Origin of the sequence: Paenarthrobacter sp. NPDC090522, assembly GCF_044769225.1 — a bacterium.
Taxonomy (GTDB): domain Bacteria; phylum Actinomycetota; class Actinomycetes; order Actinomycetales; family Micrococcaceae; genus Arthrobacter.
Window position 1 is genome coordinate 228,541 of record NZ_JBIVXL010000001.1, and the last position, 57,671, is coordinate 286,211.

General features: G+C 64.0%; 52 protein-coding genes (2 of these 52 only partly in view). 17 read left to right on the top strand and 35 right to left on the bottom strand.

Translation table 11 applies throughout. The features are described from left to right. Positions 1-971: the 3' portion of a cytochrome bc complex cytochrome b subunit gene (locus tag ACIQT2_RS01045; RefSeq protein ID WP_402942740.1), read on the top strand. 703 nt of this gene lie to the left of the window's left edge; only the last 971 of its 1,674 coding nucleotides appear in the window; the start codon falls outside the window, past its left edge; its stop codon occupies positions 969-971. A 97-nt stretch (positions 972-1,068) separates the two neighbouring features. Here ACIQT2_RS01045 and ACIQT2_RS01050 read toward each other — a convergent pair whose 3' ends face one another. Continuing rightward, positions 1,069-1,857: a GntR family transcriptional regulator gene (locus ACIQT2_RS01050; RefSeq protein WP_397321697.1), complete on the bottom strand. Its 789-nt coding sequence runs from the start codon at positions 1,855-1,857 to the stop codon at positions 1,069-1,071. A gap of 161 nt (positions 1,858-2,018) precedes the next feature. Between ACIQT2_RS01050 and ACIQT2_RS01055 the strand changes: the two genes are divergently transcribed. Beyond that, positions 2,019-2,312, top strand: a complete 294-nt coding sequence (locus ACIQT2_RS01055; RefSeq protein WP_400332109.1) for an HPr family phosphocarrier protein — start codon at positions 2,019-2,021, stop codon at positions 2,310-2,312. Between the two features lie 110 nt (positions 2,313-2,422). Here ACIQT2_RS01055 and ACIQT2_RS01060 read toward each other — a convergent pair whose 3' ends face one another. The 5 genes from ACIQT2_RS01060 to ACIQT2_RS01080 form a co-directional block, all read right to left on the bottom strand. After that, positions 2,423-2,824: a cytochrome c oxidase subunit 4 gene (locus ACIQT2_RS01060; RefSeq protein ID WP_400332106.1), complete on the bottom strand. Its 402-nt coding sequence runs from the start codon at positions 2,822-2,824 to the stop codon at positions 2,423-2,425. Further along, positions 2,821-4,542 (bottom strand): cytochrome c oxidase subunit I, encoded by a 1,722-nt coding sequence (ctaD, locus tag ACIQT2_RS01065; RefSeq protein WP_387437250.1) that lies wholly within the window; start codon positions 4,540-4,542, stop codon positions 2,821-2,823. The genes ACIQT2_RS01060 and ctaD overlap by 4 nt, the downstream gene beginning before the upstream one ends. A 10-nt stretch (positions 4,543-4,552) precedes the next feature. Continuing rightward, entirely contained in the window at positions 4,553-5,422 is an 870-nt protein-coding gene (gene coxB / locus ACIQT2_RS01070) for a cytochrome c oxidase subunit II (protein WP_397321694.1), read from the bottom strand. A 183-nt stretch (positions 5,423-5,605) separates the two neighbouring features. Further along, the gene (locus ACIQT2_RS01075) at positions 5,606-5,995 is read right to left on the bottom strand and encodes a HesB/IscA family protein (RefSeq protein WP_387437248.1); all 390 of its coding nucleotides are present in this window, start codon (positions 5,993-5,995) and stop codon (positions 5,606-5,608) included. Between the two features lie 138 nt (positions 5,996-6,133). Further along, positions 6,134-7,588, bottom strand: coding sequence for a dipeptidase (locus ACIQT2_RS01080; protein ID WP_402942745.1), 1,455 nt, complete (start codon positions 7,586-7,588; stop codon positions 6,134-6,136). A gap of 113 nt (positions 7,589-7,701) precedes the next feature. Here ACIQT2_RS01080 and ACIQT2_RS01085 point away from each other — a divergent pair, with 113 nt between their 5' ends. Continuing rightward, positions 7,702-8,295, top strand: coding sequence for a DUF3043 domain-containing protein (locus tag ACIQT2_RS01085; protein WP_397321692.1), 594 nt, complete (start codon positions 7,702-7,704; stop codon positions 8,293-8,295). 74 nt (positions 8,296-8,369) lie between these two features. On the opposite strand, the gene ACIQT2_RS01090 is transcribed toward ACIQT2_RS01085, so the two are convergent. Next, positions 8,370-9,446, bottom strand: a complete 1,077-nt coding sequence (locus ACIQT2_RS01090) for a quinone-dependent dihydroorotate dehydrogenase (RefSeq protein ID WP_402942748.1) — start codon at positions 9,444-9,446, stop codon at positions 8,370-8,372. A 67-nt stretch (positions 9,447-9,513) separates the two neighbouring features. On the opposite strand from ACIQT2_RS01090, the gene ACIQT2_RS01095 reads away from it, so the two are divergent. From ACIQT2_RS01095 to ACIQT2_RS01105, 3 genes are read left to right on the top strand one after another with little or no spacing between them, the layout of a single operon-like run. After that, a complete protein-coding gene (locus ACIQT2_RS01095; protein ID WP_402942751.1) occupies positions 9,514-11,193 on the top strand; it encodes an FAD-binding dehydrogenase in 1,680 nt (559 codons plus the stop codon). 9 nt (positions 11,194-11,202) lie between these two features. Beyond that, the gene (locus tag ACIQT2_RS01100; RefSeq protein ID WP_402942754.1) at positions 11,203-12,228 is read left to right on the top strand and encodes an alpha/beta hydrolase; all 1,026 of its coding nucleotides are present in this window, start codon (positions 11,203-11,205) and stop codon (positions 12,226-12,228) included. Continuing rightward, positions 12,225-13,298: an alpha/beta hydrolase gene (locus ACIQT2_RS01105; RefSeq protein ID WP_400332091.1), complete on the top strand. Its 1,074-nt coding sequence runs from the start codon at positions 12,225-12,227 to the stop codon at positions 13,296-13,298. Before ACIQT2_RS01100 ends, ACIQT2_RS01105 begins: the two co-directional genes overlap by 4 nt. A 15-nt stretch (positions 13,299-13,313) precedes the next feature. Here the strand turns inward: ACIQT2_RS01105 and ACIQT2_RS01110 are convergent, their stop codons facing one another. From ACIQT2_RS01110 to leuA, 3 genes are all read right to left on the bottom strand, one after another. Continuing rightward, positions 13,314-14,135 (bottom strand): isoprenyl transferase, encoded by an 822-nt coding sequence (locus ACIQT2_RS01110; protein ID WP_402942758.1) that lies wholly within the window; start codon positions 14,133-14,135, stop codon positions 13,314-13,316. 2 nt (positions 14,136-14,137) lie between these two features. Continuing rightward, positions 14,138-14,908, bottom strand: coding sequence for a DNA repair protein RecO (gene recO / locus ACIQT2_RS01115; RefSeq protein ID WP_400332085.1), 771 nt, complete (start codon positions 14,906-14,908; stop codon positions 14,138-14,140). A gap of 67 nt (positions 14,909-14,975) precedes the next feature. Beyond that, positions 14,976-16,715: a 2-isopropylmalate synthase gene (gene leuA, locus ACIQT2_RS01120; protein ID WP_400332083.1), complete on the bottom strand. Its 1,740-nt coding sequence runs from the start codon at positions 16,713-16,715 to the stop codon at positions 14,976-14,978. Positions 16,716-16,965: 250 nt separating this feature from the next. Between leuA and ACIQT2_RS01125 the strand changes: the two genes are divergently transcribed. Beyond that, the gene (locus ACIQT2_RS01125; RefSeq protein WP_402942762.1) at positions 16,966-18,918 is read left to right on the top strand and encodes a M13 family metallopeptidase; all 1,953 of its coding nucleotides are present in this window, start codon (positions 16,966-16,968) and stop codon (positions 18,916-18,918) included. 66 nt (positions 18,919-18,984) lie between these two features. Here the strand turns inward: ACIQT2_RS01125 and ACIQT2_RS01130 are convergent, their stop codons facing one another. From ACIQT2_RS01130 to ACIQT2_RS01150, 5 genes are all read right to left on the bottom strand, one after another. Continuing rightward, entirely contained in the window at positions 18,985-20,463 is a 1,479-nt protein-coding gene (locus ACIQT2_RS01130; RefSeq protein ID WP_402942765.1) for an LCP family protein, read from the bottom strand. A gap of 196 nt (positions 20,464-20,659) precedes the next feature. After that, positions 20,660-21,622 carry a GTPase Era gene (gene era / locus ACIQT2_RS01135; RefSeq protein WP_400332074.1) on the bottom strand — a complete coding sequence of 321 codons (963 nt, stop codon included), beginning with the start codon at positions 21,620-21,622 and terminating at the stop codon, positions 20,660-20,662. Then, positions 21,606-22,937 carry a hemolysin family protein gene (locus ACIQT2_RS01140; RefSeq protein WP_402942768.1) on the bottom strand — a complete coding sequence of 444 codons (1,332 nt, stop codon included), beginning with the start codon at positions 22,935-22,937 and terminating at the stop codon, positions 21,606-21,608. The genes era and ACIQT2_RS01140 overlap by 17 nt, the downstream gene beginning before the upstream one ends. Continuing rightward, positions 22,934-23,407 (bottom strand): rRNA maturation RNase YbeY, encoded by a 474-nt coding sequence (ybeY, locus tag ACIQT2_RS01145; RefSeq protein WP_397321680.1) that lies wholly within the window; start codon positions 23,405-23,407, stop codon positions 22,934-22,936. The genes ACIQT2_RS01140 and ybeY overlap by 4 nt, the downstream gene beginning before the upstream one ends. Then, positions 23,404-24,486, bottom strand: coding sequence for a PhoH family protein (locus ACIQT2_RS01150; RefSeq protein ID WP_400332068.1), 1,083 nt, complete (start codon positions 24,484-24,486; stop codon positions 23,404-23,406). The genes ybeY and ACIQT2_RS01150 overlap by 4 nt, the downstream gene beginning before the upstream one ends. A gap of 184 nt (positions 24,487-24,670) precedes the next feature. On the opposite strand from ACIQT2_RS01150, the gene ACIQT2_RS01155 reads away from it, so the two are divergent. Continuing rightward, on the top strand, positions 24,671-25,777 hold the full coding sequence (locus ACIQT2_RS01155) for a GerMN domain-containing protein (RefSeq protein ID WP_402942773.1): 1,107 nt from the start codon (positions 24,671-24,673) through the stop codon (positions 25,775-25,777). Between the two features lie 9 nt (positions 25,778-25,786). On the opposite strand, the gene ACIQT2_RS01160 is transcribed toward ACIQT2_RS01155, so the two are convergent. Genes ACIQT2_RS01160 through hrcA form a run of 3 tightly spaced genes read right to left on the bottom strand, consistent with a single transcriptional unit; the run spans position 25,787 to position 28,761 of the window. Further along, a complete protein-coding gene (locus ACIQT2_RS01160; RefSeq protein ID WP_402942776.1) occupies positions 25,787-26,569 on the bottom strand; it encodes a 16S rRNA (uracil(1498)-N(3))-methyltransferase in 783 nt (260 codons plus the stop codon). Between the two features lie 2 nt (positions 26,570-26,571). Next, the gene (gene dnaJ / locus ACIQT2_RS01165; protein WP_402942778.1) at positions 26,572-27,702 is read right to left on the bottom strand and encodes a molecular chaperone DnaJ; all 1,131 of its coding nucleotides are present in this window, start codon (positions 27,700-27,702) and stop codon (positions 26,572-26,574) included. A 51-nt stretch (positions 27,703-27,753) separates the two neighbouring features. After that, positions 27,754-28,761 (bottom strand): heat-inducible transcriptional repressor HrcA, encoded by a 1,008-nt coding sequence (gene hrcA, locus ACIQT2_RS01170; RefSeq protein ID WP_400332059.1) that lies wholly within the window; start codon positions 28,759-28,761, stop codon positions 27,754-27,756. A gap of 216 nt (positions 28,762-28,977) precedes the next feature. Between hrcA and ACIQT2_RS01175 the strand changes: the two genes are divergently transcribed. Together ACIQT2_RS01175 and ACIQT2_RS01180 are read left to right on the top strand one after the other, a co-directional pair. Beyond that, positions 28,978-29,829: a DUF3097 domain-containing protein gene (locus ACIQT2_RS01175; RefSeq protein WP_402942781.1), complete on the top strand. Its 852-nt coding sequence runs from the start codon at positions 28,978-28,980 to the stop codon at positions 29,827-29,829. Positions 29,830-29,933: 104 nt separating this feature from the next. Continuing rightward, positions 29,934-30,347: a DUF4870 domain-containing protein gene (locus ACIQT2_RS01180; protein WP_387437228.1), complete on the top strand. Its 414-nt coding sequence runs from the start codon at positions 29,934-29,936 to the stop codon at positions 30,345-30,347. A 12-nt stretch (positions 30,348-30,359) separates the two neighbouring features. Here ACIQT2_RS01180 and hemW read toward each other — a convergent pair whose 3' ends face one another. Further along, positions 30,360-31,589: a radical SAM family heme chaperone HemW gene (gene hemW, locus ACIQT2_RS01185; RefSeq protein ID WP_402942784.1), complete on the bottom strand. Its 1,230-nt coding sequence runs from the start codon at positions 31,587-31,589 to the stop codon at positions 30,360-30,362. Beyond that, a complete protein-coding gene (gene lepA, locus ACIQT2_RS01190) occupies positions 31,590-33,443 on the bottom strand; it encodes a translation elongation factor 4 (RefSeq protein WP_400332050.1) in 1,854 nt (617 codons plus the stop codon). A 160-nt stretch (positions 33,444-33,603) separates the two neighbouring features. Here lepA and ACIQT2_RS01195 point away from each other — a divergent pair, with 160 nt between their 5' ends. Together ACIQT2_RS01195 and rpsT are read left to right on the top strand one after the other, a co-directional pair. After that, positions 33,604-34,158 (top strand): type II toxin-antitoxin system PemK/MazF family toxin, encoded by a 555-nt coding sequence (locus ACIQT2_RS01195; RefSeq protein ID WP_402942788.1) that lies wholly within the window; start codon positions 33,604-33,606, stop codon positions 34,156-34,158. Between the two features lie 165 nt (positions 34,159-34,323). Next, entirely contained in the window at positions 34,324-34,584 is a 261-nt protein-coding gene (gene rpsT, locus ACIQT2_RS01200) for a 30S ribosomal protein S20 (protein WP_347107561.1), read from the top strand. 102 nt (positions 34,585-34,686) lie between these two features. On the opposite strand, the gene holA is transcribed toward rpsT, so the two are convergent. The 8 genes from holA to ACIQT2_RS01240 all read right to left on the bottom strand — a co-directional run bounded on the left by holA (position 34,687) and on the right by ACIQT2_RS01240 (position 46,400). Further along, positions 34,687-35,703, bottom strand: coding sequence for a DNA polymerase III subunit delta (gene holA / locus ACIQT2_RS01205; RefSeq protein WP_402942791.1), 1,017 nt, complete (start codon positions 35,701-35,703; stop codon positions 34,687-34,689). Then, positions 35,622-37,391 carry a ComEC/Rec2 family competence protein gene (locus tag ACIQT2_RS01210; protein ID WP_402942794.1) on the bottom strand — a complete coding sequence of 590 codons (1,770 nt, stop codon included), beginning with the start codon at positions 37,389-37,391 and terminating at the stop codon, positions 35,622-35,624. Before ACIQT2_RS01210 ends, holA begins: the two co-directional genes overlap by 82 nt. After that, positions 37,384-38,202 carry a helix-hairpin-helix domain-containing protein gene (locus tag ACIQT2_RS01215; RefSeq protein ID WP_402942797.1) on the bottom strand — a complete coding sequence of 273 codons (819 nt, stop codon included), beginning with the start codon at positions 38,200-38,202 and terminating at the stop codon, positions 37,384-37,386. The genes ACIQT2_RS01210 and ACIQT2_RS01215 overlap by 8 nt, the downstream gene beginning before the upstream one ends. A 65-nt stretch (positions 38,203-38,267) precedes the next feature. Next, complete coding sequence (locus ACIQT2_RS01220; RefSeq protein ID WP_402942799.1) at positions 38,268-39,302, bottom strand: DegV family protein; 1,035 nt, start codon at positions 39,300-39,302, stop codon at positions 38,268-38,270. Between the two features lie 8 nt (positions 39,303-39,310). After that, positions 39,311-41,839, bottom strand: coding sequence for a leucine--tRNA ligase (gene leuS / locus ACIQT2_RS01225; protein ID WP_402942802.1), 2,529 nt, complete (start codon positions 41,837-41,839; stop codon positions 39,311-39,313). Positions 41,840-42,200: 361 nt separating this feature from the next. Next, positions 42,201-43,715: a glycerol kinase GlpK gene (gene glpK, locus ACIQT2_RS01230; protein ID WP_400332031.1), complete on the bottom strand. Its 1,515-nt coding sequence runs from the start codon at positions 43,713-43,715 to the stop codon at positions 42,201-42,203. Positions 43,716-43,769: 54 nt separating this feature from the next. Beyond that, positions 43,770-44,522, bottom strand: a complete 753-nt coding sequence (locus ACIQT2_RS01235) for an MIP/aquaporin family protein (RefSeq protein ID WP_397321664.1) — start codon at positions 44,520-44,522, stop codon at positions 43,770-43,772. A gap of 93 nt (positions 44,523-44,615) precedes the next feature. After that, on the bottom strand, positions 44,616-46,400 hold the full coding sequence (locus tag ACIQT2_RS01240; RefSeq protein ID WP_402942806.1) for a glycerol-3-phosphate dehydrogenase/oxidase: 1,785 nt from the start codon (positions 46,398-46,400) through the stop codon (positions 44,616-44,618). Positions 46,401-46,522: 122 nt separating this feature from the next. On the opposite strand from ACIQT2_RS01240, the gene ACIQT2_RS01245 reads away from it, so the two are divergent. The 5 genes from ACIQT2_RS01245 to map are packed head-to-tail and all read left to right on the top strand — an operon-like array spanning position 46,523 to position 51,237. Then, a complete protein-coding gene (locus ACIQT2_RS01245) occupies positions 46,523-47,485 on the top strand; it encodes a sugar-binding transcriptional regulator (RefSeq protein ID WP_400332025.1) in 963 nt (320 codons plus the stop codon). A gap of 34 nt (positions 47,486-47,519) precedes the next feature. Beyond that, positions 47,520-48,401, top strand: coding sequence for an aldo/keto reductase (locus ACIQT2_RS01250; RefSeq protein ID WP_400332022.1), 882 nt, complete (start codon positions 47,520-47,522; stop codon positions 48,399-48,401). 10 nt (positions 48,402-48,411) lie between these two features. After that, positions 48,412-49,356, top strand: a complete 945-nt coding sequence (locus ACIQT2_RS01255; RefSeq protein WP_402942809.1) for an alpha/beta fold hydrolase — start codon at positions 48,412-48,414, stop codon at positions 49,354-49,356. After that, the gene (locus ACIQT2_RS01260) at positions 49,353-50,459 is read left to right on the top strand and encodes a glycosyltransferase family 4 protein (protein ID WP_402942812.1); all 1,107 of its coding nucleotides are present in this window, start codon (positions 49,353-49,355) and stop codon (positions 50,457-50,459) included. The genes ACIQT2_RS01255 and ACIQT2_RS01260 overlap by 4 nt, the downstream gene beginning before the upstream one ends. Continuing rightward, complete coding sequence (gene map, locus ACIQT2_RS01265; protein WP_402942815.1) at positions 50,452-51,237, top strand: type I methionyl aminopeptidase; 786 nt, start codon at positions 50,452-50,454, stop codon at positions 51,235-51,237. The genes ACIQT2_RS01260 and map overlap by 8 nt, the downstream gene beginning before the upstream one ends. Here the strand turns inward: map and ACIQT2_RS01270 are convergent. The 7 genes from ACIQT2_RS01270 to pyrF all read right to left on the bottom strand — a co-directional run. Continuing rightward, on the bottom strand, positions 51,234-53,315 hold the full coding sequence (locus ACIQT2_RS01270; RefSeq protein WP_402942817.1) for a primosomal protein N': 2,082 nt from the start codon (positions 53,313-53,315) through the stop codon (positions 51,234-51,236). The two genes, map and ACIQT2_RS01270, sit on opposite strands and share 4 nt — an antisense overlap. Before the next feature lie 146 nt (positions 53,316-53,461). After that, positions 53,462-54,691 carry a methionine adenosyltransferase gene (metK, locus tag ACIQT2_RS01275; protein WP_397321656.1) on the bottom strand — a complete coding sequence of 410 codons (1,230 nt, stop codon included), beginning with the start codon at positions 54,689-54,691 and terminating at the stop codon, positions 53,462-53,464. An 88-nt stretch (positions 54,692-54,779) separates the two neighbouring features. After that, the gene (gene coaBC, locus ACIQT2_RS01280) at positions 54,780-56,027 is read right to left on the bottom strand and encodes a bifunctional phosphopantothenoylcysteine decarboxylase/phosphopantothenate--cysteine ligase CoaBC (RefSeq protein WP_402942820.1); all 1,248 of its coding nucleotides are present in this window, start codon (positions 56,025-56,027) and stop codon (positions 54,780-54,782) included. Positions 56,028-56,054: 27 nt separating this feature from the next. After that, positions 56,055-56,315 (bottom strand): DNA-directed RNA polymerase subunit omega, encoded by a 261-nt coding sequence (rpoZ, locus tag ACIQT2_RS01285; protein ID WP_017197559.1) that lies wholly within the window; start codon positions 56,313-56,315, stop codon positions 56,055-56,057. 39 nt (positions 56,316-56,354) lie between these two features. After that, positions 56,355-56,927 carry a guanylate kinase gene (gene gmk / locus ACIQT2_RS01290; protein ID WP_402942822.1) on the bottom strand — a complete coding sequence of 191 codons (573 nt, stop codon included), beginning with the start codon at positions 56,925-56,927 and terminating at the stop codon, positions 56,355-56,357. 21 nt (positions 56,928-56,948) lie between these two features. Beyond that, positions 56,949-57,275 carry an integration host factor, actinobacterial type gene (mihF, locus tag ACIQT2_RS01295; protein ID WP_402942825.1) on the bottom strand — a complete coding sequence of 109 codons (327 nt, stop codon included), beginning with the start codon at positions 57,273-57,275 and terminating at the stop codon, positions 56,949-56,951. Positions 57,276-57,345: 70 nt separating this feature from the next. Then, positions 57,346-57,671 carry the end of an orotidine-5'-phosphate decarboxylase gene (pyrF, locus tag ACIQT2_RS01300; protein ID WP_402942828.1) on the bottom strand. It continues 544 nt past the right edge of the window, so only the last 326 of its 870 coding nucleotides appear in the window; its start codon lies beyond the right edge, outside the window — the gene reads right to left on this strand; it ends in the stop codon at positions 57,346-57,348.

Genomic DNA, 57,671 nt, shown 5'->3' on the forward strand with positions numbered 1-57,671 from the left:
TCATGGTTGTGGTCCACAAGCACACCCAGTACCCGGGCCCGGGCCGTAACGACGGCAACGTTGTTGGCTACCCCCTCGGTCCTGTCTACGCAGCCAAGGCCGGCGGCTTCTTCTTCATCGTCTTCGGTGTCCTGGCTCTCATGGCGGCCGCTTTCACCATCAACCCGATCTGGAACTACGGCCCCTACGACCCCTCCCCGGTTTCGGCTGGTACCCAGCCTGACTGGTACATCGGGTTCGTTGACGGCGCCCTGCGTTTGATGCCTGGTGTTGTGAATGGTTTCCACTTCGAGTACATCATCTTCGGGCACACGCTGACGCTGAACGTGCTTCTGCCGGCACTGGTCCCGGCGGGCATTATCTTCACGGTGCTGTTCATGTACCCGTGGATCGAGCGTTGGATCACCAAGGACAACCGTGAGCACCACGTTCTCGACCGTCCCCGCAACGCTCCGACGCGTACGGCCATCGGCGTCGCCGGCTTCACCTGGTACTGCGTCATGTGGGCAGCTGCCGGATCCGACCTCATCGCGACGCACTTCCACGTTTCGCTGAACGATGTCACATATTGGCTGCGTGCGCTGTTCTTCGTGGGTCCGGTCATCGCGTTCATCGTCACCAAGCGCATCGCCCTCGCCTTGCAGCGCAAGGACCGCGAAATCGCACTCCACGGCCGCGAAACCGGTCGCATCGTGCGACTCCCCCATGGTGAGTTCATTGAGGTCCATGCACCGCTTGACGAGTACAAGCGCTACAAGCTCGTTGGATTCGAGTCACCGGCTCCGCTGCCTGCAGAACCGAACGAGCACGGCGTGGTCACCCGCAAGGAAAAGCGTCGCGCTGCTCTCTCCAAGTGGTTCTTCGAGGACAGGGTTGCCCCGGCGACACCTGCCGAACTCGAGGCCGCACATGCTCACGGCCACCACGAGGCCATTGAAGCTGGTTCCGACCAGAAGAGCCTCCGCCACTAGCTGAAACCGCCGAAAGGGCGGGTCCGATCCCCAAGGATCGGACCCGCCCTTTCTGCATATCCGGCCGCTGCCCTGCGTGCCGGAGCAAGTGATGCTGCTACTGCGTCCTGTAGCCCGACGAATAGTTCCTGGTAGGCCGCACACCGGGCCTCTGCAGGGGTATCCACAGCTTGTACCTGTCCGCACGATAGTAGGAGACCGAGTAGTCCACCATGGCACGGGCCACGAAGGCGTGGCGCTGGATTTTCAACAGCGGCGAGCCGACGTCCACGTTCAAGAGCCGTGCCGTGGATGGTGAGGCCGCCGTCGCTTCGATCATGTCCTCGCCCCACTCCATCACCAAGCCGAAGCGCTCACTGAGGACGTTGTAGAGGGACGTTGGTGGTGCATCGTCCAACAGCCCGGGGACACGGTGTGCGGGGATGAAGTTCTCATCCACGCTCATGGGCTCATTGTCGGCGAGGAGCAACCGGCGGAAGCGCACCAGGGGTGTGCCCTCCTCCAGTTGCAGTTCCCTCGCCAGGAAGGCGCTGGCCGCGATTTGCTCAAAGCTGAGCACCTTCGCAGCCGGTACCATGCCACGGCGCTGCATTTCCTCGCTGTAGGACGTCAGCTTCACCTGGAGGTCCAGTTTGGGTTTCTTGACGAAGGTCCCCAAGCCCACAACCCGTTCCAGCACTTCCTCGCCCACCAAGGCGTCGATGGCTTGGCGCACGGTCATCCTGGCGAGGCCGAAGCGCAGCGACAGATCCCGCTCCGAGGGCAAGGAAGAACCCGGTGGGCAGGACTGCCCAATGAAGGCCCGGAGGATCTCCCTGAGCTGAATGTAAATGGGCGTACTGCTGGTGCGGTCAATCTCGCCGGCGATGTTCGCTGCTTCAGGCACAACGTCTCCCAACCGATGTTTGGCTCATACAACAAGGGTAAGTCAGTCGTGCGGAGGTCTAGACCAGTAACGGTCGCAATATCGGCAAAGGGAATAGCGGCAGCTAGGCTTGAATTGATCCCCTACCCCAACGGGTCTAACGCCCAACGCTAGGAGCTGGCTTGCCGCAGCTGAAATCCTTTGTCGCCGCCGAAATCGGGCTTCACGCCCGGGCGGCGGCCGTTTTTGTCCGCGCCGTCACGGAGACGGGCCTTCCCGTCACCATCCGAAAGATCGATGGCCAGCCGGTGGATGCCAGGTCCCTCCTGGAAGTCATGACCGAAGACTTCGCCCACGGCTGCGAGGTTGTCCTGGAAGTCACCCAAGACACCCCTGAAGGCCCGCAGACGGCGTTGCAAGCCGCAGATGCACTCTCAGCACTCTCCGCCATTCTTGAGGCTTCGGAGGCCCACTGAGCGGCCGCCAAGTGCCGGTGAGAATCAGCGGGGCGGCACCTGCACAAACATGAAAAACGACGTCGGCCCCCACCATAAGGTGGGGGCCGACGTCGTAATGACTGTGTTGCTTAGTGGGCGTGGTCGCCGCGGCTGTACTCGAAGACCCAGCCGACGAGTGCGACGACGGCAAGACCAGCAGCAACGAACGTGACCCAGAAGCCAATTGCCAGGCCCAGGAAGCCGCCTGCGCAGGCAAGGCCCAGAACCAGGGGCCACCAGCTCCAGGGGCTGAAGTGACCCTGCTCGCCGGCACCCTCGTGGATTTCCGCGTCGGGGCGGTCTTCGGGACGCATGCCGACACGCCGGCCGGTGAAGCCAAGGTAGGCACCAATCATGCCCGCCAGGCCACCCACGAGCAGGATGCCGAGCACGCCAACCCATTCAGTCCATCCGGTCAGGATGCCGTAGACGATGGTCACGGGGACGAAGAAGAAGACTCCGGCACCGAAAAGCCAGGATTCGATTTTCACTTGCGGACGTCCTTCTGGTCTGCGTTGCCGAGAACGGCAGCTGCGGGCGAGGGGGCTTCTGCGGTGTGGACCTGTGCAAGCTCGGGGTGGTGAAGGTCCAGGGCCGGACGCTCCGAACGGATCCGGGGCAGGGAGGTGAAGTTGTGACGCGGCGGCGGGCAGGACGTTGCCCACTCAAGCGAGGCACCGAAGCCCCAGGGATCGTCAACTTCAACCTTCTTGTTGCTGCGCCAGGTGATGTACACGTTCCAGAAGAACGGCAGCAGGGAGGCACCCAGGACGAAGGAGGAAATCGTGGAGAACTGGTTCATCCAGGTGAAGTTGTCCTGCGGCATGTAGTCGGCGTAACGGCGGGGCATACCTTCAACACCGAGCCAGTGCTGGATCAGGAACGTTCCGTGGAAGCCAAGGAACAGCAGCCAGAAGTGGATCTTGCCGAGGCGCTCGTTGAGCATCTTGCCTGTCCACTTGGGCCACCAGAAGTAGAAGCCGGCGAACATTGCGAAGACGACGGTACCGAACACCACGTAGTGGAAGTGTGCCACCACGAAGTAGGAGTCGGAGACGTGGAAGTCCAGCGGCGGCGAAGCCAGGATGATGCCGGTGAGGCCACCGAAGAGGAAGGTCACCAGGAAGCCGATGCTCCACAGCATGGGGGTCTCGAAGGTGATGGACCCCTGCCACAGCGTTCCGATCCAGTTGAAGAACTTCACGCCGGTAGGGACCGCGATGAGCATGGTCATGAAGGCGAAGAACGGCAGCAGCACGGAACCGGTTACGTACATGTGGTGCGCCCATACCGTGACGGACAGGGCCGCAATGGCGATGGTTGCGTAGACGAGGCCCTTGTAACCGAAGATCGGCTTGCGGCTGAAGACCGGGAAGATCTCAGAGACGATGCCGAAGAACGGCAGCGCGATGATGTACACCTCGGGGTGGCCAAAGAACCAGAACAGGTGCTGCCACAGGACCGCGCCACCGTTTTCGGGATCGAAGATGTGCGCGCCGAAGCGGCGGTCGGCACCGAGTGCAAAGAGCGCAGCAGCGAGCGGCGGGAAGGCCATCAGCACCAGGATGGCCGTAACCAGCGTGTTCCAGGTGAAGATCGGCATACGCCACATGGTCATGCCGGGAGCACGCATGCAGATGATGGTGGTGATGAAGTTGACGGCACCGAGGATGGTTCCGAAACCTGACAGCGCGAGGCCGAAGACCCACAAGTCACCACCAACACCCGGACTGAATGTCGTGTTGGACAACGGAGCGTAGGCGAACCAACCGAAGGACGCAGCACCCTGGGGGGTGATGAAGCCGGAGACGGCGATGGTGGAACCGAACAGGAAGAACCAGAAGGCCAACGCGTTCAGACGCGGGAACGCGACGTCCGGTGCACCGATCTGGAGCGGCATGATCACGTTGGCGAAGCCGGCGAACAGCGGCGTCGCGAACATGAGGAGCATGACCGTGCCATGCATGGTGAACATCTGGTTGTACTGTTCCTTGGTCTGCAGGATCTGCATGCCGGGTTCGAACAGTTCAGCACGGATGAGCAGCGCCATGACGCCGCCGAGGCAGAAGAACACGAACGACGCGATGAGGTACATGTACCCGATGGTCTTGTGGTCCGTGGAGGTGATCCAGTTGACGACGATGCGTCCCTTGGATTTAGGAACTACGGGAGCCTCTAGGGTCCCGGCGGATTGAGTGTAAGTAGCCACGTCGCTCCCCTTACTTTTCGTTCAGGTTCGGGTTGCGGTCGTATTCCGCACCGAGCAGGCCCGTGTTGCCCTCTTGGCGAAGCTGGTCCATATGAGCCTGGAATTCGGACTCGGAGACAACCTTGACGCGGAAGAGCATTTCGGAGTGGTATTCACCGCAAAGCTCAGCACACTTACCGTCGAAGGTGCCTTCCTTGGTGGGGGTGAAACGGATGTAGTTGGTCTTGCCGGGGATCATGTCGCGCTTCTGCAGGAAGGCGGGAACCCAGAAGGAGTGGATGACATCGCGGGAGTTGAGCTCCAGGTCAACCGACTTGTTGACCGGCAAGTACAGGGTGGGGAGGAGATCCTTGTTGACCTCGTTGCCCGTCAGGTGGGCCTGGACGCCGGCCTCGTGGAGGTCCTCGGAAATAACCTGGCCCTGCTTGTAGTTGAAGTCCCAAGCCCACTGCTTGCCACGGACGTCAACGACGACGTCTGCGGGCTGCGAACGGTCATCGATCGCGCGCTGGTCCTGGTCGGTGAAGTAGAAGAACACCAGCACCATGAACAGCGGGATGGTCAAGTAGAAGACCTCGAGCGGCAGGTTGTAGCTGAGCTGCTTCGGGAAACCGGTGGTGCCCTTGCGGCGGCGGTAGGCAATGATGCACCAGACCAGCAGGCCCCACGTGATGATACCGACTGCCAAGGCGGCGATCCATGAGTTGACCCAGAGGTCCATGATCCGGTCAGTGTGGTTGGTGGTGCCGCGCTCTGTAGGCAGCCAACCCTTCTCTACCTCTGGTGAACATCCGGTCAAAACCAACGCGCCGGCTAGTGCCAAGCCAGTGATCGAGGTGATCTTTATGCGTCGGCTGCCGGTTCGGTTCTGCGAACTCACAGACGGCCCTTCCTCTTGTTGCTGTCGCCCGGCAGGCCAAAGGCCCACCGGGCACACTAAAAGTTTTACTACCCGATGTAGAGCTTACCGCTATGAAGCGGTTTTCGCGCACATGTCGGCGCCGTGGCTCCGAACGCGGTCAAACACGTTCGGGACGGCGCCGACATGCGGCGATGGCTCACGTCAGTGGAACGAGTCGCCGCAAGCGCACGAGCCGCCAGCGTTCGGGTTGTCAATGGTGAAGCCCTGCTTCGAGATGGTGTCCTCAAAGTCGATGCTCGCTCCGCTGAGGTAAGGGACGCTCATTTTGTCCACGACAACCTCGACGCCGTCGTAGTCCCGTACGGCGTCGCCGTCGAGCAGGCGCTCATCGAAGTAGAGCTGGTAGATCAGGCCCGAGCAACCGCCCGGCTGGACTGCAACGCGCAGGCGCAGGTCAGTACGCCCTTCCTGTTCCAGGAGGCTGCGGACCTTGCCTGCTGCGACGTCGGTCAGGTTGACCTCGTGCGTGGGAAGCTCTTCGCTCTCGGCGAGCTGTGCTCCAGTGCTGTTTTCGTTGGTTGCAGTGCTCATTGGCCTACCTTCTTATAACGCGCTTGGCGGCGGCGCCGGGGACGCTGCCTGCCCTTACCCAATTACGTACGGGTTATAGCTCCATGCTACGTCGCGCAGGCGCTGAGCTATAACTCCTGACGTAACCACGGCCCGCAGTTACTTGTTCCCGTTCAACCTGGCCAGCATCAGCGCCTCGGCCAATACGGCGTGCCGGAAGTCCTCAAGGTGCAGTGATTCGTTGGCGCTGTGGGCCCGGCTGTCCGGATCCTCCACGCCGGTGACCAGAATCTGGACCTCGGGGTAGACCTCCATCAAATCGGCGATGAACGGGATGGAACCCCCTATGCCCATTTCGACGGGCTCCACTCCCCAAGCCTGGCCAAGCGCCCACAACGCCACCTGCGCTGTTTCGGAACTGGTGTCCGTCGAGAATGCATTGCCCCGCTCCCCCGGGGTGAAGGTGACCTTTGCACCGAACGGCGCGTGGGCGTGGACGTGCCGCTCCAGGGCGTCCATGGCTGCTTCCGGATCCTGCCCGGGCGCCAGGCGCATGCTGAATTTTGCCCGGGCTGCTGGAATCAGCGTGTTGGAGGCAACGGCCACAGCCGGCGCGTCGATGCCGATGATGGACAGTGCCGGCTTGGTCCACAGGCGCGAGGCGATGGTGCCGCTGCCGGCCAGCTGCACGCCGTCGAGCACGGACGCATCAGCACGGTAGTCGGCTTCGGCCAGGTCAACGGCAACCTCGTCACGGGACACCAACCCCTCGACGGCCACATTGCCGTGCTCGTCGTGGAGGGTTGCGATGAGGCGGGAGAGCAGGGTGGGCGCATCCAGCACAGGCCCACCAAACATTCCCGAATGGACGGCGTGCTCCAGGACCCGTACTTCGAACGTTCCGTCCACGAGTCCGCGAAGGCTGGTGGTGAGGGCAGGAACGCCCACTTTCCAGTTGCTGGAATCAGCCACCACAATCACGTCGGAGCGCAGCAGCTCTTTGTGTTCCTCAAGGAACGTGCGGAACGTAGGCGAGCCAGCTTCCTCTTCACCTTCGAAGAAGAAGGTCACGCCAAGGCCAAAGTCCTCGCCCAGGACTTTTACGGCGGCGCTGTAGGCCGCAAGGTGCGCCATGATGCCGGCTTTGTCATCGGCAGCACCCCGCCCATAGAGTCGCCCTTCGCGCTCCTCCGCCACGAACGGCTCCGACGTCCAGAGCGAACGTTCACCCGGAGGCTGGACGTCGTGGTGGGCGTACAGCAGGATGGTGGGCTTTCCGTCGCGCGCGGGCCGGTGGGCGACGACAGCCGGCCCACCGGGCGTTCCGTCGGCTTTTGCGGCCCGCAGGATCCGGACGTCCTCCATGCCCGATTCGCGCACCAGTGCCGCGACGGCTTCGGCGCTGCGGTCAAGTTCCGCAGGGTCGAAGCTGGCCCACGCGATACCCGGGATGGACACCAGGTCCTTGAGGGCTGAGACCGTCCCGTCGAAATGCCCGTTGACGGCTGTGTTGAGTGCGACGGTGTCCACACCGTCCACGGATTGGCCCGCGACCGGGGTGGTGTCGGAGTTCCCTGGCGTGTTCTGCGGGTTCCCCGCATGTGCTGAAGTCATGCCCCACACCTTACCGCCGGGTAGCTCCCCGCATGGTGAGGCACGGCACCCCCCACCTTCGCTCCAGCCCCGTACGTAACGTGCGCCACCAGCCCGCGCTGTATTCTGTAGTGGTGTTCGGACGCAAAAAGGAAGAGCCAAGCGCTCAATCAGTAGTTGACCAGGCCCACGCCGCCGCCCAGGACCCCGTTATTGGGAAGGGCGCACCCACGCCCAAACGAAAGGCCCAGGAAGCGGCACGCAAGCGCCCCCTGGTGCCAACGGACCGCAAAGCCTCCAAGGAGGCAGAGCGGGTGGCCATCCAGGACCAGCGGCAGAAGATGCGGCAGGCCCTGGACACCGGCGAGGAAAAGTATCTTCCCCTCAGGGACAAGGGTCCGCAGAAGCGCTTTGCCCGCGACTACGTCGATGCCCGGTTCACCCTCGGCGAGTACCTGATGTTCGGCGCGCTCCTGTTCGTGGTGGTGTCGTTCATCATTCCGTCCAACAGCGCCCAGATCACGTATGTGCTTATCGGTTTCTGGATCATGTTCCTGGCAGTCTTCGTGGATGTCTTCATCCTCTCCCGCCAGCTCCGCAAGCGGCTTACTGCCAAGTTCGGCGAGGTTGAACGCGGCACCGTCTGGTATGGCTGCATGCGCGCCCTCCAGTTCCGCAAACTCCGCCTCCCCAAGCCTCTGGTCAAGCGCGGCCAGTACCCGTCCTAAGAGCACACCAACCTTAATGTGAAGGCCCCGGACCACCCTGGTCCGGGGCCTTCGTGCCTGCCTGGGCCTATCCCCTAAACAGCGCGCTTCCGGATCCTGGCAAGTCCCTTGTTGATGCGTGATGCCCAGAAGGGACCCTCGTAAAGGAATGCCGTGTAACCCTGTACCAGCGTGGCGCCGGCATCCAGCCGTTCCTGGACGTCTTGTGCTGTTTCCACCCCGCCAACGGCGATCAGCACCAACTGGTCCCCCACCGCTTCCTTGAGGCGGCGCAGCACCTCCAGGGAACGCTGCTTCAGCGGTGCACCGGACAGCCCCCCGGCGCCGAGCGATTCCACCTTGGCGGCATCGCTGGCGAGGCCTTCGCGGCCGATGGTGGTGTTCGTGGCGATGATGCCGTCCAGCTTAAGGTCCAACGCCAGCCGGGCGACGTCGTCGATGTCGTCGTTGCTGAGGTCAGGAGCGATCTTGACCAGCAGCGGAACGTGGCGTCCCGCGGATTCGTCAGCCGCGTCACCGACGGCCCGCAGCAGGGGGCGCAGTGTTTCGACGTTCTGGAGCAGCCGCAGCCCCGGCGTATTGGGAGAGCTGACGTTGACCACCAGGTAGTCGGCTGCCGGGGCCAGCCCGCGTGCGCTGACCAGGTAGTCCTCTGTGGCAGCATCGAGTTCCACCACTTTGGTCTTGCCAATGTTGACGCCAATCACCGGCCGCACGCCCGCATGGGCACGCTGCAGGGCGGCCCTCGCGGACTTCAGCCGGGGAGCCACTGCTGCGGCGCCGTCGTTGTTGAAGCCCATGCGGTTGATGACCGCGCGGTCCTCAACCAAGCGGAACAGCCGCGGCTTGTCGTTTCCGGGCTGGGCCTGCCCCGTAATGGTGCCCACCTCGATGTGTCCGAAACCAAGTTCGGAGAGCGCCTCGATGCCATGGCCCTCCTTGTCGAATCCCGCGGCCAGGCCGAACGGAGAGGGGAAGGTCAAGCCCAGCGCCTCGGTGCGCAGCGATGCATCGGGGGCGGTGATCCTGGCCAGGATCCGGCCGGCACCAGTGCGGTGGGCTGCCCGGATGGCCTGGAAACCGATCTTGTGTGCCTTCTCGGCATCCATCCAGGAAAAGGCAAGCTTGAAGAAGGTGGGGTAAACACGCATGATCCTAGTTTTCCGGTTTCCGCACGACTCACCAAACCCGTGACCTGCCTGGGGCTAGCATGTACCCATGCCGCTTCAGGATCGTGACGGACATCATGGAAACCGCATCAACGCAGATGTGCTGGTGGTCGGGGCCGGCCTTTCGGGCCTGGTTGCTGCCGCCACGGCCTATGCAGCGGGCAAGTCCGTGGCCATCCTGGACCAGGAAGGATCCGCATCGCTCGGTGGCCAGGCACACTGGTCGTTCGGTGGCTTGTTCATGGTGGACACCCCTGAACAGCGGCGCCTGGGCGTCAGGGACAGTGCAGAACTGGCCCTCCAGGACTGGTTGTCCTCTGCCGGATTCGATCGCGACGACGATGCCCATGCGCGATGGTGGGCCGAGGCCTACGTTGACTTCGCCTCCGGTGAAAAGCGTTCGTGGCTCAGGAACCTGGGCGTGGGCATCTTCCCGCTCGTGCAGTGGGCAGAACGCGGCGGCTACGGCCCCCAGGGCCACGGAAACACTGTCCCCCGCTTCCACGTCGCCTGGGGAACCGGTCCCGCCGTCGTCGAACCCTTCGCCGCCAAGGTGCGGGAGGGAGTCGCCGCCCGACGCATCTCGCTGCACCTGCGGCACCGCGCAACAACCCTGACCGTCGCCTCGGGCACCGTCACCGGTGTTGGCGGCGACGTTTTGGAACCGACGACGGCGGCGCGCGGCCAGGCTTCCTCGCGTGCCGTCGTCGGGCCTTTCGAAGCGACAGCAGGAGCCGTGGTGGTAGCCACCGGCGGTATCGGCGGCAACCACGAGACGGTGCGCCGCCAATGGCCAGGTGGCCTGGCGCCTCCGGAAATGCTCAGCGGTGTGCCCGCCTCCGTTGATGGCGCCTTCCTGGCGGTGGCGGAGGCCGCGGGTGCTTCGCTGGTCAACGGGGACCGCATGTGGCACTACCCGGAAGGCATCCACAACGACGATCCCGTGTGGCCCAAGCACGGAATCAGGATCCTGCCCGGGCCTTCGTCGCTGTGGTTGGACGCCGAGGGCAGGCAGCTGCCGGCCCCCTTGTTTCCGGGCTTTGACTCCCAGGGCGCGCTCCGCCACATCGTGCGAACCGGACACGGGTACTCCTGGTTCGTCCTGAACCGCACCATCGCCCTGAAGGAACTGGCCCTCTCCGGATCCGAGCAGAACCCGGACCTGACCGGCAAGGACATCCCGTTGTTGCTGGGCCGCCTCAAGCCGCGGGGCGACACGCCCATCGAACGGTTGCTGGAACGGGGCGCGGATTTCGTCCAGGGAACCTCGCCCCGGGAACTGGCCGCCCGCATGAACGCGCTGGCCGGTACGGAACTGATCGACCCGGACTCTTTGGCTGCGCTCATTCATTCCCGCGATCTCCAGGTTTCCAGCGGGCTCGGAAAGGATCCCCAGCTGGCCCAGATTCGTGCGGCCAGGCGTTTCGCGACGGACCGCCTCATGAGGGTGGCTCCCCCGCACCGCCTCACGGACACCGCCCATGGGCCGCTGCTTGCCATCCGGCTGTCGGTGGTTACCCGCAAAAGCCTTGGCGGTTTGCAAACAGACCTGCGTTCGCGGGTCCTGGGCAGCGACGGTTCTCCCATCGCGGGGTTGTACGCCGTGGGAGAAGCTGCCGGATTCGGCGGTGGTGGCATCCATGGTTACAGGGCGCTTGAAGGAACGTTCCTGGGTGGGTGCCTCTTCACCGGCAGGGCGGCCGGTCGAGACGCAGCAGCCAGTGTCTAAGCTGGAGCCATGGAGTGGTCAACGGACATCCTCGGCCCGGACTTCCAGTCCTGCAGCATCCAGGCCCCTGGACCCGGCGGCGCAAGCCGGCGGGCCACCTTGGTGCGCCACAGGCCGGATGCGGTTCCCGACGACAGCAACGGGCAGGGCGCTCCCGTGAAGGGTCGCGGTGCCGTGCTTTTCCTTCATGGGTGGAGTGACTACTTCTTCAATGTTGAACTGGCGCAGTTCTGGGCCCGCCTGGGATACGGGTTCTATGCCTTGGACATGCACAACCACGGCCGGAGCCTGGGTACCGATACCACCGGCGGCTACGTTGCCGACCTCAACGACTACGATGCCGAGATCCAGCAGGTCCTGGACGTCATCCGCAACGACCCCCCGGCGCGGAACGGGCACAATGTGGCGCTTATGGGCCACTCGACCGGTGGCCTCATCGCCGCGCTGTGGGCCAGCCGGCATCCCGGCGCAATCCAGTACTTGATCCTGAACAGCCCTTGGCTGGAAATGCACGGCAATTCGGTGGTGCGCCGGGCCGCGCAGGCCATGGTCCATCCCCTGGCCCGGCTGCGCCCCGAAATGGTGCTGAAGCTTCCGGAGCGGGGCTTCTACTTCCGGAGCATCAGCAGTACGGCCGAAGGGGAATGGCCACTTGATGAGCAATACAGGCCACCGCTGGCCTTTCCGGTCCGGGCGGGATGGCTCCGGGCCGTCCTCGACGGACACACACGGGTGGCGCGCGGGCTGGGGCTGGAGATTCCCGTGCTGGTCCTCACGTCTGCCGCCAGCGCCAACGGCATGGTGTGGCAGGAATCCATGCGCCGCTCCGATGCCGTCCTGGATGTGGATATTATCGCCGTGCGGGCCATGGCACTTGGACAGAGCGTCACGTTGGAGCGGGTGGACGGCGGACTCCATGACGTCTTCCTCTCCGCGCCGAAGGTACGCGCCGATGCGTACTCACGGCTGGCACGGTGGATCCACGGTTTCATGGAGGAGAACACATCTGTCCGCCAAGGGGAAGGCGATACATGACCACCACGGAAGAATCAGTAGGCACCTGGCAACCGGACATCCTCGGAGGTGGCTACCAACGCCTCGACCTGCCCCTGGGGACGGACGAGGAAGGCGAGGTCAAAGCAACCCTGGTCCGGTATCTCCCCGAGCCGGCCGCGCCCCTGCCGCACGGCATCCTGGACTTTTTCCAGGGCTTTGCGCGACGCAAGCGCCGCCACATCCCGCCCGACCCTTCAGCGGCTCCACGCGCGGTCCTCTACCTGCACGGATGGGCCGATTACTTTCTGCAAACCGAACTGGCCGAGTACCTCACGGCCTCGGGATTCCACTTTTACGCCCTGGATCTCCGCAAGTTCGGCCGTAGCCTGCTTCCGGGTCAAACGCCCGGGTACACCTCGGACCTCGCCATCTACGACAACGACATCGCCGCCGCGCTGGACGAAATCGAAGTGGACGTGGCCTCGAGGACCGGCAACCCTGTTCCACCAACGGTGCACATGATCGCCCACTCCCTGGGCGGCCTGATCGCGGCCTTGTGGGCGGACCGCAATCCGGGCCGCATCGGGACGCTCGTGCTGAATTCCCCATGGTTGGAACTCCAGGGCAGCAGCCTGGTACGCAGCATAGCCATGCACCTGATTGAGCCGTTCGCGCGCACGGACCCGAAGCGGCCCTTCCGGTTCCCTGATATGCCCGCCTACTGGGAAAGTGTCAGCAGCGATGCCCACGGAGAGTGGCTGTTGGATCCTGTGTGGCGGCCCCGGGCATCGTTCCCGATCAGGGCCGGCTGGACCAAGGCCGTTCTGGCCGGGCACAGTACGGTGGAGAGGAAACTCAACATCGACGCCCCCGTCCTGGTTCTGTTGTCCGGGCGCACGAGGATCCAAGCCGAATGGACCGCCGAACTCATGCGCGCCGACGCCGTGATCGATGTGGAGGAAACATCCAGAAGGGCCCTCGGCCTGGGCCGGCGCACGGCGGTGTTCCGCTACCCCGGCGCGCTCCACGATGTTTTCCTGTCACGCAGGACCATCCGCCAGCAGGCGTACCGTGACGTCGCTGTGTGGTTGGCGTCCTATCCCTATTGAAATAGCACGACCGCGCTACGTGGCCGAGGGGGCTGCATCCACGGCGCCACCGTAGCGGCGATCGCGCTTGGCATAGATTTCCACAGCGTCCCAGAGGGTCCGCCTGTCCACATCGGGCCACAGTGTGTCCATGAAGACGAACTCCGCGTAGGCCGACTGCCACAGCAGGAAGTTTGACAACCTCTGTTCGCCGGAGCTGCGCAGGAAAAGATCAACGTCGGGAAGATCCGGCTCATCCAGGTACTTCTGGATAGTCTTTTCAGTCACCGAGCCCGGCTTCAGGACGCCCGCCGCCACGTCCTGGGCGATGGCGGATACTGCGTCGGCAATTTCTGCCCGGCCGCCGTAATTAACACACATGGTCAATGTGCAGGTGTCGTTGCCCCGCGTGTAATCCTCCGCCTCTTCCAGTTCGCGGATCACCGACCCCCACAGCTTGGGCCTGCGCCCCGCCCAACGGATCCGGACTCCCCATTCGTCGAGCTGGTTCCGCTGGCGCCGTAGCACGTCCTTGTTAAATCCCATGAGGAAGCGGACTTCTTCCGGCGACCGCCGCCAGTTTTCCGTGGAAAAGGCATAGACACTGACGTATTTGATGCCGAGCTCGATTGCTCCTGCCATGACGTCGAGGAGGGCTGGTTCTCCCGCCTTGTGCCCCTCGATGCGGGGAAGCCCGCGCTGGTTCGCCCAACGACCGTTGCCATCCATGACAATGGCCACGTGCTGCGGAATGAGCTCTTGGGGAATTTCCGGTGGAACTGCTCCCGACGGGTGGGCGTAGGGTGCGGTGACCGGCGCGGTCCGGGCGGGTGATTTGCTCTTCTTACCTAGTACCACTGCTAGCTTCGCTCCACATGTTTGAGTGATTTCACGGCGCGTTCCAAATGCCATTGCAGATAGCCCGCCACCAGGCCTGCCGCTTCCCTGCGGTGCCGGGGGTCGGAGCCGTCGGCCACACCCCAGTTCCCCGTCAACAGGGCACCAAGAAGCACCACCGTTTCAGGGGCAGGCGCCGGCGATCCTGGCGGACGGCAGTCGCCACAAACCATCCCTCCCAAGGGCGCGGCGAAGGCTGTATGCGGACCAGGGGTTGCACAACGGGCACAATCGGTGAAACTGGGCGCCCAGCCGCCCGTGGCCAAAGCCCGCAGCAGGTAGGAGTCCAGGATGAGTTCCGGCGGATGCTCCGAACGGCTCAGCGCTGCCAAGGCACCCACCAACAGGTTGTACTGGGCTGTGCCTGATTCAGCGTCGACGTCGGTCAACTTCTCTGCCGTCTCGGTCATGGCAGCGGCCACCGTGAAGCGGCCATAATCCGCAGCGATGCTGCTGCCGTAGGCTCCCTTCGCCACCGCTTGCGTCACGATGTCCAGGGTACGGCCGGACACCAACTGGAGGTCGGCCACCATGAACGGTTCAAGCCGGGCCCCGAATCGGCTGCTGGTCCTGCGCACGCCCTTGGCCACTGCCCGGACCTGCCCATGGTGCTTGGTGAGCAGCGTGATGATCCGGTCGGCCTCGCCGAGCTTGTGGGTACGGAGCACCACAGCATCGTCCCGGTAGGACCGGGCTGCGAAAGAGGATGGATTGGCCACATCTAATCTTCGCATTGCGGCGGCTTCCTGGAGCACCGCCAAGCCGTGGGGTGACGGTATTTCACGTCACCCCACGGACCGCCTAGGCCTGGGCGTCGCGGACAGCCCGGTTCACTGCGGAAATCAGGGCCTTCAGCGAGGACGTGGTGGTGCTGGGATCGATCCCTACCCCCCACAGGACCCGCTCGCCGACTGCGCACTCAACGTAGGCAGCGGCACTGGCGCTGCCGCCTTCGGACAGTGCATGTTCGCTGTAGTCCAGGACGCGGACGTCCACGCCGTCATGGTGCAGGATGTCCAGGAACGCGGCGATGGGCCCGTTGCCGTGTCCGGTCCGCCGTACTTCGACGCCGTCAATGCGCAGGGAGGCGTTCATGGTCATGGCGCCCGACTCGTCCGTCTCCGTGCTGACGCTGCCCAGCGAGTAACGGCCCCACTGCGACTGTTCTTCGTCCGAGGGCAGGTATTCATCCTGGAAAATCTGCCACAGCTGGGCGCCACTGACTTCGCCGCCAACGGCGTCGGTGCGGCGCTGGATCACTCCCGAGAACTCGATTTGCGCCCGGCGTGGCAGGTCGAGGTTGTGCTCGTTCTTCAGCAGGTAGGCCACGCCGCCCTTGCCGGACTGGGAGTTGACGCGGATAACGGCCTCGTAGCTGCGGCCGAGGTCCTTGGGATCGATCGGCAGGTACGGAACCTGCCACGTGAAATCCTTGACCGGAACCCCTGCTGTGGCGGCGTCCTTCTCCAGGGCTTCGAAGCCCTTCTTGATGGCATCCTGGTGCGAACCGGAGAAAGCCGTAAATACGAGGTCGCCACCGTAGGGCGCGCGCTCCGGGACCGGCAGTTGGTTGCAGTACTCGACCGTTCGGCGCACCTCGTCGATGTCAGAGAAATCGATCATGGGGTCGATCCCCTGGACGAACATGTTCAGGCCCAGCGTCACCAGGTCCACATTGCCCGTCCGCTCGCCGTTGCCGAACAAGCAACCCTCAATCCGGTCAGCGCCGGCCAGGTAGCCCAGTTCGGCAGCAGCAACACCGGTGCCGCGGTCGTTGTGCGGGTGCAGCGAAATAATGATGCCCTCACGCGGGTGCAGGTTCCGGTGCATCCACTCAATCGAATCGGCGTAGACATTCGGCGTTGCCATCTCCACCGTGGCCGGCAGGTTGATGATGACTTGCTTGTCCGCCGAAGCTTCGAAGACGTCTGCGATGGCGTTGCACACGCGGGCTGCGTACTCGAGCTCGGTTCCCGTGAAGGACTCGGGCGAGTACTCGTAGGTGATGTGCGTATCCGCGAGGGTCTCTTCGTACTTCTTGCACAGACGCGCGCCCTGCAATGCGATGTCCAGGATTCCGTCCTCATCCTGGTTGAAGACCACCCGGCGCTGCAGCACGGACGTGGAGTTGTAGAGGTGCACGATCGCCTGCTTGGCACCAACCAGGGACTCGTACGTCCGCTCGATCAGGTGCTCGCGGGCTTGGGTCAACACCTGGATGGTGACGTCGTCCGGAATGTGGCCGCCTTCGATCAGCTGCCGGACAAAGTCGAAGTCTGTTTGCGATGCCGACGGGAAACCGACCTCAATCTCCTTGAAACCCATCTTCACCAGCAACTGGAACATCTTCAGCTTGCGGGCCGGGCTCATGGGATCGATCAGGGCCTGGTTGCCGTCCCGGAGGTCGACGGCGCACCAGCGGGGAGCTTTGGTAATGACCTTGTCCGGCCACGTGCGGTCCGGGACTTCAACGGTGATCTGGTCCTGGAACGGCAGGTAGCGGTGAATCGGCATACCGGAGGGCTTTTGTGCATTGCGCATGACGTGTGGCCTTTTCTCTAAGAACTAAGTGAAAGCTTAGCCGGGCACACCGAAACTCCGCGGCGAGGATGGCCCAGCTTTCAATCAGCTATCAGGCCTCGCCGCGGCAGCTAAGAAGAAGCATCTCCGCACGCACAAGTTCACAGTAACACGGTGCGTATGATGACATTGCAACACCCAATGCAACGTCCACTATGCAGACGCCGCGACGGTGGCAACGCCGGCTGCAGCGTCCATCCAAGGAGCCACAGTGCCACAGTCGGGGATCACTCTTTCCAACATCGATCACAACGTCCGGCCGCAGGACGATCTTTACCAGCACGTCAACGGAGCCTGGCTTAACAACACAACCATTCCGGACGACCGCCCGTTGGAAGGCACCTTTACCGCCCTGCGCGACGAAGCGGAACTGGCAGTAAAGGCGATCATCGAAGAAGCTGCGGGCAAGGGCGAGGCCGCGACCGGCGTCGAACGGAAAGTCGGCGGTCTCTACGCAAGCTTCATGGACGAGGCGGCCGCTGAGGCCAAGGGGCTCGACCCCGTTCGCGGCCGCCTCGAGGATGTCCGCGCGGTGTCCTCCAGCGGTGACCTCGTTGCCCTGATCGGACGGTTGTTCCGTTCCGATGTCTCCGGGCTCTTCGGTATCTACCCCGCCCCGGATGCCGGCAATCCCGAGCGCATCCTCCTGTACATCAGCCAGGGCGGCCTGGGCCTGCCGGACGAGTCGTACTACCGTGAAGAGAAATTCGCTCCCATCGTCACCGCCTACGGTGAGTACATTTCGAAGCTCTTCAGCCTGGCCGGCGTACCGGACGCCGAGGCGGCCGCAGGCCGGATCGTTGCCCTGGAGACATCGCTCGCCTCCCACCACTGGGACAACGTCACACTGCGGGATCCGCAGAAAACCTACAACCTCAAGACCGCGAAAGAGGCGGCCGACCTCTTCCCCCTGCTCAATGCATGGTTCGAGGCAGCCCGCATTGACGAAGGGAAACGCACGGAAATCGTGGTCAGCACGCCCGACTTCTTTGCCGGCGCCGCCGGGCTGCTGGAGTCGGCCGACCTTGCGACGTGGAAGGAATGGCTCACCCTTCGTGTCCTCGGCTCGGCTGCGCCCTACCTGTCCGCTGAGTTCGTTGATGCGAACTTCGACTTCTACGGCACCACGCTCAGCGGCACTCCGCAAAACAAGGAACGCTGGAAGCGTGGCGTGGCGGTGGTGGAGTCAGCCCTGGGTGAAGCAGTAGGCCAGATCTACGTTGAACGGCATTTCCCGCAAGGCCACAAAGCACGGATGCAAACCCTGGTTTCAAACCTGATCGAGGCCTACCGCGCCAGCATTTCCTCCCTTGAGTGGATGGGCGAGGCGACCAAGGCGGAGGCCCTGAAGAAACTGGAAGCATTCCGCCCCAAGATCGGCTTCCCCGAGAAGTGGATCGACTACTCCGCCGTTGAGATCCACCCCAATGACCTCCTGGGCAATGTGGAGCGCGCCCACGACGCAGACATCGACCGCCACCTGGATGAAATCGGCAAGCCGGTGGACCTCAACAAGTGGCTCATGACGCCGCAGACGGTCAACGCCTACTACCACCCGATGCTGAACGAAATCGTCTTCCCCGCAGCCATCCTGCAGCCACCGTTCTTCAACGCGGACGCGGACGACGCTGTGAACTACGGCGGCATCGGCGCAGTGATCGGCCATGAAATCGGCCACGGTTTTGACGATCAGGGATCCCAGTTCGACGGCAGTGGCGCCCTGCGCAACTGGTGGACCGAAGAGGACCGCGCGGCCTTCGAGACCCGCACCGCCAAGCTGGTTGCCCAGTACGACGCCCTGTCTCCCTATGCCGCACCGGACCACAAAGTCAACGGCAAGCTCACGCTGGGCGAAAATATTGGCGACCTCGGCGGACTCACCATCGCCTACAAGGCCTACCTCCTCAGCCTCGACGGTGCCGAGCCGGAGGTGATCGATGGTTTCACAGGACAGCAGCGCTTCTTCATGTCCTGGGCTGCGGGATGGCGCCAAGTGATCCGTTCCGAGGAAGCCATCCGACGCCTCGCCACTGATCCCCACTCCCCCAACGAATTCCGGACCAACGCGATCGCCCGGAACCTCAACGCCTTCCATGAAGCCTTCGATGTCCAGGAGCAGGACACCATGTGGATGGCACCCGGGGAGCGCGTCAGCATCTGGTAAACGTCAGCAATGAACAGTGGCCGGTTCCCACCAGGGAACCGGCCACTGTTCATTAAGTCCGGATAGTTACTGGGTGATGTAGAGGGGGTTCACTTGTTGGCACACCGCATCCTTGGCCGTCTGGTTCACCACATCCGTAGGAACTGAAGCCGCACCATACGCGGTACCGCTTGCAAAGTCCGTACCCACGTAAACCTGGACTCCGGAAACGCCCGCGGCTTGTTTGACCTGGGTTGCCGGGATACCGAAGAGCGCCGCCACATCCGTAGCCACGTCAGCGAAGTCGGCACCGTAGTAAACGACCGTCTGTTCCACCGGGTTGGCCAGGTAGGACACCGCCTGGGTGAAGCCATTTCCGGTCAGAACGGACATGATTTCCTGTGCCCGCGTACCCACGCCACTGCCATTGGCCACGGAAACAGGCTGGATGGCCTTGTTGTACGCCGACGCCGGAGGCGCAACCGTAGTGGGTGCAGCCGACGCCGCGTCCGTGGCGGAAGGCGTTGCCGAAGGACTCGACGTAGCTCCCGGGTTGGTCAGGTCAAGGTCCGCGCGGAGCGCAGCAAAGAGCTGCGAGGCCTGGGGTTCCACCAATTCAAGCCTGTTGGGATCGACGGCCGCCGGCTGGGTGGGCACAGAGACAAACGCCACCTTGGAGACATCAATGTCCTTCAACCGGCCGCCGATGGTCAGCAACGTTGGGACCGAGGCCAAGCCTTCGTCCACCGTGAGGTTCTGTGTCACCACATCGGCAATCTGCAGCAGGCGCTGCGGGTTGGCCAAGGTGCCTTCGGACTTCAACTTCCGGGTCAGGGAAGAAAGGAAGGCCTGCTGCCCCTTGATGCGGCCAAGGTCGCCGCCGTCGCCGAACGCATGGCGCGTACGGAGGAAGGCCAAAGCCTGCTCACCTTCCACGTGCGAGTTGCCCTTGGCCAGGCGAAGGCCGGAGTCGGGGTCAAAAACGGGGTCGCTGACGCACACGTCCACGCCGCCAACGGCCTTGGACAACTCCTTGACCGCGTTGAAGTCTGCCATCATGAAGTGGTCCACGGTGAGGCCCGTGAGCTTGTTGATCGTATCCACGGCGCAACCGATCCCGGCTTCCGCCATGGCGGCATTGATCATGACGCCACTGCGCGCGGGGAAGGTCTGGTTGTTGGTGTGGTCGGTGCATTGCGGGACGTCGACCAGCAGGTCACGAGGGAAGCTCATGACGCTGACCCGCTTGTTGTCGGCAGAGATGTCCAGCAACATCATGACGTCCGAGTGGCCGTAGCCCGTGGAATCCTCAGACGTGCCGTATTGCGCGTTCTTGCCGTCGCGGGTGTCGGATCCCAGGATGAGGATCTGGAGCCTGTCCGACTTGTCGTTGACAGTGGCATCGCCGGAAACCCGCTCGTCGCCGGCGCTCAGCGGTGCCTTGGTGATGTTGCTCTGGAGCCGGATGAACCAGAATGCCGCGAAAGCTACGCCGGCCACCAAAGCCACGGAAACCACTCCGGTAACGATTTTCAGCCACACGGGCAGCCCCTTGGGCGCGTTCATGTGGCGCGGAGTTCCTTCGGGACCCCCACCATGGCGCGCCTCACCGGGAGCAGCGGTGCCGGTGCCCTGGGCGTGGGCTTCACGACGTCGCACTATTCGGTTACCTTTCCTCAAACAGGTGAATCTCCGCAATCATAGTGGCCGTTTCTGTGAACTTGCTCATCCATCCCCTGACCACGCCGATGCGTAGGGCCAATCAGAAGCCCAGCTTCACCAATTGCTTGGGGTCCCGCTGCCAGTCCTTGGCGACCTTGACGTGCAAATCCAGGTAGATGCGGGTGCCCAGCAGCGTTTCAATACCTTTGCGTGCGTTGGTGCCCACCTCGCGCAGCCGGCTTCCGCCCTTGCCAATGATGATGGCCTTCTGCGAGGGACGCTCCACGTAAAGATTGACGCGGACATCCAGCAGGGGGTTGTCCTCGGTACGGCCCTCACGGGGAACAATCTCCTCGACCACCACGGCCAACGAGTGCGGAAGTTCGTCGCGGACACCTTCGAGTGCCGCCTCGCGGATCAGTTCGGCAATCATGACTGCTTCAGGTTCGTCGGTCAGTTCGCCATCCGGGTAGAGCGGCGGAGATGCCGGCATGTGCCCAATGAGGACATCGGCAACCGTGTTGACCTGGAATCCATCGGCGGCCGAAACGGGGACGATGTCCGCCCACCCTTGGTCTCCGAGGACTTCCCTTCCCAGTTCGGCGACGGCAAGCAATTGTTCAGTCAGGGCCTGCCGGTCCACCAGGTCGGTCTTGGTCACGATCGCCACGATGGGCTTGCGGCCCACTCCCGCCAATTGGGCGGCGATGTACTTGTCGCCGGGGCCGATCTTCTCGTTCGCAGGAAGGCAGAAACCGATGGCATCAACCTCTGCCAGGGTGTCCGCCACGAGCTCGTTGAGCCGCTTGCCCAGCAGGGTGCGGGGACGGTGGAGTCCGGGAGTATCCACGAGGATGAGCTGGGCATCTTCCCGGTGCACGATGCCGCGGATCGTGTGCCGCGTGGTCTGCGGTTTGGCCGACGTGATGGCCACCTTCTGCCCCACCAAGGCATTGGTCAAGGTGGATTTACCGGCGTTGGGGCGGCCAACCAGGACCGAGAAACCGGCGTGGAAGCCGCCGAACGCGTCCTCGGCGTCGAATTTCTTATTTTGCTTGCTCACGTGGAACTCCCTGTTGCGTTGTGCCGGCCTCGTCGAGAAGGTTTTCAAGGTCAGTTTCTTCTTTTGGCATTGCTGCCGCAATGATGTGGCTGACCCGGTTTCGCCGACCCTCAAGCCTATCGGCCCTGAGCGACACCCCGTTCACCTCCACTGAACTTCCCACGATCGGTACCTGGCCCAGCGCCTTCGCCAGGAGGCCACCCACCGTGTCCACCTCGTCGTCGTCAAGATCCATGTCGAAGAGTTCGCCAAGATCGTCGATGCTCATGCGGGCGCTGACACGGTAGGTTCCGTCGCCGAGGTCAACAGCTTCTTCCGCCGCGGCGTCGTATTCGTCCACGATTTCCCCGACGATTTCCTCGATGAGGTCCTCAAGGGTCACCAGGCCGGCCGTGCCACCGTACTCGTCGATCACGATGGCCACGTGCGTCGATTCCTGCTGGAGTTCCTTCAAGAGGTCGCTCACCGGCTTGGACTCCGGAACGTACCGGACCTCGCGGGCCAGCGAATCGACGTCGTGCGGCTGCAGGCCGTGCTCGTTGCGGTGGAGCGCCGCAGCAACGTCCTTAAGGTAGAGGATGCCCCGGATCTGGTCGGTGTTCTCGCCGATGACCGGAATCCGCGAATAGCCTGAGCGGAGAAACAGGGCCATCGCCGCTTCCAGCCCGGAACCGGTACAGATGCTGACGATGTCCGTTCGGGGAACCATGACCGACCGCACCAAGGTATCCCCAAAGTCGAACACCGAGTGGATGAGTTCGGCCTCGTTGTCCTCGATCATGTCCGACTCGGCCGCGCGGTCCACGAACTCCCGGAACTCTTCCTCGCTGACGAAAGCGTCGTCGCCGCCCGGGGCGCCGGGTGCCACCGCGCTGCCCAGGGCCACGAGCCACCCGGGAATTGGTCCGAGTATCCAGCAGAGGAACCGGATCAGCGGTGCCGTGAACCGCACCACCGGACCTGAGTGCGCCCTCCCCAGCTGCCGCGGCGAAACCCCAACCAGGACAAAACCTATGACCGCCATGATGCCGGTGGCTGCGAGCCCGGCGAGCCATACGTTGTCCAGCAGGCTGTGAAGTACGACGGCGACCGCCACCGCAGCTGCCATTTCGAACCATACGCGCCAAAAGCGCAGCGCGCGGATGTGCGCAACGGGGTTCTGGAGGATGCTCCCCAGGGCTTTGCCCTTGCTCCGGTGCACGGATTGTTCAGCTTCGTGCCGGGGCAGGAAATTGAAGGCGGCCTCGGCCGCCGTCAGAAGGGCGACGAAGCTCAGGAAGACCAGCGCCATGCCGACCAGGAGGAGCGAGGTCACTGCATGGTCTCCATGGGGGCATCCTTGCCCAGGAACTCAGACAGCAGTTCGCGCTGCAGGCCGAACATCTCTTCCTTCTCGTCCGGCTCGGCGTGGTCGAAGCCCAGCAGGTGCAGGATGCCGTGGGTGGTCAGCAGCAACATCTCGTCCTGCGTGGGGTGTCCCGCATTGCGTGCCTGGACTTCGGCCACCTGCGGGCAAATGGCAATATCGCCGAGCATGCCCTGGGGTGTGGGCCGGTCCGGGGTGCCCGGCGTCAACTCGTCCATCGGGACGGACAGCACATCCGTGGCCCCTGGCTCATCCATGAGTTCGATGTGGAGTTTCTCCATGGCCGCCTCATCCACCAACAAGATGGACAGCTCGGCCTGGGGGTGGATGTACAAGCGCTCGAAGATGAAGCGCGACAACGTGACCAGCTGGGCTTCGTCCACCTCCACGCCGGATTCGTTGTTGACCTCAATGCTCATTTGTGTTCTCCGCGTTTGTGCTGGGTGCCCGCTGTCGCCGGGCGGTGGGCGTCGTCCCATTTGCTGTACGCAGAAACAATGTCTGCCACGAGGCGGTGCCTGACGACGTCGGCCGCCTCCAGGATCGAGAAGTTGACGTCGTCGATGCCCGTCAGGATCTCCCTCACGATCCGCAGGCCGGACGTTGCGCCGAAGGGAAGGTCGATCTGGGTCACGTCTCCCGTCACAACCATCTTGGAACCGAAACCAAGGCGCGTCAGGAACATCTTCATCTGCTCCGGAGTAGTGTTTTGCGCCTCGTCCAGGATGATGAAGGCATCGTTGAGCGTCCGACCACGCATGTAGGCCAGCGGGGCAACTTCGATGGTGCCGGCGGCCATGAGACGGGGAATCGACTCGGGGTCCATCATGTCGTGCAAGGCGTCGTACAGCGGACGGAGGTAGGGGTCGATCTTGTCGCTGAGGGTACCGGGAAGGAAGCCCAGCCGCTCCCCTGCTTCCACTGCCGGACGCGTCAGGATAATCCGGCTGACTTCCTTGTTTTGCAAGGCCTGGACGGCCTTTGCCATGGCCAGGTACGTCTTGCCCGTACCGGCCGGGCCGATGCCGAAGATCACGGTGTTGTCGTCGATGGCGTCGACGTAGTTCTTCTGGTTCAGCGTCTTGGGGCGGATGGTCTTGCCCCGGCTGGACAGGATGTTGTGTGTCAGGACGTCAACAGGGTTCTGGACGGACTGCGCCCCCAGCAGGGAAACGAGCTGCTGCAGGATGTCCGGCGTGACGGTAGTGCCCTTGGCGACGAGCCCGCGCACTTCTTCCAGAAGCCGCATGATCCGCGGGATGACCGCCGACGGACCGGACATGGACAACTCGTTGCCCCGCACATGGAAGTTGACGTCCGGGAACTGGTCCTCGATGTAACGCAGGGCTTCGTCGTGGCTGCCCAGCGAGTGAACCATCTGGTCTGAATTGTCGAACGTGACGATTTCCGTGCGCGTGCCCGGCAAGGTGTGCGGGAACTCTGTGGCCGCCGGGTTCCCGTTGCCGGTCCGCAGCCGCCCATTCAGGGATTCACTCATAGTGCTGGCCGTACGGCCTGTTCTCCTCCGGTTGGTTATCGTCTTTTCCCCGGTCAGGCGCCGCGCCCACCGTGGTCCGGCCATATGCCGGAATGCCTTCAATCCTACGCCAGCAAGCGGCCGTCCGAACTGGCACGGCACCATCGCACGAAGAGCCGGATGCCACCACCGCAACGTTGGCTGTTTGTCTCAACTCGGCATCAAGCCGGTATCAATCCTGTTTCAGTTGGTGCTGGTCCGGCAAAACCCGGCCAGCCGCCGTCGGACGTGTGCCAAGCTGGCAAGGCAGGGTGAAAAGTCCGCCCGCGCAGGACCGGACGCCCACTCCGGCGGAAGCAAGGCAAGGAAACCCCACATCACGCAGTCAGCCACCCCACAGCAAGGCGCCCGCAAGCGGACGAAGTCCGCCGTTGCCGCGCCCGCTATGGCTGCCGTCCTGTTCCTGACCGGTTGCATCGCCAACGGCGGCACCACCGCGCCCACCTCAAGCCCGGCCATCAATGTCCAGGACGCCCCCGCGAGCAACGCGCCGTTGGAAACCACCCAGGCCTCCACCAAGATCCCCGTCTATTGGATCGGGCGGAGCAAGGACAACGTCTACCTCTACCGCGAGTTCCGGGACATCTCCGGCGACGGGAACCCCGTCACCACCGCCCTGCGCATCATGATGGCCGAGAAGCCGCTGGACCACGATTTCTTCACCCCATGGCAGGAACCCGGCAGCCTGGCCACATCGATCTCAGGCAAGAACGTCATCACCGTGGACATTTCGCGGGACGCCTTCAACTCGAACCTCGACGCCGGCATGGCCCAACGGGCGGTCCAGCAGTTGGTGTACACAGCCACTGCCGCAGCCTCGTCCTCCGGGCTGATCAACTCCGGGCAACAGATCCAGGTGGTCATCCTGGTGGATGGACACACCGACTTCATGGCCTTCGGCCAAGTGAAACTCGGCCAACCCATGGCGAGGGACGCCTCGATGGTGGCTCCCCTGTGGATCATCGACCCCCAGGAGGACACGACTTTGCCGGCCGGTGCCGTCAAGTTCAACGGCCGCAGCACGGACAGCTCCAAGCCGGTGAACTGGCAAATCCTGCAGGATAACGGCGGCGCCAGGACCAGCCTGCTCACCGGCCAAGTAAAATCCACCGGTGAACCGGGACAATTCGGCGTCTTCACCTTCAGCGCCACGCTGAAGCCCGGGCGCTACGAGCTTCGCGTGACCCAGGTGGACAGTTCCGGGCAAGCCGACGAATCGACACTGGATACCAGGCTCTTCAACGTCAACTGACGCCCTGGGTCAAGCCTCCTGCCAGCGCCCCAGGACATCGCTCGCCAGTACGACGGCGGCAGGCCCGGCCGTCGATGACCTCAGGACATGGTGGCCCAACAGGGCCGTCACGGCACCAGCATCGCTAAGGCGGGTTACTTCGCGCGGCGAGATGCCACCCTCCGGTCCAACGATCAACAGGACTTCCCGGGGTGCGTCGGGGCCGGCACCGGCCAGTTGGGCCGCGCCTTCCAGGACGGACCGCAGTCCATTCTTTGCATCCTCATGGAGGATGACGGCCACGTCTGCCTCAGCGACTGCCTTGGCCAGCGATGCGGAGTCCACGATGGACCTGACCTCGGGGATCCAGGCGCGACGTGCCTGCTTGGCAGCGGCGGTGACCACCGACTGCCACTTTGCATGGGCCTTGGCCGCACGGTCGCCCTTCCACCGCACGATGGAACGTTCCGCCTGCCAGGGAATGACAGCGTCGATGCCGAGTTCCGTGGCGGTCTCGATGGCGAGCTCGTCCCGGTCGCCCTTGGCCAGGGCCTGGACCAGCACCAGCCGCACCGACGGTTGTTCCTCGAAGACCACGTCCGTTGCCGTCACCGAAAGCGAGCCTTGGCCGGCGTCGGACACCTTGCCAGTGAGCCGGGCGCCGGACCCGTCCGCGAGATCCACGGGTTCGCCGACGGCCAACCGCTTCACGGTCACGGCGTGGCGGGCTTCAGGACCTTCGAGGATGAACACGGAACCCGGCCCCAGTCCGTCCAGGCTCCCGGCCGGGGTGAAGAAGACGGGGTTGCTCACCGCTACAGGTTACCGAGCTTGTCCCGGAGCTTGGCGAACATGCCGCCACTGGCTACGAGCTTGCCTTCCGTGAACTGCTCACCGCGCAACTTCGCAAGCTGCCTCAGCAGGTCTTCCTGCGCGGCATCCAGCTTGACCGGCGTCTCGACGTGCAAGTGCACCTTGAGGTCTCCGCGGCCGTAGCCACGAAGATGGGTGACCCCCAAACCGCGGAGGGTAATGATTTCACCCGACTGCGTGCCCGCCTTGACGTCGATTTCCTGGGCGCCATCGAAGGTCTCCAGGGTCAGTTCCGTTCCCAGCGCGGCAGCAGTCATCGGCACGCTCAGTGTTGCGTGGAGGTCGTCGCCTTCGCGGATGTACGTGGAATCGCTGTTGACGCGGATCTCAACGTAGAGGTCGCCGGCAGGGCCTCCGGCAGGGCCTGCCTCACCCTGGCCGGACAGCTGGATGCGCGTTCCCGTTGCCACGCCCGCCGGCACCTTGATGGTCAGCGAGCGGCGGCTGCGGATGCGGCCCTGGCCGCTGCATTCGTTGCAGGGGTCCTTGATGATGGTGCCGAAGCCTTCGCAGGAGCCACACGGGGCCGTGGTCATGACTTGGCCGAGGATGGAGCGGACTGCCCGCTGGACCTGGCCGCTGCCACCACAGATGTCGCAGCGTTCAGGGTGCGTTCCGGGACGGCAGCAGCTGCCATCACAGGTGGGGCAGACAACCGCGGTGTCGACTTCAAGCTTCTTGTTGACGCCGAAGACCGCGTCCTTGAGGTCGATGCGGACGCTGATGAGGGCATCCTGGCCGCGCCGGACGCGTGAGGCAGGACCTGCGTGTCCGGCGCCGCCACCGCCAAAGAAGGTATCGAAGATGTCCTGGAAGGCAAAGCCCTGCCCGGAGTAGCCGCCACCGAAACCGTTGTCGGTTCCGTTCTCGTTGCCGGTGGCGTCGTACACGCGGCGTTTCTGCGGGTCGGACAGCACTTCGTAAGCGTGCGTCACGGCCTTGAACTGCTCAGCGACATCCTCGCCCGGGTTTACGTCCGGGTGCAGTTTTCGCGCCAACTTGCGGTACGCCTTTTTGATCTCTTCTCCGGTGGCTTCCGGGGAGACTCCCAAAACGTCATAGTGGCTGCTCAAAGTCAGTATCTCTTCCTTGTTGTCCTGCGGTTCTTACGTTGGTGGCCGGCGTCAGCCGCCGAGAATACGGGAAAGGTAGCGGGCCACGGCCCGCACGGCGGCCATGGTGGTGGGATAGTCCATCCGGGTGGGCCCCAGGATGCCTACCTTGGCGCCGGAGCCGTAACCCGTGGCGACCACCGAGGCCTCGGACAGCCCGTCATAGGGGTTCTCTCGACCGATGCTGACGGTGACCCCGCGCGGATCATCACCCATGTCAGACAACAACCGAAGCATCACTACTTGTTCCTCGAGGGCCTCAAGTACAGGGCCGATGCTCAGGGGGAAGTCCACGTTGGAGCGGGCCAGGTTTGCTGTTCCCGCCATCAGGATCCGCTCTTCGCGACTGGTATCGCTGAGGGATTGGAGTCCGGAGGCCAGGACCTGCGCCACCCCACGGACTTCCGGCCTGCACAAGGCCACGACGGAGGGCAGCACCTGCGGCAACAGCTCCAAAGGAGTGCCGGCAATGCTGCCCAGGAACCTCGCACGCAGGGCCAGCAACGACTCGTTGCTGACCTCGGTTCCGGCATCGATGACTTTTTGTCCCACGCTGCCGGTGTCCGCGATCAGGACCACCAGCACCTGCTTGGGTGCCAGCAGCACGAACTCCACATGCCGGACCAAGGCCCGCTTGGAGTGCGGGTATTGCACCACCGCTACCTGGTTGGTCAACTGCGACAGGAGCCTGACTGTCCGCTCCAGGATGTCGTCAAGATCGTCGGGGCCTTCAAGCAAGGAATGGATGGCCCGGCGCTCGGCGGCCGAGAGCGGCTTCACTTGGGAAATCCGGTCCACGAACAACCTGTAGCCCTTGTCCGTGGGAATGCGGCCCGCGCTGGTGTGCGGAGCGGCAATGAGGCCTTCCTCTTCCAGGACGGCCATGTCATTCCTGATGGTGGCACTGGAAACGCCCAGATGGTGCCTCTCCACCAGTGCCTTGGAGCCGACAGGTTCCCGTGAGTGCACGTAATCCTCGACGATGGCACGCAACACTTCCAGCTTGCGCGGCTCACTCATGTGCAACACCTCCTGTCGACGCTCCGAATGCGGGCTGCCCGGCATGGGATGGACCCGGGCTGACCCTTGCTTTTAGCACTCAACATGCCTAAGTGCTAACAAGTCTAGTATGGGCCACCCCGTTGCTAGCATTGAAAACGCCCGCGGATGACGTCCGGGGAGCCGGCTCCACCCGGTACCGGCCCATCAAACCCAGCGCGAAGAGGTATGAAGTCCTTGGCTTTCGACACATGGGGTCCGCAGGACCTTTCCGCACCCGTCAAACAGCAGCTTCCGGACGTGCCTGTCCAGCGCGGGATGGTCCTGGAAGACGTCCAATCCGGGTGGGTGGGCGAGGTCGTCCGGGTAGAGAAGTCCGGCGGAATGCACATCGTGTCGCTTGAGGACCGCCGGGGCAAGACGCGGTCCTTCCAACTGGGGTTCGGCTTCCTCCTGGAGGGCCAGGCCATTCGTCTGCTCCCCCCGGCCGCCAGGCAACCGGCCGGCGCTGTCCAGCCCGGCCGGACGGCGTCGGGCTCTGTCAAAGTCCAGGGCCAACGCGCACAAGTGGCAAAAGCCAGCCGGATCTGGGTGGAAGGCAAGCACGACGCCGAACTCGTGGAAAAGGTCTGGGGTGACGACCTCCGGGTGGAAGGCATCGTCGTGGAGCCGCTCCATGGCGTGGACGACCTCCGGTCCGCCATCGCCGCCTTCGGACCCGGTCCGCAACGCAAGCTCGGAATCCTGGTGGACCACTTGGTGGCCGGTTCGAAGGAGTCACGCATTGCGGCCGAGGCCATGCAGGTACCGGGAGCCAAGGGAAACGTGTTGATCGTGGGACACCCCTACGTCGATGTATGGCAGGCGATCCGCCCCAAGGTACTGGGCATCGAACAGTGGCCTGACGTGCCTCGCGGCACGGATTGGAAGACGGGAATCCTGAGGGCTTTCGGCTGGCCGCACGAAACGGCGGAGGACATCGGGCTCGGCTGGCAGCGCTTGCTCGGTGCCGTGCGGACGTATGCGGACCTGGAAGCGTCCCTTCTGGGGCGCGTGGAGGAAGTCATCGACTTCCTGACCGCCCCCTGAGCAGGGACACCTGCCCGTTTCAGGGGCGGATGGTCCCTGCAGGGAGTCCGGACCCAGTATTCTGGGACAGCAACACCGCATTTTTACAGCAAAGGGAAGACACCGTGGCAGAGAACGCTCCAGAAGAACAGGGCAGGGCCGCAGGCCAGCCCCAGTACCATGGCGCACCTGCGAATGCACTGCCCCTTACGGCAAGCGAAGACCGGCAGTGGGCCACGTTGGCGCACTTCGGTGGAATCCTCGGCTGCCTTCCGTCCTTGCTCATCTACTTGATCTTCCGCGAGCGTGGACCGTTCACGGCGCAGGAGTCCAAGGAAGCCCTGAACTTCACGCTTCCGCCCACCATCGCGGCCGTGTTGGCGAACATCCTGGTCCTGCTGCCGGTTGTGGGCAACATCTTCGCGGTCATCGCGACAGCCATCTGGGTGGCCCTGACGTGCTTCTCCGTTTCCGCGGGCATCCGCGTCAACCACGGCCAACCCCACCGCTACCGCTTCAACCTGCGCTGGATCAAATAGCGCCGCGGGCGGTCAGTCCGGCAGGATCCTGCGCACCACTGCGTCCGCCAACAAACGGCCCTTGAGGGTCAGCACCAAGCGGCCTTTGAAGGCGGCAGCGGGATCCACCAGGCCATCGGCAATCAGCCCGGCCATGGCATGCCTGCCCACTTTGTCCAAGGCATCCACGTCCAATCCCGAGCCAAGGCGCGCCTCAAGCATGATGCGCTCCACTTCCCGCGTACCGGCGTCGAGGGTTTCCCTGCCCGCAGCAGGCGACGTTGCCGCCGCCAGCCGTGAAGCGTAGGCAGTGGGGTGCTTGACGTTCCACCACCGGACACCGCCAACATGGGAATGGGCTCCCGGGCCGATCCCCCACCAGTCGTCGCCCCGCCAATAGGCGAGGTTGTGGCGGCACGCCTGCTCGGGAGTCCTGGCCCAGTTGCTGACCTCGTACCAGGTGAGGCCTGCCGCTGAAATCAGCTGGTCGGCGAGCTCGTACTTTGCTGCGTGGTCGTCGTCGTCGATTCCCGGCACTTCCCCACGCCGGATCTGGGCAGCCAGTTTGGTGCCATCCTCGACGATCAGCGCGTACGCACTGATGTGGTCAGGATCGTAGGACAGGGCGGTTTCCAAGGACAGCCGCCAGTCGTCCATGGACTCACCCGGGGTGCCGTAGATCAGGTCGAGGCTTACCGCCAGGCCCGCGTCGCGTGCCCATTGAACAACCAGCGGGACCCTGCTGGGGGTGTGGGTGCGGTCAAGGACCTTGAGGACATGCGGCACAGCGGACTGCATGCCGAACGACACCCGGGTAAACCCGGCATCCGCGAGCACTTGGAGGGACTCGGGCGTGACGGAATCAGGGTTCGCCTCGGTGGTCACCTCTGCGTCCGGCCCAAGTCCCCAGTGTCCGACGGCGGCACGCAGGATCCGTGCCAGGTCTTCCGCCGGGAGCAGCGTAGGGGTGCCACCGCCGAAGAACACGGTGCTCAGCGGGCGGGATGGAACGCCGGAAGCCTCCAGCGCGCGAACGGCGAAATCCACTTCGGCCACGGCCGTGCCGGCATAGGCGTCCTGCGACGCGCCGCCGCCCAGTTCAGTGGCGGTGTAGGTGTTGAAATCGCAGTAACCGCAGCGGACCGCGCAAAACGGGATGTGGACATACAGGCCGAATTTACGGTCTTGGACGCCACTGAGCACCTGCGGGGGCAGGAGCCCGTCCGCAGGTGCCGGATCGCCCAAAGGAAGGACGCTGGGCATTTACTTCTTGGCCTTGTCCTTGGACTCGTCCGTGGTGAGGGCTGCGATGAAGGCCTCTTGGGGAACCTCCACACGACCCACCATCTTCATGCGCTTCTTGCCCTCTTTTTGCTTCTCAAGCAGCTTGCGCTTACGGGTGATGTCACCGCCATAGCACTTGGCAAGGACGTCCTTGCGGATGGCCCTGATGCTTTCACGGGCGATGATCCGCGAGCCGATGGCGGCCTGGATGGGCACCTCGAATTGTTGCCTCGGAATGAGCTCGCGAAGCTTCGAGGTCATCATGACCCCGTACGAGTAGGCCTTGTCGCGGTGGGTGATGGCACTGAAGGCATCCACCTGTTCGCCTTGGAGGAGGATGTCCACCTTGACGAGATCGGCCACCTGTTCGCCGTCCGCCTTCCAGTCCAGCGACGCATAGCCACGGGTCTTGGACTTGAGGAGGTCGAAGAAGTCGAACACGATTTCAGCAAGCGGAATCCAGTACCTGAGCTCAACACGATCCTCGGAGAGGTAGTCCATGCCCTTCATCTGGCCTCGGCGGCTTTGGCAGAGTTCCATGATGGCACCGACGAACTCATTGGGGGCGAGGACAGTAGCTGACACCATCGGCTCACGGACCTCGGCGATCTTACCCACAGGGTACTCGCTCGGGTTCGTGACGTGGACCACCTTCTTGTCCTCGAGCGTTACCTCGTACTCCACGTTGGGCGCAGTTGAGATGAGGTCGAGGTTGTACTCCCGCTCCAGGCGCTCACGCGTGATTTCAAGGTGCAGCAGGCCGAGGAAACCGACCCGGAATCCAAAGCCCAGCGCTGCCGAAGTCTCCGGCTCGTACACGAGCGCGGCGTCATTAAGCATCAGCTTTTCCAGGGCGTCGCGGAGGACCGGGTAATCCGTACCATCCAGCGGATAGAGACCGGAGAAGACCATGGGCTTGGCGTCGGCGTAGCCGCTGAGCGACTCGGATGCCGGCTTGGCCAGGTTGGTGACCGTATCACCAACCTTGGACTGGCGGACATCCTTCACTCCGGTGATGAGGTATCCCACCTCACCCACACCGAGGCCCTTGGATGGCGTGGGTTCCGGTGAGCTGACACCGATTTCGAGCAGCTCATGCGAAGCGCGGGTGGACATCATCTGGATTCGTTCGCGTGGGTTGAGCTTGCCGTCCACCACCCGGACGTAGGTGACAACGCCACGATAGGTGTCATACACCGAGTCAAAGATCATGGCTCGCGCAGGGGCATTGGGATCGCCCACGGGAGCCGGGAGATCGTGGACAATCTTGTCCAGGAGCGCCTCGACGCCTACGCCGGTCTTGCCGGACACCTTGAGGACGTCATCCGGGTCGCCACCAATGAGATTGGCCAGTTCAGCCGCATACTTCTCCGGCTGGGCTGCCGGGAGGTCAATCTTGTTCAGCACGGGAATGATGGTGAGGTTGTTTTCCATCGCCAAGTAAAGGTTGGCCAGGGTCTGCGCCTCGATGCCCTGGGCCGCGTCGACCAGCAGCACTGCGCCTTCACAAGCTGCCAGGGAGCGGGAGACCTCGTACGTAAAGTCCACGTGGCCGGGGGTGTCGATCATGTTCAGGGCGTAGGCGGTGCCTTCGACTTCCCATGGCATCCGGACGGCCTGGGACTTGATGGTGATGCCGCGCTCACGCTCAATGTCCATGCGGTCCAGATACTGGGCCTTCATGTCGCGCTGCTGAACGACGCCGGTGAACTGCAACATGCGGTCGGCCAGGGTGGACTTGCCGTGGTCGATGTGGGCGATGATGCAGAAGTTCCGGATGATGGCCGGATCTGTTGCGGCGGGCACCGGTGCGGTGCGGGCCATGGGAGACACGCAGGGTCCTAACTGTCGGCATTCACGCGGCTTCACCGTTCACTGGGCAGGGGCCAGCGCAGGACATACCGCATATCTGATCCTCCAGTGTCCCATGAACCGGCCGTTCAACGTACATTCCGGTCCGACGCACCCCGTGGCCAAGGGGTAGCTTTATCCCATGGCTTTGGACTTGCGACCCCTCGGCACCTTCATCCTCCGTTCCCTCAAGGCGTTGGGAGGTGCCGGCACCAAAGCCGCTCCCCGCAGCGGTACCCCACAGCGGCGTGTGTCCACGGGGCAGCAGAGCCGGCCAAACGACGTCGTCAACGGGTCAGGCGCTTATCCCGGCGACTACCACGGCCGGGTCACACCGCATTACGCCCCCAAACCGGACGGGAAGCCCGATCCGGGCGGGATCGTGTGGAGTTGGGTGCCGTACGAGGAGGATCACGCGCAGGGCAAGGACCGGCCCGTGCTGCTGGTGGGACGTGATGGAAAGTGGCTTCTTGGACTGATGCTGACCTCCAAGGACCACGACAACGGGATGCGGGCGGACGACTACGTGGACATCGGCGCGGGTCCGTGGGACCGCCAGGGCCGCCCCAGCGAAGTCAAAGTGGACCGCGTCATCCGACTGGATCCGGGCGCGGTCCGGCGCGAAGGGGCTGTCCTCGGTAAAGCTGCCTTCGGTGATGTCGCTCTGGCCCTGCACGGGAAGTCCACCAGGAACTGAGGCATTCCGCAGTTCGCTCGTCTTTCTGCTATTCTTTATAGCTGTGTGTCCGTGCAGGTCGACGGCCACACATGGTTGGCTGCCATAGGCATCCCCACGCCGCTCAGTCGATGGCCAACCTGACAACCCTCTAGACCATTTCCGCATTAAAAAGAGAGTTCATACGTGGCTAATATCAAGTCCCAGAAGAAGCGCATCCTCACCAACGAGAAGGCTCGCCTGCGCAACAACGCAGTCAAGTCCGAGCTGAAGACGGCCATCCGCGCCGTCAACACCGCCGTTGCGTCTGCTGACAAGGATGCTGCTGGAACTGCACTTGCTGCTGCCAGCCGTAAGCTGGACAAGGCTGTCAGCAAGGGCGTTATTCACAAGAACAACGCTGCTAACCGCAAGTCGGCGATCTCCAAGAAGGTCAACGCACTCTAAGGTTTTTCCAGTTCGACTGAGCTGAACAGGAGGCCGGCACCCACGGGTGCCGGCCTCCTGGCTTTTAAGCCCAGCCCAGCGCCCAGCCCAACCAGGGCGTCCTCACTTGCGCTGGGCCGACGTCGAGATGACTGTGACTGCATGCTCCACGGCATACACGGGATCCCTCGACTCACCCTTGACCTGGGCGTCAGCCTCGGCAATGACCTGGATGGAGCGGATGAGCCCCTCGGGAGTCCAACGGCGGACATCCCGCTGCGCCTGCTCCACGAGCCAGGGCTGCATGCCCAGGCTCTTCGCGATGGTCGCTGAGGACCCCTTGGCGCCCGCCACTTTGGCAATGGTCCGCAGTTTGGCCGCCAGTGCCGCCACCAACGGAACGGGATCAACTCCGGTGGAGACCGCGTGCCGCAGGGTGGAGAGGGCCAACGGACCATTTCCCGCCATGGCCGCGTCCGCTACTTTGAAGGCCGTGGCCTCGACGCGGCCCCCATAGTATCTGTCCACGGTGTCCGCGGTGACGGCAGTGGTGGCATCGGCGATGAGTTGGTTACATGCTGCGGCAAGCTCCGAAAGATTGGCTCCCACCGCATTGACGAGGGCCTGGACCGCACCGCCCTCGATCCGCCGGCCGCCGGCTTTGAACTCCGCTACGACGAATGCCGTCTTGTCGGAGTCCTTTTTGAGGGGCTGGCAGTCGATCACGGGCCAGCCTGCGGCCTTGACGGCGTCAAGCAACTTCTTGCCCCGGACTCCCCCCGCGTGCCGCAGGACAAGGACCACGTCGTCCTCCGGCTGGGGAAGGTACTTCATGGCGTCAGCAAGGAAGGCGTCGTTCATCGACTCGAGGCCTTCGACTTCGACCAGCTTTCCTTCACCGAAAAGCGACGGGGTTACCGTCATGGCCAAGGAGCCGCCCTCGTATGCTCCCGCGTTGAGCCTGGTCAGCTCCACATCCGGGGTTGAGGAGCGGACCAGGGACCTGATGCGGTCCATAGCACGGATTCCCAAGTACTCTTCCGGTCCGGTGACCAGCACTACGGCGGCAGGCGTGGCGTCGCGCCATCCGGCGTTGTTCGCCGGGATGTTCTTGGCCCGGGTGTTCTGGGCAGCAGCCACTGGTGATTCCTTCCGGACGGGTTTGCGCAAGGTTTAAGTCTGCCACGTCCGCGGCGTAGGTGTTGATGGCGTCGACCGGCACCCCGCAGCGCAGCCCGGCACGAAGCAGGTCGCTCGAGGGATTCCAGGCCCTTCATGATGTTGCTGTGGAAGTTCAGCACCGCCACGCGGAAGCCTGCCGGATGGAGCATGCTCCACGTTACGAGGACAGCAACGGTGGAGAAGGCAAGCATGGATGCGATCCCCACCGGCCCCTCCGCCCACGGCATGGCAGCACCTGGCAGGGCGGCGAAGAACCGGGCCACAGCTGCCACCATTCCGGCGCTGGTCCCCGCCACGGCCACGGGCGCCGCGGCCAGCCATGGCACCGAAGCCAACGGCACGGAGATGGTTCCGAGGATGGTGACGGGGGCTACCAATGGCCCAGCCAGCACATTGGCTGCGAGGGAGTAGGGCGAGAATTGGGGCTGCAGCGCAACGATGGCGGGTCCACACATGAACTGCGCTGACAGTGGAACGGCGATGCCCGTGGCCAACCACGCGGGAACCCATGCCGGAAACCATGACGCCAGGCGGCCAGCGAACAACACGATACCGAGGGTGGCCAGGACGGAAAGCAGGAACCCAAATGACACAGACAAGCCGGGGTCAAGGAGCAAAAGCGAGGTGCTCGCAAGGCAGAGGAAGGACAGTGACCTGCCGCGACGCCCCGCGGTGAGGGCGGCCAGCCCCACCGTGCCCATGACCGCCGCCCGCAGGACGCTCGGATCCGGTCCGACCAGGACCACGAAGGCCGCCAGACCGGCAACCCCACTGATGGCCGCCAGGGGCCGCGGCAGGCGGAAAGTCCGGGCCAGCAGGATGAATCCACCCAGGACCAGGCTGCAGTTTGCACCGCTGACCGCGGTCAGATGGGTCATGCCCGTAGTTTTCATGGCCGATTCGAGGCTCTCCGGCAGCGTGGAGGTGTCGCCGGTAACCATGCCCGGCAGCAGGCCTGCCGCGTCCGGGGGCAACCAAGCCGACGCTTTGCGGAATTGCTCCCGGGCCCGGGCCGCGGTTTGTTGGGGGTCGTAGGAATCAGCGACCAGCACGGGCGCCGTTGACGCGGCCAGGACAGCGGCCTCGGGCTGGCCCTGCTTGCCCTCCCCCAGGGTTCCCGCGGTTCTCAGCGATTGTCCCGGCTGCACGCGCTCCCAGGCGTCCCCACCGATGACCAACACCGCAGCCGAATCTGTCACGGTATTGCCTTGGGAGGTGAAGTGTTCCACCTGCGTCGGGACGGCCCACCGGCTTTCCCCGGAATGCCCTGGAACGGACAGCGCCGCCGGAGGACCGGTAACGCGGACCGTAATGACCACTCCATCATTTCGGGCGGCAGCGGCGGCAAGCGGGCCCTGCTCGCGCCAGGCCATGTCCAGGGCACAGTGCAGGGCCACGGCGGCACCGGCCACGCAGGCCAGCGCGAGGGTGGACGACGTGGTCCGCACCCACATCCCCCGGCGTCGGCGTTTCCGTCCGGACACCGTCAAACCCAAGGCACCCACCACCAGCACAGCGCAGATCGAGGCGGACCACGGCTGAGGAGCCACCGTTCCCGCCAAAGCAGCCGACCAGGCTGCGAGGGCTGTCGGGACCAGGCGTACGTCCAGTCGCCTGGCCGAGGTTCCTTCGGCGGACTCAGCCACCCTGCACCGTCACCAGGCCCTTGAGCGATTCCATGAGCTTGGGGCCGATGCCGTCGATCGCGTCCAATTCCTCGACGGACGTGAAGGGGCCGTGATCCTTTCGCCAGTCCGCGATGCGCTGCGCCATGACGGGTCCCACGCGGGGCAACGTGCCGAGCTCCTCGACACTGGCGGTGTTGATATTGACTTTGGCCGAACTTCCCGGCCCGGCGGCACTTCCGGCTTCCGCTTCAGACTGTTCCTGCACCGGAGACGGGACGGGCGCATCCCCGGCACGCGGCACCACGATCTTGGCCCCGTCCGCCACCACTTCGGCCAGGTTCAGTCCGTCAAGACGGGCATCCTGGGCAGCACCTCCGGCCGCGTCAATGGCCTGGAAAACCCTGCTGCCCTCCGGCAAGGAGACCACTCCAGGTTTTTGCACGGCACCGGCGATGTGGATGACCACGGTCGCACCGGGCATCGTGACTTGCCCGGCCTCCGCACCGGGAACTGCTGCCTCGGAGGTTGCAGCAGGGGTGAGCGGTTCGATCAAGGGTTGGTCCTGGCCGGTTTGCCAGACAAAGCACACGGCCGCCACCACGGCGGCCGCAGCCACTACGAACACCACGGCGCGGGGGCTGCGCCACCGGAAACGGGAAGGGACCGCCGTCGGCAGTCCGGCACTGTCACCGCCGTCGGAGGTCTGCTCCTCCACCGCAATCGCCAGCAGCGGTTCCGCCTGCACAGCGGGCTGGACATGACGGGACAGCCGCCGCCTGAACACCGCGGTTGCGGCATCGGACGAGGCGTCCTGGGTCCGGCGTGGCATGAATTGAGCCTATGGCCGGGTCCGAACGGGCACTGTTCCCCATCGGGACTATGTGGATAAAGCCGTCAATTGCCCGGCGTGCTGCTTTCTCCCACAATGACGGCCAACACACCCAGACCGGCGTGTGCGGCAAGAACGGCGGGGAGGGAACTGATCTGGGCAAGCGGAGACTGGGGACATTTTTCGGCGAGCCGGGCGGCAAGTGACTTTGCCTCGGCTGGATTCCCGAAGTGGTGTACGGCCAGACGCGCCTGGCCGGGAGCGCGGGACGCGACGTCGGCGACGACGATCTCTTCCAACCGGGAGATGGCCCGTACAGCGGACCGGACCTTTTCCAGCGGGACGATCTTGCCGCCGTCGACGGCAAGGATCGGTTTGATGGAAAGCACCGTTCCCAGGAGCGAGGCGGCGGCGCCGATGCGGCCGCCGCGGCGAAGCTGCTCAAGGCTGGGGACGTAGAAGTAGACCTTGGTGCGGTCCATACGCTCCACGGCGAAGTCCCGGACCTCGGCGGCTCCCCGGCCGTCGGCCGCGGCAACCACGGCGCTCTGAACACCCATCCCCTGCGCCATACCTACTGTCCGGGAATCAACGATTTCCACGGGTATGGTCACCCGGGCTGCAGCAAGGCGGGCTGCATCGGCGGTTCCGGAGAGTTCGGACGAGATGTGGATGGAGACTACGGCCTCAAATCCACGACGTTGGGCGGCCAGATACGCCTGCTCGAATTGGCCTGGCGATGGCCGTGAGGTCTTCACCGAGGCGCCGGAGGCAAGCGCCAACGACAACGTCTGGGTGATGTCGTCTTCACCTTCACCGTATATTTCGTTTCCCACCATCACCGGCATGGGAACAACAGCCAAACGACCGTCGGCCGTAAAGGCGGAAACCCAGTCAGCGGGCAACGCGGCCGCCGAATCGGTGACCACGGCAGTCGTGACGACGGCGGCAAGGGGCTCGTCAGCGACAGGAACCGGTGCCGCTGGCTGCCGGAGGCGCGCCACTCTTTCCTTGAGCCACATCCACGCGGGTGGTTCTCGCTCAGGCACGCAACCTCCAAAGATGATGGCTGGCCGCCGGCACAGTGCCGGCGGCCGCACAATCCCCGCTAGGCAGGAACGATGTTCACCAGTTTAGGTGCCCGCACGATGACGGTGCGGATGCCACGGCCGTCCATGGCGCGCTGGACGTTTTCCGATGCCAGCGCGCGTTCACGCAATTCGTCTTCGCTGATGTCCGGGGAGACTTCCAGGCGGTCACGGACTTTCCCTTGCACCTGGACAACGGCAGTGACGGTTTCCTGGACCAGCAAGGACTCGTCGTGTGCGGGCCACCCTGCGTTGGCCACGGAGGCAGGGTGGCCAAGGGCGTTCCACAGATCCTCCGCAGTGTACGGAGCGAAGAGGCTGAGGATCACGGTAACAGCCTCAACGGCCTCACGGACTGCGGGATCGGCTCCACCGGCACCGGAGTCGATGGTCTTGCGCGTCGCGTTGACCAGCTCCATGAGGCGCGCGACAACCACGTTGAACTTGTTGTTGTCCAGCAGTTCCGCGGCATCGGCAATGGTCTTGTGGGTCACGGTCCTCAGGGCACGGTCGCCCGTGGCCGGATCGGTGCCGGGTTCGCTGGTGACGTCCTGGCCAAGGCGCCACGCACGGGCCAGGAACTTGCCCGACCCGGCAGGCGAAACGTCAGCCCAGTCAACGTCGTCCTCGGGCGGAGAAGCAAAGACCATGGTCAGGCGGACAGCGTCCACACCGAACTTGTCCAGCTGTTCGCCGAGGTCCACGCCGTTGCCCAGGGACTTGCTCATGGCCTTGCCGCCATTGAGCACCTGGCCCTGGTTGAGCAGGGCACTGAAGGGCTCGTTGGCTTCAATCAGGCCGATGTCCTTGATGACCTTGGTGAAGAAGCGGGCGTACAGCAAGTGCAGGATGGCGTGCTCCACGCCGCCTACATACTGCCCTACCGGCATCCAGTCGTTGATCTTCGCCGGATCGAACGGGCCTTCAGTGAAGTTCGGCGAGACGAAACGCAGGAAGTACCAGGACGAATCGACGAACGTGTCCATGGTGTCGGTATCGCGCTGTGCGGCGCGGCCACAGTTGGGGCACTCGACGTTGACCCATTCGACGGCGGCGGCCAGCGGTGATGTGCCCTTGGGCGCCAGCGCCTCTCCGCGGAGATCTTCAGGCAGCCTCACCGGCAGATGGTCATCCGGAACCGGCACCTCGCCGCATTCTCCACAGTGGATGATCGGAATCGGCGTGCCCCAGAACCGCTGGCGGCTCAGCAGCCAGTCGCGGAGGCGGAAGTTGACGAACTTCTCCCCGGTGCCCTGCTTTTCCAGGATGTCGATGGCAGCAGGGATGGCCTCGGCCTTGCTCAGGCCGTCCAGTGCGCCCGAGTTCTGCAGGGTGCCTTCGCCTGCGGTGGCTACGCCGGATTCCGCAGGATCGTCCTCACCCGTGTTCAGTACGGCGCGGACAGGCAGGTTGAACGCCTTGGCGAAATCCAGGTCGCGCTGGTCGTGTGCGGGAACAGCCATGATGGCGCCCGTCCCGTAGTCGGCCAGCACGTAGTCCGCGGCCCACACGGGCAGCTTTTCGCCGTTGAGCGGATTGATGGCGTAGCGGCCAGTGAACACACCGGTCTTTTCCCGCTCTGTGGACTGGCGCTCGATTTCCGAGAGCGCCTTGACCTTTTCGCGGTACGCCATGAGTTCGTCATGCTGTTCCGGGGTGACCAGGTCCAGGGCCAGGTGGGCGTCTGCTGCGACAACAAAGAAGGTTGCGCCGTACAGGGTGTCCGGCCGGGTGGTGAAGACAGTGACTTCGCGTTCGGGGCGGCTTCCTTCGGCTTCAATGACGAAGCGGACGTGGGCGCCTTCCGAGCGGCCGATCCAGTTCCGCTGCATGGCGAGGACCCGTTCGGGCCAGTGGCCCTGCAACTGGTCCATGTCTTCGAGCAGGCGATCGGCGTACTCCGTGATCTTGAAGTACCACTGGTTCAGCGACTTCTTGGTGACGGGAGTGCCGCAGCGTTCACAGGCACCGTTGACCACCTGTTCGTTGGCCAGGACGGTGAGGTCCTTGGGGCACCAGTTGACCGGCGAGTCCTTGCGGTAGGCCAGGCCGCGCTCGTAGAAGCGCTTGAACAGCCACTGCGTCCAGCGGTAGTACTCGGGATCGGAGGTGTGCAGGCGGCGGGACCAGTCGGCGGAAATGGCATAGCGCTTGAAGGACGCGGCCTGCGTATCGATGTTGGCGTAGGTCCACTCGCTGGGGTGGGCATTGCGCTTGATGGCCGCGTTCTCGGCGGGCAGGCCAAAGGAGTCCCAGCCGATCGGATGCAGGACGTCGTAGCCCTTCTGCCGGAGGTAGCGCGCCACGACATCGCCCATGGCGAAAGCCTCGGCGTGGCCCATGTGGAGGTCGCCTGAGGGGTAGGGGAACATGTCCAGCACATAGCGGCGCTCCCGCGAACCGTCATCTACGGGGGTGAACACCTTGAGGTCGTCCCAGACCTGCGGCCACTTGGCTTCCATGGCCGCGAAGCTGTAGACGCCCTCTTCGGGTGCTCCGGCTGCCGTTGCCTGTGCTGTTCCGGTCTCTGTCTCCGGCTGAACGCTCACTGCTGCCCTCTTCTGTTCTCGATGGCGGAATTACCTTCTGCTGTTGTCGCACGATCCCAAAGGCACAAAAACCCCCGGACACACAAAAGCCCCTCGACAATGGAGGGGCGGCCGCACGGCGAAGATTGCCGGGCGGCTAACTAAGCAGAAGGTTCGCACGCATACACATACCTTACCGCACCAAGCCCATGCGGTTGGTGCGGCGCGGAGCCTGGGCAGACAGAGGTTCCGGGGACTCCCGCCATGGTGTGGTGGGCACCGCGATGGGCCCCCAGCTGCGAGGGCCCCACCGCGAGCTTGCGAGCGGCGGGAGCAGCTGGGGACGGGCGGGCGGGAGTCCCCGGAACCTCGTCAGCGAGGACTACTTCACATCCTCGTCCACCCAATCCATGGACTTGGTCACAGCCTTCTTCCACAACCGCAACTGCCGCTCCTGCTCTGCCGCATCCAATTGCGGTTCCCAGCGCTTGTCCTCGCCCCAGTTGGCACTGAGCTCGCCGAGGTCGTTCCAGAAGCCCACAGCCAGGCCGGCGGCGTAGGCAGCACCGAGGGCGGTGGTTTCAATGACCTTCGGCCGGACCACCGGGACGCCCAGGATGTCCGCCTGGAACTGCATGAGGGCATCGTTGGCGACCATGCCGCCGTCGACCTTCAGCTCGGTGAGCGGCACGCCGGAGTCCGCGTTGACAGCGTCCAGTACCTCGCGGGTCTGGAAGGCCGTGGCTTCCAGGGCTGCCCGGGCGATGTGGCCCTTGTTGGCGTACCGGGTGAGACCTACGATCGCGCCGCGCGCGTCGGCACGCCAGTACGGGGCGAAGAGGCCGGAGAAGGCGGGCACGATGTACACGCCGCCGTTGTCCTCCACCGCGGCAGCAAGTTCTTCCACCTGCGGGGCCGAACTGATCATGCCGAGGTTGTCCCGGAGCCACTGGATGAGCGAGCCCGTGACCGCGATGGATCCTTCCAGCGCGTAGTGCGGTTTCTGGTCTCCCAACTTGTAGCCAAGCGTGGTCAGCAGGCCGTTCTTGGAATGGACAATCTCCTCGCCGGTGTTGAAGATCAGGAAGCATCCGGTGCCATAGGTGTTCTTGGCTTCACCGGGCTGGAAAGCCGCCTGGCCGAACGTGGCTGCCTGCTGGTCGCCCAGGATGCCGGCAACCGGGGTTTCCCGGAGCAACTGGGACGTGTGGACCTGGCCGTAGACCTCGGAGGAGGACTTGATGGCCGGCATCATGGAGGCCGGAACCCCAAAGATGTCCAGGATCTCCTGGTCCCACTGAAGCGTCTCCAGGTCCATGAACAATGTGCGTGAGGCGTTGGTGACATCGGTAACGTGCACGCCGCCGTCGGTCCCGCCGGTGAGGTTCCACAGCACCCAGGCGTCGGTGTTTCCGAAGAGGAGGTCTCCCGCTTCGGCCTTCTCCCGGGCTCCTTCGACGTTGTCCAGGATCCATTTGATCTTGGTCCCGGAGAAGTACGTGGCCAGCGGCAGGCCTACCTTCTGTTTGAACCGCTCCACTCCCCCGTCCTTGGCCAGTTCGTCGACGATCGGCTGGGTCCGGGTGTCCTGCCAGACGATCGCGTTGTAGACGGCCTCGCCGGTGTTCTTGTCCCAAACCACCGCGGTTTCGCGCTGGTTGGTGATTCCGACGGCGGCAATATCGTGCCGTGTCAGGTTCGCCTTGGAGAGAGCTGAGGCAATGACCTCGCGGGTGTTGTCCCAGATTTCGGCCGGGTTGTGCTCCACCCATCCTGCCTGCGGGAAGATCTGCTCGTGCTCCATCTGGCCCGTGGAAACGATGGTTCCCGCGTGGTCGAACACGATGGCGCGGGAACTCGTGGTGCCCTGGTCAATGGCGATGACGTATTGGTTCATGGTGACGTCCTTGTCTGTGGTTGGGTGGTTGGGTATTGCCTGTATGGAAAGGGATCAGCCGGCGACGGCGGGCATGATGTCCGGAACCCAGATGGCCACGAGGCCGGCGAGGGCGCCACCAACAAGGGGTCCCACTACCGGAATCCAGGAATAGGCCCAGTCGCTGGAACCCTTGCCCTGGATGGGGAGGACAGCGTGCGCAATGCGCGGGCCGAGGTCACGTGCGGGGTTGATGGCGTAGCCGGTGGGTCCGCCAAGCGACACGCCAATGCCGACAACGAGCAGTGCCACGGCCAGCGGTCCAAGGCCCGAAGGCGTACCGCCGAAGGTCAGGATCACGAAGACCAGCACGAAGGTGCCGATGATTTCGGTGATCAGATTCCACGGCGTGGAACGGATGGCGGGGCCGGTGGAAAAGGTGCCCAGCTTGTTGGCCGGAAGGGGCTCGGCGTCGAAGTGCTGCTTGTACGCGAGCCAGCACACCACGGCACCAAGGAAGGCGCCCAGGAGTTCGCCGCCGAAGTAGGTCAGCGTGGACCCAAAGGTGACTGCGACGTCGGGGGCGTATTCCTTGCTGCCCTTGACGAGCAGGCCCAGGGTGACGGCGGGGTTGAGGTGGGCCCCGGACTTTGCGGCCACAAAGACGCCCGCGAAGACCGCAATTCCCCAGCCCCAGGTCACCATCAAGAATCCAGCGTTGTTGCCCTTGGTGCCTTTGAGCGCAACGTTGGCCACGACACCGCAACCCAGAAGGGTCAGCATCATGGTTCCGAATACTTCGGAAAGGAAAACAATTCCAAGAGACATCTTTGACTCCTCATTCTTCTGTTATCAGCCCCCTCGCGGGTGGAAGAGGCTGTTGGAACGGCACCGTCGCCAGTGCCGTTCCGGTGGTGGGTTTCAGTCCACCAGGCTGTGCACGTTGACCTTGTGGTAACGGTGCAGGACCTCCTGCGCGAGGCGGACTTCCGCCTGCCGTTTCGTGGCGTCCCAACCGAGGGGGCCACCAAGTGCCTCGGCAATCTCGTTCAGCAGTTCGCCCGTGACCAGGCCACGGAATGCGAGCGAGGTGCGGCGGATCAGCACGTCAACCAAGTGCCCTACCTGCTCGTTATGTGCCATGAATTCCAGTTCCCTGACACTGAGTTCGCGGGTGGACCGCAGCGGGGCGTCCTCGCCGGCTTTCAGGAAAGCGATGACTTCCCCGGCGCGGGTGCCGTAGCGGGTCAGCAGCCCTTCAACCCGGCCCGCATCCAACCCCGGTCCCATATGCGACTTGATCCATTCCTGTTCGGCCTGGGCGGTCACGGGGAAGCCCGCGCCGCCGCCGATGGCGAGTTTCGCCGTCGAGACCTTGCGTTCTTTTCCGAGTTCCCGGAGGACGTCGTTGGTCATGTGTTCGGCCAACGCGCGGAATGTGGTCCATTTGCCGCCCACCAGGCTCAGTACGACGGCGGCCTTGCCGCCCGGCGTCGCGGCCGCGCCATCGCCGGTGCGGACCGAGCGTTCGATCCGGTAGTCCCGGGAGACGAACCCGGGCTGGGTGGCGTCATGCCGCGGCAGGGGACGGACACCGGAGAAGCTGTAGACGATGTGGTTGCGGTCCACGGCGATGGTGGGAAAGACGTGGCCCACCAGGTCGAAGAAGTAGTCCACCTCTTCTTCGGTGCACACCGCATCCTGGGACATGTCCGCGTCGACGTCGGTGGTTCCCACCAGCACGCGGTCGCCCATGGGGTAGATGAGGACGATGCGGCCATCAGTGTGCTCGAAGAAGATTTCCCTGCCGTTGCAGGCGGCGAGGAGTTCCGGGTGGTCCAGGACGATGTGCGATCCCTTGGTGCCGCCCATGAACGTGCTGGCAGCACCCATGGCCTGGTTGGTGAGATCCACCCACGCACCAGTGGTGTTGACGATGACGTCCGCCTGGAAATCGAATTCCCCACCGGTCAGTTCATCGCGAAGCCGCACCCCGTTGGCCCCCATGGAGACCAGTGAAACATAGTTGCTGGCACGGGCGCTGCCCCCTGCTGCTCCGCCTGCCGCGTGTCCTGCCTTCTCGCCGTCCTGGAGGACATCCAGCGTGAGCCGCTCCGGGTTGTGCACGGAAGCGTCGAAGTAGGTGGCGGTGTACTTGATGCCCTGGTGCAGCTGCGGCAACTCGGCCAGGGCCTTGTCGCGGCCAAGGAACTGGTGCTTCGGAACACTGCCGCCATCGCGGGAGAAGAAATCGTAGATGCTCAAACCGAGCTTGATGAGGAAAGCGCCGCGTTCCTTCGGCTTTCCCTGCTTGTGGGTCAGGAAACGCACCGGGGCAGAAAGAATGCCGGAGAAGGTGCTGAAGATCGGGATGGTGGTCTGGAGCGGCTTGACGTAGTGGGGTGCGATCCGCAGCAGGCGGTTGCGTTCCACCACAGATTCCTTCACCAGGCGGAACTCGCCGTTTTCCAGGTAGCGGATACCACCGTGGATCATGTGCGACGACGCGCCGCTGGCACCCTGGCAGTAGTCTCCGCGTTCCACGAGTGCCACGTCCACGCCCTGCAGTGCCAGATCCCGGAACGTCCCCACTCCGTTGATACCGCCACCGATGATGAGTACCTGGGCTGAGGGGCGTTCCTTCAAGGCCGCTGCCGATTCACGCCGACGTGCCTCGGACGAGGTACCGGAAATCCTGTTTCCCAAAACTGCTCCCTTGGGCTTGGTTCGTGCGTGGCGCTCCCCGCCGCTGCACCTTTCACCACTAATCTGGCGAAGGTGGAAAATGGAGTCAAGCTATTTGCACAAACGTGCAGCAAGGAAATGAGATGGGACGATCACGCCATTCGGACGCGCTGAGGGCCGCACAGATGTACTACCTCCAGGACCTGACCATGGACGCGATCGCCCGTGAGTTGAGGACCTCGCGTTCAACGGTTTCCCGGCTGTTGTCCTCGGCCCGGGAAACCGGCCTGGTTCAGGTCCAGATCAAGAGCCCCTTTGATACGGCGCCCGAACTTGAAAGCCAGATCCGCGACCGCTTCGGAGTGGACGTCCACGTGGTTCCGGTACTGGACACCCTGAACGAAGCCGAGACCCTGGACCGCGTTGCCATGCAGGCGGCCCGGACCATTGGCCCCCTGGTGGACTCGAACGCCATCATTGGGGTGGCCTGGGGAGCCACATTGAGCGCGGTCAGCCGGCACCTCACCCGCAAGGTGACGCACGACAGCATCGTGGTGCAGTTGAATGGGGCCGGAAACATGCAGACCACCGGTATTACCTACGCCAGCGACATCATGCGGCGTTTCGGAGGCGCCTATGGTGCACGGGTGGAGCAGTTCCCCGTTCCTGCGTTCTTCGACCACGCCGCCACCAAGACAGCCATGTGGAATGAGCGCAGCGTGCAGCGGATCCTCGATGTGCAGGCCCGCATGAGCATTGCCATCTTCGGCGTGGGCTCAGTGGACTCCGACTACCCCAGCCATGTCTACGCCGGGGGATACCTCGATGAACAGGACCTGGCGGCGCTGGCAGAGGACGACGTGGTGGGCGACGTTGCCACGGTCTTCTTCCGCAGCGACGGATCATCGGACGGCATCACCTTGAACGAACGGTCAACCGGCCCCAGCCACGAACAACTGCGCCAGGTCAGGCGCCGGATTTGCGTGGTCTCCGGTGCTTCCAAGATCAATGGGCTCCAGGGGGCGTTGGCTGCCGGGCTGGCAACGGACCTGATCCTCGACGAAGCATCTGCGCGGAGGCTGGTGAGTTTCACTGCCCACTCCTGAGGCAATCCGCCCCGGAATGGGTAGAGTCGTTGCTATGAGATTCCCGGCACGGCTGAGCCTGAACAACGGCGTCATGATGGACCAGATGGGCTATGGCCTGTACAAGGTCCCCCCGGCTGATGCCGACGCCTTGGTCAGCACTGCACTGGGGGAAGGCTACCGGCGCTTCGACACCGCAGCCATGTACGGAAACGAAGTCGGCGTGGGCCGGGCGATCGGCGGGGCCATCGGCGACGCACGGGACGCCAACCTGGGCACGGGCGGATCCGGTGAATCCGTCCACGCACTGACGCGCGAGGACGTTTTCGTCACCACCAAGGTCTGGAACGACCACCATGGCTACGATGCGACGCTCCGAGCCTTCGACACCTCCATGGCCAACCTTGGCCTGGACTACGTGGATCTGTACCTCATCCACTGGCCCTGCCCGGCCCGTGGACTGTTCGCTGAGACGTACAAGGCCTTGGAGACCCTCTACCGTGAGGGCAAGGTCCGGGCCATTGGCGTGTCCAACTTCCAGCCGGACCATCTTGAACAGCTCATGCAGTCCGCCGAAGTGGTTCCCGCCGTGAACCAGGTGGAACTGCATCCTTGGCTGCAGCAGGCCCGGCTCAGGACCCTGCACAGCCAGCTCGGCATCCGGACCGAGGCATGGAGCCCCTTGGGCCGCGGGCAGGTCCTCGGGGATCCGGCAATCGTTGCCCTGGCGGAAAAGTACAAGAGGACTCCCGCGCAGGTCATCCTTCGCTGGCACCTGCAACTGGGGAACCTGGTCATACCGAAGGCCAGCACGGCAGGACGCATCAAGGAGAACGTCAACGTCTTCGATTTCGAACTGGACAGCGAGGACCTGGACGGTATGGCGGGCCTGGAACGCCACCACCGTACGGGCTCGCATCCGGACAACGTGAACTAGGAATTACTGAATGGAAAAAGTGGACACCGCGCATCCCGTTGGGGGTGCACAGGCCCCCGTCGAGTTCTTCAGCAAGTCCTTGGCAGCCCGCACGGCCGCTTCCGATGTGGACGTCGATGGCAGCACCGTGGCCTATTGGACGTACCAACCGGTCAAGGCTACCGACAAGACACGGACCATCCTGGTCATCCACGGCTTCCGGGGCGACCACCACGGTTTGTTGCGGGTGGCTGACCTGCTCCCGGAGATGCGCATCATCATGCCGGACCTCCCGGCCTTCGGCAGCTCCGAGCCGTTCGTGGACGACGAACACAGTGTAGAGCGCTACGGTCGCTTCATTGAAGGCTTCATGGAAGCCTTGGGGCTGGGCCCGGAAACGGTCCTTCTTGGACATTCCTTCGGATCGATCGTGGCAAGCCATTTCGTGGCAAGCCATCCTGGCGCGGTGTCTCCCCTGGTACTGGTTAATCCCATAGCCGCTCCAGCCCTGGAGGGACCCAAGGGCGTCATGACCAAGCTGGCGGTCTTCTACTACCAGGCCTCGGCAAAGCTTCCCCGTCGCCTTGGCCTTGCCATCCTGCGGAACCGCGCAATCGTCCGGATCATGAGCGTCACCATGGCCAAGACCAAGGACAAGCAGCTGAGGCGCTTCATCCACGGCCAACACGACGCCTACTTCAGCGCCTTTGCCGATCGGAACAGCCTCTTGGAATCGTTCAAGGCCTCCGTCTCCGGCACCGTCGCGGACGTGGCAGAACAGCTCAACCTCCCTGTGCTGCTGGTCGCCGGCGAAAAGGACGAAATTGCCACCTTGCCCAACCAGTACAAACTGCTGGAACGCCTCCCGGACGGGACGCTGGACGTGATTCCCGGCGTCGGGCACCTGATCCACTACGAAACGCCCGAACCGGCAGCTGCTTCCATCCGAACCTTCCTGGAGGAACATCCCGCGTGAAAATCGTCATCGACGCCCGCTTTACCAGGACAGACCACCACGACGGCATCAGCCGCTACGGCTCAAGCCTCATCGCAGCGACCGCGAAGATCGCCGACGTGACCATGCTCATCAATGACAAGAGGCAGCTTGCCCTGCTGCCCGACGTTCCGTGGGTCATGGTAAACAGCCCGCTCTCTCCCCTGGAGCTGTTCGTGGCACGGAAAGTCAATCCACTGGGCGCCGACGTTGTGGTCTGCCCCATGCAGACCATGGGCTCGTGGGGTCGGCAATACAGCTTGATCCTGACCCTGCATGACCTGATCTACTACGAGCACCCTGCGCCGCCGGGCTTCCTTCCGGCACCGGTCCGCCTGCTGTGGAGGCTTTACCATAAGGCGTTCTGGCCGCAGCGCGTGCTGCTGAACCGGGCCGAAGTGGTGGCCACCATCAGCCGGACCACCGAGGCACTCATGGCGAAGTACCGGCTCACGCGCCGCCCTGTCCGGATTGTCGGCAACGCCCCGCAGTCGGGACAGACGCCACGGGCTCCGGCGGACGGCGCGGACAAATCCCTGCTTTATATGGGCTCGTTCATGCCGTACAAGAACGTGGAGACCATGATCCGCGGCATGGCCGGGCTCCCCGATTACACCCTGCACCTGCTCAGCCGCATCACGTCCCAGCGGAGGGCGGAACTGGAAGGGCTGATTCCGGACGGCGCCAAGGTGGAGTTCCACAACGGAGTCACCGACGACGAATACGAGGAGCTCCTCCGCCGGGCCACCGCGTTGATCAGCCTGTCGCGGGCCGAGGGTTATGGCCTGCCCTTGGTCGAAGCGATGGCTTTGGGCACGCCGGTGATCGCGAGCGACATCCCCATCTTCCGGGAAGTGGGTGCTGACGCCGTCAGCTACGTGGATCCCGGGTCCCCTGCGGACTTTGCCGCCGCCGTGGCTGCCTTGGATGACGAAGCCCTGTGGCAACAGCGGTCGCGCCGTTCCGTGGAGCGGGCAGCGGACTTTAACTGGGACGAATCCGCGCGGCAGCTGCTTGCTGCAGCGGAGGAAGCCGTCGCCCTGCGCAAACGCAATGCCCCAAAGCGAAAGACCACCAATGATTGAAATCCTGCGCCCCTCCGAAGTCGCCAAAGCGAAAGTCACCGGCGCACTGGTTGCCGACATCCTTCAGGCGCTGAAGAACCGCGCGACCGTCGGCACCAACCTGTTGGACATCGACCGCTGGACCAAGGACATGATCGTCGAAGCCGGAGCCGAATCCTGCTACGTCGACTACGCTCCCTCGTTTGGCCGGGGTCCCTTCGGCCACTACATCTGCACCGGAGTCAATGACGCCGTGCTCCACGGCCTGCCCCACGACTACGCGCTTGCGGACGGCGACCTCCTCACTTTGGACCTCGCGGTCACCAAGAACGGAATCGCGGCAGACGCGGCCATCAGCTTCGTGGTTGGCACCTCGGCGCGTCCCGAAAGCCTGGCCATGATCGACGCGACGGAACGTGCCCTCGCAGCAGGCATTGCCGCAGCGGTCCCCGGCGCACGGATCGGCGACCTGTCCTCTGCGATCGGCTCGGTCCTCAAAGACGCCGGCTACCCCGTGAACGTGGAGTTTGGTGGCCACGGCATCGGATCAACCATGCACCAGGACCCGCATGTTCCCAACACGGGCAGGCCGGGGCGTGGCTATGAGCTCCGTCCGGGATTGCTGTTGGCACTTGAGCCGTGGGTCATGCAGGACACGGCGAAACTCGTGACCGATGCCGACGGCTGGACCCTCCGGAGCGCCACAGGTTGCCTGACGGCCCACACAGAGCACACCATCGCCATTACCGAGACAGGCGCGGAAATCATGACGCTTCCCACAGGCTCGTCCAGGCACTAGAGGACATCCACTCCGTCAAGCCGCAACTGGACGGGCCCGTGCATGCGCTTGGCTGCGTTGGCGGCCTTGACCGCCCGCATCGCCTGGGTGGCTGCGGCAGCTTCACCGTACGGGATGAAGAACAGCGTGCGGACATCGGCGTCGGGCTCCGATGCACCGGCGCCGTGCAGCTGTACCGGGGCAGGACCAACGCTCCGCAACGAATCTGTTGGCCGATTGAGCGCGGCGGTCAGTGTTTCCGAAAACGACACGACGTCTGCCCGGGTGCCGGTGACGGAAGCCACCCGCACCGCCGGAGGCAACTGCAGCTCCTTCCTCAGGGCAAGTTCACGGGATGCGTAACCCGGAGCATCCCAGCGAAGCAGGGCCCCCGTGGCCGTGGTCTCGTCGGCGGTGATGACCACCAGTCCTCCTTGGCCCGCTGGACGCACCAGGGCGGCCGCGTTGAACCACCGGCGAACCGTGTCCTCGCCCGACCGCAGGTTTTCCCGGCGCAACAGGGAATTCCCGTCCAGGAGCAACGCCGCCGCGTAACCCTCCGGGGCTACGGGTTCGGCACCCACTGTGGCCACAACCAGGGCGGGCGACCCCGGCACGGTCGCCTTGATGTGCTCGCCGGATGAGGTAATGACTGTGTGCCCGGGAAAGGCCCTGCCAAGTTCTTCGGCGGTCCGGATGGCACCCGTGGCACCGCGCCTCAAGTGGACGCCATTGCAGTGCGCACAACGCCACTGCGGAGCCGGCGTAGAACACCAACGGCAGGCAGGCAGGGCGGAGCCGCTGGATGTTGCCAACGGGCCCTGGCACACAGTGCAACGGGCCGGCTCGCGGCACGTTTGGCAAACGAGGGACGGTGCGTAGCCTGCCCGGGCCACCTGGACCAGGACCGGGCCCCGTTCCAAGCCTTCTTTCGCGGCTTTCCAGGCCGCCCCGGGAAGGCGCGCAACGCGTGCCAAGGGATCGCGTTCCTGTTCGAAGCTGTCCGCCGTATTCAGTACCCGCGGCGCCGTGGCGCGGACGGCTACCCGCGGGGCCTCGATGGGCACCGCCCACTGAAGCTCCACGAGCCGTTGCAGCTCGGTGCTGCGGCTATGCGAAGCAAGCAGGCAGGCCGTCTCTTCCTGTTCCGAGCGCAGCAACAGGATCTCGCGCGTGTGCGCGTACGGCGCCCGTTGATCGATGTGCAGGTCATCGCCGTCATCCCAGCACACCATCAACCCGGGATTGCGCACTGGCGCGTAGGCGGCCGAGCGGGTGCCGATGGCCACTCCCGCCTGGCCCATCAGGAGCCTCAAGAAGTTCCGGTACCGTGGCGTCTGACCGTCGTCGGCGGTCAAACGTGCAATATCGGTGGCGGGCAAGACCTCCGCCAACGCCGCCTCAAGTCGCTCCAGGTCCCGGTAGTCCGGAACCACCACCACGGCGCCGCGGCCGGAACTGCGGACAGCGGCCACGGCCGAGGCCAGCATTGCGGGCCACCCGTGGCGGCCAAATCCCTGGAGAGCGGTCAGCACGGCCTTGGGTGTGCCGCCCGCAGCCAGATGCCGCAGGAACGGCGTCCCATTGGTGTAGGAGGTCCACGACCCGGCGTCCACCACCGGAGCGGTTGCGGTGACATCCTGCTCCGGGGTCTCCAAAGCTTCCTTCTCCACCTTCGCTACCCGTGGCGGAATAGCCGTCCGCAGGACGTCGCTGAGGGTTCCGGCGTACCGGGCAGCCACCGCGGCAGCGAGGCGGCTGATGGCCGGCGTCATCACTGCCACCGGTGACACCACTTTGTGGAGGGGGATCAGACCATGCCCCGCGTCGGAGACCTGACGCCTTTCGGCAAGGTAGCCATTCAGTTCCTGCCCGCTGAACTTCACCTTGACCCGCACACCCGGGACGGCCGTCTCTGCCAGCTCGATGGGGACGGCGTAGTCGAAGGTCCGGTCCAAATGCGGCAAGGGAGACTCCAGGACCACCCGCGCAACCGGGTCCACGGCTGCGAGGGGCGGCCCCTTGACGGCTGGCTTCGTCGGAAAGCCCTGCAGCAACGACGGCTGAAGCAAAGACGGCTGGATATCCTGTTCCGCCATATACTCCGCCTCCATCCTGTGATCAGTTCTGCCTGTCCGCCGGTCAACGCAGGATGCCCGCAGTGGGATTGACCCACTGCGGGCATCTCTGGCTCAAGCCAATCACGGGCCGCCGACATTAAGGCAATCAGCGGCGGCTCCGGAGCTCAGGCGTTGAAGAACTCCTTGAGGTCCGCTACCCGGTCCAGGCGTTCCCATGTGAAGTCCGGCTCATCGCGGCCGAAGTGGCCGTGGGCCGCCGTCTTGGCGTAGATGGGGCGCTTCAGGTCCAAGGCGTCGATGATCGCCCGCGGGCGGAGGTCGAAGATCTCGTTGATGGCCTCGCTGATGCGTGCCGGATCCACGGTCTCCGTGCCGAAGGTCTCCACGTAGGTACCAACCGGCCGTGCCTGCCCGATCGCGTAGGCGATCTGGATTTCGGCGCGCTTGGCAAGTCCTGCGGCCACCACGTTCTTCGCGACCCAGCGCATGGCGTACGCCGCGGAACGGTCCACCTTGGACGGGTCCTTGCCGGAGAAGGCACCGCCGCCGTGGCGGGAGAATCCGCCGTAGGTGTCCACGATGATCTTGCGCCCGGTCAGTCCGGCGTCACCCACGGGTCCGCCGATCACGAAGGCACCGGCAGGGTTCAGGATGTTCGCCACACGCGAGAGGTCAAGGTTGGCTGCTGCAAGGACAGGATCGATGACGTGGCTTGCCAGATCGGCACGCAACTGCTCCAGGCTCGCGTCCTCTGCGTGCTGGCTCGAAATGACCACAGTTTCAACGGAAACCGGCCGGTCGCCGTCGTACCCTACCGTGACCTGGGTCTTGCCGTCGGGCCGCAAGTATGCGAGTTCGCCGCTCTTGCGGACTTCGGTAAGCCGCTCGGACAAGCGGTGTGCCAACCAGATGGGAGTCGGCATGTAGGAGGCGGTCTCGTCGCTTGCGTAGCCGAACATGATGCCCTGGTCGCCGGCGCCCTGGAGGTCGTAGTCGTCTTCCTGGCGTCCTTCACGGGCCTCGAGCGAGTTGAACACGCCCCCGGCGATGTCGTTGGACTGCTGGCCGATTGAAACAGAAACGCCACACCGTGCGCCATCGAAGCCATTGGCAGAGGAGTCGTAGCCGATGCCGAGGATGGTCTCGCGGACAATCTGCGGAATCTCCACATAGGCGTCGGTGGTGACCTCACCCGCCACGTGCACCAGGCCGGTGGTGGCCATGGTTTCAACGGCCACACGTGACTCGGGGTCTGCAGCGAGCAGCGCGTCAAGGATGGAGTCGCTGATCTGGTCGCAGATCTTGTCCGGGTGTCCCTCGGTGACCGACTCGGAAGTGAAGAGCCGGAGCTTGGACGGGGTGCCATGGTGTTCATGGTGAAGCGGTAAAGTCACTCGACCACCTTACTGGGTTACGGGGCGGCGGCATTTGCCGTGTGTCCCTATGCTAAGAGTTCTTTGCTTCGGCCTGCGCCGCCGGCAGCTAGGGTGCCGGGAACACCCGGGCCAGTTCCGCGCCCACACGGTCAACGACGGCGGCGGCGACGTCGGCCTTCGAGCCGGAGGCCGATTGGGGTTCGGCCCCGTGACCAGAGAGGATGACCACAGAATTGTCATCCTGGCCAAAGACCCTGCCGACGCCTACCTGGTTGACCACCAGGAGGTCACAGCCCTTGCGTTTGAGTTTGGCGGTGGCATGCTCCAGGACATCGCCTTGTGCGTCGCCGGTTTCCGCGGCAAAACCCACGATGACCTGCCGGCCACCCGCGGCATTGCGCCGTTCCACGAGTTCGTGGAGGATGTCCGGGTTGCGTACCAGCCGCACCAGTGGAGCATCCTCGCCGTCGACCTTCTTGATTTTGGTGTCCGAAACATCCGCGGGGCGGAAGTCCGCAACGGCGGCTGCCATGATGACGACGTCGGAATCGACTGCCGCTTGAAGCGCCGCTTCGCGCAGCTCCAGGGCAGACTCGACGCGGACCAGTTCGACGCCGGCGGGCGGCTCGACATCCATATGCGCTGCGAGGAATCTCACAGTAGCTCCAGCCGCCAGCGCCGCAGCGGCCAAGGCCGCCCCCTGCTTTCCGGAGGAGCGGTTTCCAAGGAAACGGACGGGATCCAAGGCCTCCCGGGTACCCCCGGCAGAAACGGTGACCACCTTGCCCGTGAGCGCTCCTGGTTGGCGAGGCGTTGCCGGCAGGCTTTCAGCTCCGGCCAAAGCGATGGCGGCGGCGAAGATCGCTTCCGGCTCCGGCAGCCTTCCGGGGCCGGAGTCCGCTCCGGTGAGCCGGCCGCTGGCCGGCTCCAGGACGGTCACGCCACGGCTGCGCAGGGTTTCGACGTTTGCCTGCGTGGCTGCATGCTGCCACATTTCCGTGTGCATGGCCGGCGCGAAGAGGACCGGGCCGTGGGCCATCAGGAGGGTGTTCGTCAGGAGGTCTCCCGCCTGTCCCGTTGCCGCCTTGGCAAGGAGGTCGGCGGTAGCTGGTGCAACGACGATCAAATCGGCCTCGTGGCCGAGCCTGACGTGGTTGACCTTCTCGACATCGTCGAAAACGCTGTTGCTGACGGGGTTGCCGGAGAGCGCCTCCCAGGTGGCCACGCCCACAAATCGGGTAGCCGCCTCCGTTGGGATGACGGTGACCTTATGGCCGGCTTCAGTAAAAAGCCGGAGGAGCGATGCAACCTTGTAGGCTGCGATCCCTCCCCCGACTCCGAGGACTATGCGCACGTGACCTCCGTCAACAGGCAGTCAGCCTTACTCTGCGGGCTCGATCGGGGTGGAGACCAGGAGGCCTTCGTTGATCTCGCGCAGGGCGATGGAGAGCGACTTCTCGTTCAGCTTGGTATCGACCAAGGGGCCGACGTACTCGAAGAGGCCCTCATGCAGCTGGGCGTAGTAGGCGTTGATCTGACGGGCACGCTTGGCGCCGAAGATCACCAGGCCGTACTTGGAATCGGCAGCCTCAAGCAGCGAGTCGATCGGCGGGTTGATGATGCCTTCAAGGTTCGTGGACACGAAATCTCCAAATTCTAGCGGGCCGACAAGTGCAAGCGCTTAGCGCTGGTGCGGGGTAAGCCCCATGAGTGAAACAAGCTCGTCCGCTGCCCGGCGAACGTCGTCATTGATGACGGTGTGGTCAAACTCCGGTTCAGCAGCAAGTTCCAGTTTAGCGGTTTCCAGCCTGCGCTGCTGTTCGTCGGGAGTTTCGGTGCCGCGGCCCACCAGGCGGCGGACCATTTCGTCCCAGCTCGGGGGTGCCAGGAAAACGAAATTGGCATCCGGTACCGCTTCCTTCACCTGGCGCGCACCCTGGAGGTCGATCTCCAACAGAACGGACTTGCCCTCGGCGATGGCTGCGTTGACGGTGCTGCGCAACGTGCCGTAGCGGTTATGGCCGTGGACCACGGCCCACTCCAGCAATTCACCATCTGCGACGAGGGAATCGAACTCCTCGGCGGACTTGAAGAAGTAGTGGACACCATCCTTCTCGCCGGGCCGGGCCGCACGGGTAGTGGCTGATACTGACAGCCAAACCTCTGGATAGTTGTCCCTGATGTAGGTGGATACGGTTCCCTTGCCAACAGCAGTTGGGCCTGCAAGGACAGTCAGTCCAGGTTTCGTGCTCACGGATTCCTTCGGGGAGATGCGTCAATCGCTTTGTTGGGTATACATAAAATCTACCAGCGCGCGGGCCTGGTGAATTCCCAGGCCCCTGATCCGCCGCGATCCGGCAATACCGATGTCGGCCATGATCGCGGCGGCCCGGACAGGGCCAATGCCCGGGAGTGCCTCCAGCAGTTCGATCACCCGCATCCGCGCAATGGCCTCATCCGAAGTGCCCGATGAGATCAGTTCGGCGATGCTGACCTCACCCCGCTTGAGCCGCTCCTTGGCTGCAGCGCGGGTAGCCCGTGCCTTGGCAGCCTTTTCCAAAGCGTCGTAACGCTCCTGCGGGGTGAGTTCTTTCAAAGCCATGGCCAAACTCCCGTTCAAGAGGAACTGTGACACGGATCACGCGACTGATGCTGAACCTACCGGCAGCAGCCTAGGCGCGCAAGCCGCCCAGGGTTTCCTCTGTTGCGGCCCGAAGGGCAGCGAGTGTGGGCCCGGCGGCGAGGATTCCGCGGCTGGACGTGGCAAGGACTGCCGGGTAGGCCGAACCGAAGGTAGCGCGAAGGTCCGCCGGAGTGGCTCCCTGGGCACCAAGACCGGGAGCCAGGATCGCGCCCTTGACCGGTCCAAGATCAATTCCGAGGTCCTCAAGGGCGGAACCGATCGTGGCTCCCACTACAAGGCCAACCGATCCCAGGGCGCCAGCGTAGCGTGCATTTTCGGTCGCAGCAGCAGCAATAATCCGCCGGGCTACCGAGT

Bases quoted from the DNA above. Each gene is read 5' to 3' on its own strand.
- ACIQT2_RS01075 (WP_387437248.1), bottom strand. From the start codon at position 5,995: ATGAGCACTGCAACCAACGAAAACAGCACTGGAGCACAGCTCGCCGAG.
- ACIQT2_RS01080 (WP_402942745.1), bottom strand. From the start codon at position 7,588: ATGACTTCAGCACATGCGGGGAACCCGCAGAACACGCCAGGGAACTCC.
- ACIQT2_RS01090 (WP_402942748.1), bottom strand. From the start codon at position 9,446: ATGCGTGTTTACCCCACCTTCTTCAAGCTTGCCTTTTCCTGGATGGAT.
- ACIQT2_RS01095 (WP_402942751.1), top strand. From the start codon at position 9,514: ATGCCGCTTCAGGATCGTGACGGACATCATGGAAACCGCATCAACGCA.
- ACIQT2_RS01100 (WP_402942754.1), top strand. From the start codon at position 11,203: ATGGAGTGGTCAACGGACATCCTCGGCCCGGACTTCCAGTCCTGCAGC.
- ACIQT2_RS01105 (WP_400332091.1), top strand. From the start codon at position 12,225: ATGACCACCACGGAAGAATCAGTAGGCACCTGGCAACCGGACATCCTC.
- recO (WP_400332085.1), bottom strand. From the start codon at position 14,908: ATGCGAAGATTAGATGTGGCCAATCCATCCTCTTTCGCAGCCCGGTCC.
- leuA (WP_400332083.1), bottom strand. From the start codon at position 16,715: ATGCGCAATGCACAAAAGCCCTCCGGTATGCCGATTCACCGCTACCTG.
- ACIQT2_RS01130 (WP_402942765.1), bottom strand. From the start codon at position 20,463: ATGAACGCGCCCAAGGGGCTGCCCGTGTGGCTGAAAATCGTTACCGGA.
- ybeY (WP_397321680.1), bottom strand. From the start codon at position 23,407: ATGAGCATTGAGGTCAACAACGAATCCGGCGTGGAGGTGGACGAAGCC.
- ACIQT2_RS01150 (WP_400332068.1), bottom strand. From the start codon at position 24,486: ATGAGTGAATCCCTGAATGGGCGGCTGCGGACCGGCAACGGGAACCCG.
- hrcA (WP_400332059.1), bottom strand. From the start codon at position 28,761: ATGAGTGAGCCGCGCAAGCTGGAAGTGTTGCGTGCCATCGTCGAGGAT.
- hemW (WP_402942784.1), bottom strand. From the start codon at position 31,589: ATGCCCAGCGTCCTTCCTTTGGGCGATCCGGCACCTGCGGACGGGCTC.
- ACIQT2_RS01195 (WP_402942788.1), top strand. From the start codon at position 33,604: ATGGCTTTGGACTTGCGACCCCTCGGCACCTTCATCCTCCGTTCCCTC.
- ACIQT2_RS01215 (WP_402942797.1), bottom strand. From the start codon at position 38,202: ATGCCACGCCGGACCCAGGACGCCTCGTCCGATGCCGCAACCGCGGTG.
- glpK (WP_400332031.1), bottom strand. From the start codon at position 43,715: ATGAACCAATACGTCATCGCCATTGACCAGGGCACCACGAGTTCCCGC.
- ACIQT2_RS01235 (WP_397321664.1), bottom strand. From the start codon at position 44,522: ATGTCTCTTGGAATTGTTTTCCTTTCCGAAGTATTCGGAACCATGATG.
- ACIQT2_RS01245 (WP_400332025.1), top strand. From the start codon at position 46,523: ATGGGACGATCACGCCATTCGGACGCGCTGAGGGCCGCACAGATGTAC.
- ACIQT2_RS01250 (WP_400332022.1), top strand. From the start codon at position 47,520: ATGAGATTCCCGGCACGGCTGAGCCTGAACAACGGCGTCATGATGGAC.
- ACIQT2_RS01255 (WP_402942809.1), top strand. From the start codon at position 48,412: ATGGAAAAAGTGGACACCGCGCATCCCGTTGGGGGTGCACAGGCCCCC.
- map (WP_402942815.1), top strand. From the start codon at position 50,452: ATGATTGAAATCCTGCGCCCCTCCGAAGTCGCCAAAGCGAAAGTCACC.
- ACIQT2_RS01270 (WP_402942817.1), bottom strand. From the start codon at position 53,315: ATGGCGGAACAGGATATCCAGCCGTCTTTGCTTCAGCCGTCGTTGCTG.
- mihF (WP_402942825.1), bottom strand. From the start codon at position 57,275: ATGGCTTTGAAAGAACTCACCCCGCAGGAGCGTTACGACGCTTTGGAA.